Origin of the sequence: Streptomyces sp. NPDC092952 (assembly GCF_044754785.1) — a bacterium.
Taxonomy (GTDB): domain Bacteria; phylum Actinomycetota; class Actinomycetes; order Streptomycetales; family Streptomycetaceae; genus Streptomyces.
In genome coordinates, this window is the sequence record NZ_JBIVPT010000019.1 from 1 (window position 1) to 57,671 (window position 57,671).

Below are 57,671 nucleotides of genomic sequence, written 5' to 3' on the forward strand. Positions count from 1 at the left end.
GCCGGCAGTCGGCCCGGATACCGCCGACGCCTCGGCGGTCGAGTAGGAAGCAGCGGGGCGACACGCTCCCACAGATCATCAGGCACAAGATCATCAGGCACTCGCAAAATTCTGCCGCCCGCCAACCTAACTGCCAAGACCCTGAGCCGAACTCATTCTGAAATGATCAGTTAGCCGCCCATGGCCCACGGCCCGTGATCGACAGCGCCGCCTACGAGGCGCCAGCCGCCGCCATAACCTGCACCGCCCGTCGCGACCTCGGCCCCGGAAGTGCGCCGAGTGCGTGGCGATGCTGGCCCGGCACGAGACGGTTCACCCGCAGAGAGCCAGGCCAGCGGACCCGCCAGCGTCGTGACCGGGCTCCTGCCGGAACGGTCAAACCCACCCTATTGGGCGGAACTGTTCTCGAAGCCCTGCCTCGTCCGCTTCAAGACGGGTGAAGGTTTCCGCTGGTGCGCGGCCGGCCGTATCGTTCGACGAGGGCGTTGCCGATCAAGGCCAGGCGGTCTCGGACCTCCGGAGGGCCGGTCACCTCGACCCATTCGACCAGCCCGGAGAGCTCGCCGGCGAGGATGTACTCGTTGGGGCCGCGGATCACGACCTCGATGCGGCCGTCGGTCGTGGAACCTCCCACGTCGAGCCGGTCGCCGAGCGCCATCCGGAGTATGCCTATCCCGTCGGGTGTGCATACCGCCTGGACCTCCAGCGGCGTTCGTTTGCGATCGACCTCTTTGGCGATCTCATTCCAGCTCTCGGCAAGGTCGAAGTCCCCGGGTCGGTGCACAGGGTCGCCGGTCGGGTCGGCGGACGACACGCGGTCGATCCGGAAGGTCCGTCGGCCGGTCTCGGTGTTGGAGACGAGATACCACACAGGACCTTTGGCGACGATGCCCAGCGGGTGGACGGTTCTCCGGGTTTCGACGCCTTTGCTGTCGACGTAGCCGAGCGACACCTGGACGCCGCTGATCACCGCGTCCTGGAGTTCGTCGAGGAAGCGAGGCGGCCGGTGCTCGATCCGGCTCGCCCCCCATCGCTGCGGGTCTACGACCAGCGACGCCGCCGCTGCCTCGGCCTGCACCTGGAAGGGCTTCGGTAGAGCATGGACGAGCTTGCGCAGAGCTGCCTTCATCGCCGGCGTCGCATCCGAGGCCGGACCGACAGCCAGGAACAGGGCGCGTGCCTCACTGGCGGTCAACCCGGACAGGTCGGTACGAGCGCCGCCCACGAGGCGCCAGCCGCCGCCTCGGCCCTGTACGGAGTACACGGGCACCCCGGCCATGGCCAGGGCGTCGAGGTCACGGCGGGCGGTGCGCTCGGAGACGTCCAGCTCTCGGGAGACCTCTGCGGCTGTCACCTGCTCGCGCCGTTGGAGCAAGAGGAGTATGGACACCAGCCGATCGGATCGCATACAGACAAAACTCTCATAAAAACCGGTCATGAGGTGACCGGTTTAGGTAGCAAGCTGGCGACATGACCTCATCGAGGAGGTCGACCGCCAGCGAACGCCCCCAGAGAGGAAAAGCAGTGATCAATCAAGCAGAATTTCCCGAGCCCACCCTCATCCAGGTCAACGGTGTGGAGCTCGAAGTCTTCGAAGCAGGCCGGGAAAACAAGGGCAAGCCCATCGTGCTCTGCCACGGCTGGCCGGAGCACGCCATCACCTGGCGTCACCAGATGCCCGTCCTCGCCGCAGCCGGCTACCACGTCATCGCACCGAACCAGCGGGGATATGGCAACTCATCCCGCCCGACCGAGGTGACGGACTACGACATCGAACACCTGACGGGTGACCTCGTCGCGCTCCTGGACCACTATGGCTACGAGGACGCCACCTTCGTCGGCCACGACTGGGGTGCGTTCGTCGTCTGGAGCCTGGCCCTGTTGCACCCCGACCGGGTGAACAAGCTGATCAACCTGAGCCTGCCTTACATGGAACGCGGAGAAACGCCGTGGATCGAGGTCATGGAAACCTTCCTCGGCGGTGACTTCTATTTCGTCCACTTCAACCGGCAGCCGGGCGTCGCGGACGCCGTTTTCGATGCCAATACCTCCCAGTTCATCCGCAACCTCTACCGGAAGAACGTGCCCCCCGCACCCCCTGAGCCGGGCATGGCATTCATCAATCTCGCCAAGGCGGAAACACCGCTCGGTGACCCCGCCATGACCGAGAGCGACCTCGCCGTCATCATCTCCGCGTTCGAGGCGTCGGGATTCACCGGCGGCATCAACTGGTATAGGAACCTCGACCGCAACTGGCACCAGCTGGCGGACGCGGACCCGATCATCAAGCAGCCCGCCCTCATGATCTACGGCGACCGGGACCTTGCGGTCCCGAGGTCCGAGACCCTGACAGAGTTCGTGCCCAACGTGGAAGTGGTCGGCCTGGACTGCGGTCACTGGATCCAGGGGGAAATGCCCGAAGAGACCAACCGCGTGATTTCAGAATGGCTGGACCGGCAGGGCTAGAGTCTCGTGATCCGGTTCGTATCACCTGAAGGCCGAGTTCTCGCATCACACCGATGACAGCCGGACGTGGGGGCGGGCCAGGTCGCGCGGCCTCCTCGTCAGGGCTTCAAGGTCATCTGGTAGCGGGTTTCAGGCTCACCCTGGGGTGGAACCCAACCTCCCCACCGTGGCTCGTCGAGCCCGAGCGACTGACCCAAGCCCCGACAAGTGTCATCCCGACAACCCACTTGCCTAGTGAACACCCGGCAGGGACCACCCCCGCACGCGCGGGGACCACGTCGCGCAGCCACTCGGGGATGGCGATGGAGAGGGACCACCCCCGCACGCGCGGGGACCACGGTCTGTGTCGGCATCGGCTGGTGCAGGAGCCGGGACCACCCCCGCACGCGCGGGGACCCCACTTCGTGACCTGCGACTCTATCGAGCCAGAGTGCTGTTCTGATCCGACTTCACCGAGTCCGGCATATGTGAAATAAGCGGCATAGCGTCTCCTTCTCGAATGGTAGGAAGTCGTCCGGCGCTCGGCCAAGGGCTGCGAGCTACTTCGCAGTATCTGGCTCGCAGGCCGCCAACTCGCCTCGGTGTTTCGTTCCGATCACTGAAAACCGCCTCGTGCCGTCCGTGCTCCTATTCAAGTATCGCTAGTTCTGTGACGGCGACGCTTACCGGATTGCTATGGACGAACGGAACGTTAGGCAGGGCGGAGCCGATGTCTGGGTTACTGCGCTGAAGGAGCGCGATATGCGGTGAGAACGGGCTGGTAGTACCCGCTGGAGGCCGGGCTGCGCCAGGCGATGTTGGTGAAGCCGGCTTCGGTCACGAACTCTGTCAGCTGTGGGGGCGTCAGCGCCCAGTGGGTGGTTCGGCGGACTCGGACCTGCCACGTGTCCTTTGCGGGGATGAGTTGGAAGTGCTCCAGATCGTAGCGTTCGCCGTCTTCGTGCCAGTGCCACAGTTGGAAGGTGATCGCTTGGCCGTCGCGTGTCTGTGTGACCTGGGGAGGCATTGACGTGGGTTTGGTCCGGCGCGGGTCGGCGTAGGCCCGGACGGTGATCACCAACAGTCCTTCGTCTCGGAGTACACGTCTCATGCCGACGAGTGCCGTCCGGAGGTCTTGACCGGAGAGTAGGTGCGTCAGCGAGTTGTCCGCGCAGAGGACGACATCGAATGAGGAGTCGCTGAAAGGGAGTTGACGCATGTCGGCCACAGCGACAGGAAGTCGGTTTCCCCGGACCGCCGCCTCAGTGGCGGCGCGTGCGGCGGCGATCGGGCTCAGGTCGCTGCCGATGACCTGGTGTCCGGCCCGGGCCAGCCCGATGGCCTGGGTGCCGATCCCGCACGAGCAGTCCAGGACGGTGTGCGGGCCCGCGCCGAGGTGCTGGCGGATGAGCGCGCCCAATGCCTCGGCCTGGTAGGCCATGCTTGCGTCCCAATCCCGGAACATCAGGTGGTAATCGTGGGCCAAATCGTCGTAGAAATCACGCACGGAGGGCTCAGACATGTTTCCACCGTAGTGCGTTGCCACCAGGGAGTGTGAGCGGGTTTGGCCGGGTGGGCTGGGCACGGCAACGCGACCCGGTCGTGCGGCCGAACGGTGACAAGGAATCCGTCGTCGGTGGCCAGGGGCAGCGATGGGGGCGGCATTCAGGTACACGGTGCGTACGTCGTCGGTCTTGCGGGCTGTTACGGCGGGGCGGCGGCCCCCGCCCCCTGTTGCCCTTGTTCTGGTGATGCGAGCAATGCTCATGACCTGTGGATCGGCCTCGGGGCGGACGCGAAGGGCGTACCTTCCCGAGTGATCGACTTCTGGTCATCGAGCAGGCCGACGTTGCACCGTCGGTCGGGAAGGCATGCCCGTGCTCAGCGTAGTGATCGCCGATGGATCGACCGAGGCCGGCTCTCTGATCGACGACATCGTCCGGGAGGGTGCGCGGCGGATGCTGGCCACCGCACGGGAGACTGAAGTCAAAGCCTACATAGCCGAGTTGGCGGACCAGTGTGACGAGAGCGGACGCCGTCTGGTGGTCCGCAACGGCTGTCACCGGCCGAGGAAGGTGACCACTGCCGCCGGGACGGTCGAGGTGAAGGCGCCGAGGGTCAACGACAAGCGCGTCGATGAGGCAATCGGCGAGCGCAAGCGGTTCAGCTCGGCGATCCTGCCGCCGTGGTGCCGCAAGTCCCGAAGACCGGCGAGGTGCTGCCACTGCTCTACCTGGATGGCCTGTCCAGCGGGGACTTCGTGCCCGTGCTCGATCAGTTCCTCGACTCCTCGGCCGGGCTGTCCCGGCCACCGTCACGCGGCTCGCCCAGCAGCGGCAGGCCGACCACCGGGCACTCGGCGAGCGCGACCTGTCCGCCACGGACTACGTCTACATCTGGGCCGACGGCATCCATCTGCGGATCCATCTGGAGCAGGCGAAGGCTGCGGTCCTGGTCGTGATGGGCGTGCGCGCGGACGGCGCCAAGGAGCTGATCGCCATGGCGGATGGCTACCGCGAGTCGCCGGAGTCCTGGGCCGGCCTGCTGCGGGACTGCCGGCGGCGCGGCATGCGCGCTCCGGTCCTCGCCGTCGGAGACGGTGCCCTCGGCTTCTGGAACGCGATCAACGAGGTCTTTCCCGAAACCCGCCACCAAAGGTGCTGGGTTCACAGAACGGCCAACTGCCTCGACAGCCTCCCGAAGTCGGCCCAGCCCGCGGAGAAGAAGGCCATCCAGGACATCCGCAACGCCGAAGACCGCGGGCACGCGGCCAAGGCCATCGCCGCGTTCGCCAGACAGTACGGCGCGAAGTTCCCCAAGGCCGTCAAGAAGATCACCGATGACGAGGGCGGACTACTGGCCTTCTACGACTTCCCCGCCGAGCACTGGGTCCGCCTGAGGACGACCAACCCGATCGAGTCGACCTTCGCGACCGTCCGGCTGCGGACCGAGGTCACCAAAGGGGCCGGCTCACGAGCGGCCGCACTTGCGATGGTGTTCAAGCTCGTGGAGCCCGCCCAGACCCGCCGGCGAGCCGTGAATGCGCCCCACCTCGTCGCCCTCGTCCGAGCCGGAGCCCACTTCGAACGCGGCTACCTCGTGGACTCGTGGAACGGCCGCAGACGACCGCAGCATGAATCATGAACAGGGTGGTGGACCTGCCTCAAAGTTCGAGATCATCCGATCATGTCGGATGACACGCCAGGACAGGACCTCCCAGCCGGCTTCGGGTTCCGGCCGTATCGGGGCGACGAGGACCACGGCCCCATGGCCGCGGTGCGGCTGGAATGTGTCGAACGGGACAGGGTCGACGCCCGTTCGGTTGTGGAAGGGATCCCGACAGCCGCCGAGATCGCCGAGGCCTCTGCCAAGCTGGACGAGCCGTCCAAGAACCAGGTTCTGGTGGTGCGCGACGGGAGCGTCGTCGGCTACTCGACGATCCGGTGGTGGCAGGAGCGGGACGATACGTGGCTGTACCTGCACCGCGGTTACCTCTTGCCCGAGCATCGCGACCAGGGCATCGGATCAGCCATGCTGCGCTGGGCCGAAGAGCGGATCCGCCGGCTCGTCGAAGAACATGGCACGGCGCGGACTGCAGTGATCGGTGCCAACGCCCTGCTCTCCGAGCAGGACGCCACGGCGCTTCTGCTCGCAGCCGGCTACCGACGTGTTTTCAGTCTGGTCGAGCTGGAGCTGGGCGATCTGCGGCAGTTGCCCGAGCCGGGCCGCGAACTCCCCGCCGGTATACGGACGGGGCCGATCGGGACCAGCCACTACCGCGCGGCCTGGAGGACCGTCGTCGATTCGTACGCGGATACCGGTTTCACTCAGAAATGGTCCTTCCAGGACTTTGTCGACACCGCAAACCCGGCATGCTGGAGGGCTGCCTGGAACGGGCAGGACATGCTCGGCGTGGCCCTCTGCTCCATCCGCGGCCACGACCACACCGTGGGCGAGGTCGAAGAGCTGAGTGTCCGAACGGACCAGCGACGCCTCGGAATCGGCCGGATCCTGCTGCTGGACGGGCTGCGAAGCCTTCGCGAGCAGGGTGCAACGACTGCCAGGTTGTACACGGGCACGGCAAATCCGCACCGATCCTACGATCTTTACGAGAGCGTGGGGTTCCGGAGACAGAACGAGTATGTCCGCTACCGCAAGCCGCTCGCTTGATCGACCGGTCATGGGACTGTCCGGTCGGTCCACAGAATGTGACCATCCCTCGACGGGGAAGGCCCCAGGCATCAGCCCACTGGTGGAGGAGATGCCGACGATTGCTCCCCGGCGCTCGCCCAGGCGGAGCAGACGCTGCGCGACAAGGGCGCCGACCAGCTGTCCTTGCAGGATCCGGCCCGTGCCATGGGGGTCAGCCCCGCGCGCACGCAGCCGCCGCTTCAAGACGAAGCAGGACTTGCTGGACGCCCTGGCGCAGTCCGGTTTCGAGTGACTGGCCGATGCCGTCGCCGCCTCCCAGGAGGGTACGAGGTGGCGTTCGCTCAACGCCTCGACGCCGCGGCGCGTGCCCATGTGCGTTTCGCGGTGGACAACGCCGCGCTGCTGGAGCTGATGTTCTCGGCCAAGTGCAGCCCGTAAGCCTCGCCGGTACTGACCGCGGCGGCCCACCACTGGCGGGGCTCTTCCCGGAACCGATCGCGGTCGGCCGGCGCGGCGGCGAGGTACGCAACCGGCCGCTGGAACGTATCGGCCTTCCGGTCTTCGCCGCGCGCACGGGTACGTGGGCCCGTTCATCAGCGGGATGCTGCCGCACGGCATGACGGAGCACGGGCTCGACGACGTGACGGCGTCCATCCCGTGACGGGATGCGGCCGGCTTTCGGTAGGGACGGGCGGGCCACCGGGCGCGGGGTCCGGGAGCGGGGAAGAGGAAGCGGGCGTACGAGGAGAGTACCGATCGGGACGCCGCCGGCGACGCCGACGGTTCGCGCGAGTCGGAGCAGGTGTATCCATGCCGGCTCGGCGAGGGCAGCGGCCGGTGCGGGTGGCGAAGAAGCATCCCATCCGCAGGCTGGTCGGCTACGAAGAACAAGCGACACGGCACATGTTGCCCAAGGCCGGACCATCCCCGGGGGCGGTCCGGCCCCGCATCAGCGACAACACAAGGACCGGCATGCGATGGACGCCCCGCCCCCAGACGGCCGCATCAGGCCGCCTATTCGCCTTCTCCCCACAGCCGGAGCCCCAGAGGTGAACCGACCCGTCCCCTTCAGCACCGGCCGCTCCTGCGACCCTGTCCGCCACGACCTCGACGACGTCATGCAGAAGGTCGCCCACGGAGACAAACAGGCGTTCTCCACCCTCTACGACGCCCTCGCGCCCATGGTGTTCGGGATCGTGGTCAAAGTCGTACGCGACCGGGCGCAGTCCGAGGAGGTCGCCCAGGAGGTCATGATCGACCTGTGGAGGCAGGCCGCCCGTTACCGTCCCGACGCCGGCTCCGTGACGACCTGGGCCGCCACCATCGCCCACCGGCGTGCGGTGGACCGGGTCCGCTCCGCCCAGGCCGCCACCGACCGTGAGCATGCCCAGGCCGCCCGCGAGCACACCACCGCCTTCGACGAGGTCGCCGAGCAGGTCGAGACCCGACTGGAATCGGAGCAGGTCCGCCGCTGCCTACAGGGTCTGACCGAACTGCAGCACCAAGCGGTGACCTTGGCCTATTACCGGGGGCTGACCTACCGTGAAGTCGCCGAAGCCCTGCGCGCTCCTCTTCCCACCATCAAGACACGCATGCGCGACGGGCTCATCCGGCTCCGCGACTGCATGGGGGTGACCACATGAAACACCACGCCACCGACGCCCACACCCTCGCCGCCGCCTACGCCCTCGGAGCCCTCGACGACGGCGAACGGCGAGCCTTCGACGCCCATCTCCAAGCCTGCGAGGCATGCGGGCAGGAAGCGGCCGAGTTCGAGGCCACCGCGGCCCGCCTGGCCGCGGCCGTCTCCCAGCCGCCGCCCGCGGCGGCCAAGGCGCAGGTCATGGAAGCCATCGACGGGGTGCGTCAACTGCCCCCGCGCGTGCCCGCCCCCGCGGCCGTGCCCGCGCTCGGTGACATGCTGCGCCGCCGGGCCGTACCCCTGGCCCTGGCCGCCAGCGTCGCCGCCGCCGCACTCGGTGGCGTTGCCGTATGGCAGGCGCAGAACGGGCAGGGCCTCAAGCAGCAGGCCCGACGGGCCCAGCAGCAACTCGACACGGTCAGCGCCGTCCTGGCCGCCCCCGATGCCCGCACCGTCCACGCCAAGGCGGCCAACGGAGCCCTGACCACCGTGGTCTCCTCCGACCGGCAGAACAGAGCCGTCTTCACCGTCGCCGGCCTCCCCGCACCCGGAGCGGGCAGAACCTACCAGCTGTGGCTCGACCATGACGGCACCATGCGCCCCGCCGGACTCATCGACCACGACGGCACCGTCGTCCTCAGCGGCAACCCCGCCGACGCCGGTGCCGTGGGCCTCACCCTCGAACCCGTCGGAGGCTCCCCCCGGCCCACCACCGATCCTCTGCTCCTGATGGCCTTGCCGGCCTGATCAGGGCACACCACCGCAACCGTCGGCGACGTGCCGGCACCGACATACCGAATCGAGATCCCCCATGTCCCACACCCCGAAGATCGGGGACACCATCGGTGACTTCCGCCTGCCCGGCGGACACCTGGACGGCGAAACCTTCCAGCGGCGCGAGTACACTCTGCGCGAACAACGCGGAAAGCCCCTGGTCCTCGCCTTCTACCCCGGTGACGACACTCCGGTGTGCACCGCACAGCTGTGCTCCTACTCCGACGGCCTGGCCGACCTCCAGTCCACCGGGGCCACCGTGTGGGGCATCAGCCCCCAGGGACTCGACAGCCACGAGCGGTTCGCCCGGAACCGGAGCCTGCGCATGCCCCTGCTGTCCGACCAGGGACGCACGGTGGCGAAAGCCTTCGGGATCACGGCGCCCCTCATCGGGCTGCGCCGGGCCGTCTTCATCATCACCGCAACCGGCCGCCTGCACTGGAAACACGTCACGGCGCTGGGCGCCACCTACCCGCCCGCCACCACCCTGACCGCACAACTCGCCGAACTCCCCGCCTGAACGCACGTACGACTCCTGCGACGAGCCGTCGCACCGTCACGAATCTCCTCCAATCCGGCCGCCGGGCCGCTGCGAATCACGAGCGAGACGCAGCAGCCTGGCGGCGTACCGGAACGGTGGGAGCGGTTGTGACGGAAGAGCGGAAAGCGGCCGTCGTGGGAGGGGGAGTGGCGGGACTGACCGCCGCCTACATCCTGGCGTCCTCGTACGAGGTCACTCTGTACGAGGCGGACGACCGGCTCGGCGGTCACGCCCACACCCGCGAACTGCCGGAACCCGGAGGGGGCACGGTCGCCGTGGACTCGGGGTTCATCGTCCACAACGAGCGCACCTACCCCACTCTGCTCCGGCTCTTCCGCGAACTGGACATCGGCACACAGGACGCCGAGATGAGCATGTCGGTCCGCTGCGACGGCTGCGATCTGGAGTACGCGGGGGCTCGCGGCCCGGCCGCCCTGTTCGCCTCCCGGGCCGCCCGGCACGCCCGCCATCTGCGGCTGCTGGCGGAGGTACCGGTCTTCCACCGCGGCGCCCGCCGCCTCCTCGCCCGCGGAGCCCACTGCGGCGTCACTTTCGGGGACTTCCTGCGCAAGGGCGGATTCTCCCCCTACTTCGTCAGCCACTTCGCCCTGCCGCTGGTCGCCGCCGTATGGTCCTGCCCCGCGAAGACGGCCCTCTCCTACCCGGCCGCCCACCTGTTCACCTTCCTGCACCACCACGGCCTGCTGTCCGTCACGGGCTCCCCGCGGTGGAGGACCGTCACCGGAGGCTCCGCCGCGTACGTCACCGCCGCCGCGAAGCACATCCAGCGCATCCGCACCTCAAGCCCGGTCGGCACCGTCCGGCGCACCGGCAGAGGCGCGCTGATCACCACCGGGGACGGCACCACCGACGCCTTCGACGCCGTGGTCATCGCCACCCACCCCGACCAGGCGCTGCGCATGCTCGCGGACCCGACCGAGGAGGAACAGCTGCTTCTGGGCTCGATCACGTACTCGCGCAACCCCACCGTGCTGCACACCGACACCCGGGTCCTGCCGCGCTCGCCCCGCGCCCGCGCCTCCTGGAACTACCGGATGACGAGCTGCGACCCCTCGGCGGAGCCCGTCCGCGTCAGCTACGACATGCGGCGGCTCCAGCACCTGCCCGAGGGCGCCGACTACGTCGTCACCCTGGGCGGCGAGGACGGCATCGCCGCCGACCGCGTGGTGGAGCGGATGGTCTACGAGCACCCGGTGTACACGGCCGCCTCCGTCGCCGCGCAGAAACGGCTGCCGCGCCTGGACGACGGGGTGACCGCCTACGCCGGGGCCTGGCACGGCTGGGGGTTCCACGAGGACGGCTGCCGCTCCGGCGTTCGGGCCGCCCGGTCCCTGGGGGTGCGCTGGTGACCGGGGCCGCGCAACCCGCCGCACCTGCGGCGACATCGGCGCCCCCCGCGGCGCTCTACGCATGCGTGATCGCGCATGCCCGCACCACCCCGCTGCGCCACTCCTTCCGGCACCGCACCTACCTGTGGTGCGTGGACCTGGACCGGTTGCCGGTGCTGCCCCGGCCGGTGCGCCCGCTCGCCCGGTTCGACGCCCGCGACCACTTCGGCGGCGGCACGGATTCCATCCGCGCCGGACTCGACGCCTACCTCGCCGCCCGCGGCATCGACCTGGACGGCGGGCGTGTCACGATGCTGGCGCACGCCCGGGTGCTCGGCTTCGTCTTCAACCCGCTCACCGTGTACTGGTGCCACGACCGCTCCGGCGCCCCCGTCTGCGTCGTGGCCGAGGTCCACAACACCTACGGGCAGCACCACTGCTACCTGCTGCGCACCGACGGCACCGGTGAGGCGGAGACCGACAAGACGTTCTACGTCTCGCCGTTCTTCGCCGTCGAGGGCCGCTACCGGATGCGGCTTCCGCTGCCCGACGACCGGCTGCGGCTCGCCGTCCACCTCGAGAACGAGGACGGCCGGGCGTTCACCGCCGTCGTCCGGGGCCGCCGACGCCCCGCCACCGTCCCCGCCCTGCTGTCCGCCGTCGCCCGCAGCCCCTGGTCGACCGCCGCCGTCTGGGCCGGTATCCGCCGCCACGGCATCCACCTGCTGCTGCGCGGCCTGCCCGTGCATCCCCGTCCCCGGACCGCCCCGAAGGAAGGCACGCCGTCGTGACCCAGCCCGCCCCCACGTCCCGCGGCCGCACCCGGCCGTCCGGCCGCCCCGCCGGGATCCCTCCGCAAACCGATTCCCCGCAGCGGACCCACCCCCCTCACACCACCGGCCCCACCGCGCCCCCCGCACGCCGTACCGAGGTGGACACGGAGCGCTGGCCGGACCTGGCCCTGCTGCCGGAGGCCGGAACCGCCCGGACCGCCCTGGCCGGACACCTGGTCGGCCGCGCCCTGGACCGCCTCGGTCTCACCGCGTCCGCCGCCAAAGCCCCCGGCCCGCGGCTGACCCTCCACGACCCGGACGCCTTCCACCGGCGCATCGGCCACCACGGCCTGATCGGCTTCGGCGAGTCCTACATGGCCGGTGAATGGGACAGCGACGACCTGGCCGGCGTGCTGACCGTCCTCGCACGCCACGTCGACGAACTGGTCCCCGCCGCCCTGCGGTGGCTGCGCGGCCTGTGGGTGTCCGCCCGCCCGGCCGCGGACCGCAACACCCGCGCCGGGGCCCGCGACAACATCCAGCACCACTACGACCTGTCGAACGACCTGTTCTCCGCCTTCCTCGACCCCACCCTCTCCTACTCCTCCGCGGTCTTCACCGGCTTACCCGCCGACTTCTCCTCCCTCGCCGACGCCCAGCACCGCAAGATCGACCGACTCCTGGACCTCGCCCGGGTCGGCGACGGCACCCGGCTGCTGGAGATCGGTACGGGCTGGGGGGAACTCGCCCTGCGAGCCGCCGCCCGCGGCGCCCACGTCACCACCCTGACCCTCTCCGCCGAACAGGCCGGCCTCGCCCGCGCGCGCATCGCCGCAGCCGGACTGTCCGACCGGGTGGACGTCCAGCTGCGCGACTACCGCGACATCCAGGGCCGCCACGACGCCGTGATCAGCGTCGAGATGATCGAGGCGGTCGGCGCCGAGTTCTGGCCGTCCTACTTCACCGCGCTGCGCCGCGCCCTCGCCCCCGGCGGCAGGATCGCCCTGCAGTCCATCACCATGGGCCACCGGCAGATGCTGCACACCGCCGCCACCCACACCTGGATCAGCAAGTACATCTTCCCCGGCGGTCTGATCCCCTCCCGTCGGGCCATCGCCCGGCACTCCGCCGCCGCCGGGCTGACGACCGCCGCCGACCACGGCTACGGCGAGCACTACGCGGAGACCCTCCGCCTGTGGCGGGAAAAGTTCACCGCCGCCCGGCCCACCGTCACGGCCCTTGGCTTCGACACCGTCTTCCAGCGCATGTGGGAGTTCTACCTCGCCTACTCGGAAGCCGGATTCCGCTCCGGCTACCTCGACGTGCGCCAGCTGCTCCTCACCGAAGGGACCCACCGATGAAGCCCGCCGCCGACCTACTCGCCCAGCTCCTCGGCCACTTCCTCCCCGGCCCCCTCCCTGTACGGGTCCGCGCCTGGGACGGCAGCCAGACCGGACCCGCCCATGCCCCCCTCGTCACACTCCGCTCACCCGCCGCCCTGCGCCGCGTGCTCTGGCAGCCGGGTGAACTCGGCCTCGCCGAGGCATACGTCACCGGCGACCTCGACGTCGACGGTGACCTCGCCGACGCCCTGTCACGGGCCGGCCGGACCGTCCGTGCCCGGCCCGCCGCCCGCCTCCGGCCCATGGACGTGGCGGCGGCAGCCGCGCTCGCCGTACGCCTCGGCGCCGCCGGTCCGCCCCCGCCCCGTCCCCACGGGCGGGCCCGCCTCACCGGCGGCCTGCACAGTGCCTCCCGGGACGGGGCGGCGATCAGCCATCACTACGACCTGTCCAACGACTTCTACGCGCTGCTGCTGGACGAGTCGATGGCGTACTCCTGCGCCTACTGGACCCGGCCCGCCGGTCCCGCGTACACGCTCGCCGACGCCCAGCGGGACAAACTCGAACTGATCTGCCGCAAACTCGGGCTGCGCGCCGGGGACCGGCTGCTCGACGTCGGCTGCGGCTGGGGCTCGCTCACCGTTCACGCGGCCCGGGAGCACGAGGCCCGCGTCACCGCCGTCACCCTCTCCCGCGCCCAGCACGAATTCGTCACCGAGCGGGCCGCACGCGAGGGGGTCGCCGACCTGGTGGACGTCCGGCTGCGGCACTGGCGGCACATCGACGGCGGCGGCTATGACGCGGCCGCCGCCGTCGAGATGGGCGAGCACGTCGGCGACGCCGAGTACCCCGCCTTCGCCACGAAGCTGCACGACGCGCTGCGCCCCGAAGGCCGGCTGCTGATCCAGCAGATGTCCCGCGGCGCCCATGCACCCGGCGGAGGGGCCTTCATCGAGACGTACATCGCCCCCGACATGCATATGCGTCCCGTCGGCCGGACCGTGGACCTGCTGGAGACCGCCGGCCTGGAGGTGCGCTCGACCGAATCCCTCCGGGAGCACTACACGGCCACCATCGACGCCTGGCGCGCCACCCTCGAGGACCGGTGGGACGAGATCCGGGCCCTTGTCGGGGAGATCATCGGCCGGGTGTGGCGCCTCTATCTGGCCGGAGCCTCGCTCGCCTTCACCGAACGCCGCATGGGCGTCGACCAGATCCTCGCCGTGCGCCCCACCCGTGAGGGGGCCTCCGCCATGCCGGCGACCCCCGCCACCTGGTACACCGCCCAGAGCCCGGCATGACCGGCACCGACTGGGGCGCCCTCGCCGTCAACCTCGCCGCCTGCGCGGCCACGGCGGGGGCAGTGCTCCTCGCCACCTTCGCCGTCGCCGTCCGCCGCGGCCTGCACCGCCTCGTCGACATCGCCTGGGGCTTCGCCTTCAGCGCCGTCGCCGTCGTCACCTGGCTCCTCTCCGACGGACACGGCGACGACGGCCGGCGCCTGCTCGTCGCCGCAGCCACCACCGTCTGGGGGCTGCGGCTCTCCGCGCACATCGCACGGCGCTCCCGCGGCCATGGCGAGGACCCGCGCTACACCGCCCTCCTGGACAAGGCCCCCGGCAACCGGACCCGCTACGCGCTGCGCACCGTCTACCTCGCCCAGGCCGCGCTCGTCTGGATCATCTCCCTCCCGGTCCAGGCCGCCTCCTACAGCACCCGGCCCCTGGACCTGCCGGCCTTCTGCGGGATCGCGGTCTGGGCCCTCGGGCTCTGCTTCGAGGCCGTCGGCGACCACCAACTGGCGCGTTTCAAGAAGGACCCCGCCAACCGGGGACGGATCATGGACCGGGGCCTGTGGGCCTGGACCCGGCACCCCAACTACTTCGGGGACAGCCTCGTCTGGTGGGGCCTGTACCTGCTCGCCTGCACCGCCTGGCAGCCGGCCCTCGCCGTCCTGCTCTCCCCGGTCCTGATGACCCTGCTGCTGACCGTCGGCAGCGGCAAACGCCTTCTGGAGAAGCACATGTCCCACCGCCCCGGCTACGCCGATTACGCCACCCGCACCAGCGGCTTCCTGCCGTTGCCCCCGAAGAGGCCCGACGCTGCCAGGCCGACGGGCACCAAGTGAGCCGGCACGCCTTCGACAGCGGGACGGACACCGGGCTCACCTGCGACGACACGCCCTTGCGGTTCTCCGGAGTGCGGTTCGGACGCATCCCTTCGTCTACGCTCCTGCCTGGCGGAGGGCTTGCCGGACCGACCAGGCGACGGAGACGAGTGGGACGGCCACCACCGCGCCCAGGACGCCGGCCGCGATGGCGCCGCCGATCACCGAGAGCGCTACCACGACCGGGTGCAGCCGGACGGCCCAGCTCATGACGAGGGGGTGCAGGAGGTGGCCTTCGATCTGGCCGATGATGACGATGAGCGCGATGACGACCGCCGCCACGACGGGGCCCTTCGCGGCCAGTGCGACCACGGCGGCGACGGCGAGTGCGATCGGTGAGCCGATCAGGGGGACGAAGGCGGCGAAGAACTCCAGCAGGGCCAGGGGGAGTGCCAGGGGCACCCCGAGGGCGAACAGGGCCAGTCCCACGAGTACGGCGTTGGTCGCCGCCACGACGATGATGCCGTGCGTGTACCCGGTGAAGGTCTGCCAGGCGGCCCGTCCCGCGGTCGACACCCTGCCCCGGGCCGTCTCCGGGAGCTGGGCGCAGAACCACTGCCACTGCCGGTCGCCCGAGTGGATGAAGAAGACCGAGCAGAACACGGCGAGGACCATCACCGTCACCACCTCCACCAGCCGCCCCAGACCGCTGACGGCGGTGCTGAACACGGTGGAGCGATGGCCGGACAGGAACTGTCCGATCCGGGACTGGAGATGGTCGAGCGTTCCCCGGGCGAGTTGGAACGGCGGCCTCTCCAGCCACTGCTCGATCCTGCTGAGCCCGTCACTGAACTCCTTCTCCAGCCTGCCCTGCTCTCCGGCGACCGCCTCGCCGACCAGGCTCAGGACGCCGAGGACGAGGACGATGCTGCCGATCAGGGCCACGGCGACGGCCAGCGGGCGCGGCATCCGGCGGGCCAGCAGGTTCGCGACCGGTTCCAGGACCGCGGTGACGACCAGGCCGAGGAAGACGGCCGCCGCGATTTCGTGGAACCGCCCCAGCACCGCGAACGCCGCGTAGACGGCCGCTCCCACGACGAGGATCCGCCAGGCGTACGCGGCGGCGGTCCGCAGCACGGGATTCACCCGGAGCTCGTGGCGCGGCCCTGCCCGCATCTCCCGGGCCCGTCCGCTACGGGGGCCCGTGCCGCGCGACAGCATCTGACGCGACGCGGCACGGATCCGGCGGCGACGCCCTTCGGACGGGGCGGCGGGACCCGTGTCGTCGGGCCGGGGGCGTGATGGCCTGGGCATTCCCCGCAGGTACCAGAAAGGGGGCCGGCCGGTCCGGCGGCGCGCGGCGACATGCACGGGACGTCACCCCGCAGGCGGAGCAGGGCAGGGGGTGACCGGTTCCGCAGCAGAAGGATCCATACACGTGACTGACGGTGCATCGAAGGCCACCGGGCTCTCACTGGTGTGCTCATGCCTCCGGGTGCCGTGACGCCTACGTAGAGGAGCCCCGTACGCCGGTGCGCGGCTCGCTGAAGCCGGATGTCCTGCTCCTTCCCGGACCGCGGTGGCGGCGATGGCGATGCCGGCCACGGCGGTCGGCGGGCGGCTGGAGGTGCGGGGAGGTGGCGCGACGAGGGCGGACGCCGTGGCCGCGTCCGCTCCGAGGCGTGCGGATCATGACGGCAACCCCTTTTGTTCAATTTCCAGACACCCAAAAGACTCCTGAAACCAACCCTCGATTCTCATGGGCTCCTCATGCGCCGCTGGTTGCTTGTACGAGGCCGGTCGATCCGCAACGTACGAGCAAGGAGGCGCATGGTGTTCCTGTCGAAGGCAGCCGCGGCGCGCGAGGGCCGGGCGGGCAAGGCCCGGACGGCCGGGGACGAAACGGTCGGGGACGGAACGGAGGAGGATCCGCTGCACGTGGCCAGCCGGCTGCACGCGTTCAACCGGTTCGAGCTGAAGTACCTGGTTCCGGTGGAGCAGGCGGCCGAGATCCGCGACGAGCTGGGTGAGCGGATGGACCGGGATCTGCACAGCCCGGTCGGCGGCTACGGGGTGTGGAGCCTGTACTACGACACCCCTCAACTCCGCTTCTACTGGGAGAAGATCGAGGGCCTGAAGTTCCGTCGCAAGCTGCGCGTCCGCCACTACGGAGACCTCGACGGGGTCACCGACGACTCCCCGGTGTGCGTGGAGATCAAGCAGCGCGTCAACCGGGTCACGCAGAAGCGCCGCATCACCCTTCCCTACGGTGTGGCGCGGCAGTTGTGCGACGGCCGGGAGATGGTGGACCACTCGCCGAGGGAGAGCGCCTTCATCCAGGAGGTCCTCGACCTGGTCGTGCGGCTGAACCTCCAGCCCACCGCGATCACCGGCTACCAGCGCGAGGCCCTGGTCGGCCGTGACGCCGACACCGGCCTGCGGGTCACCTTCGACCGCCGCATCCGCGGACGCGACCGGGACTTCCACTTCGGCATCCCCGCACCGGAGAACCGGTTCACGATCCCGCCGCACATGTCGGTCATGGAGATCAAGGTCAATGAGCGCACCCCGCACTGGATCACCGATCTGGCCGCGCGGCGCAACCTCAACCTCGTCCGGATCTCGAAGTACGTGCAGTCCGTCGAGGCGTTCGGCCTGGCTCCGCGTTCGGTCTTCCATGTCAACGAGGCGGACTGCCCGCCGCCCATCCCCACCCCCACTCATGAGCAGCCGGTGCGGCACGACGCGCCGTCGAAAGTAGGAGCGCAGTGAACTTCGACCTCAACCTGCAGGAGCTGAGCGGCACGTTCAGCGTCGCCGACGTCGTGGCGGCGATGGCGCTGTCGTTCATCCTGTCCACGGTGATCGGCTACACGTACCGGTACACCCACCGCAACGTCTCCTACAGCCAGTCCTACGTGCAGACCCTGGTCATCGTCGGCATGATCGTCGCCCTGATCATGCTGGTCGTCGGTTCCAACCTGGCCCGCGCGTTCTCGCTGGTCGGCGCCTTGTCCGTGGTCCGCTTCCGCAACGCGGTCAAGGAGACCAGGGACGTCGGCTTCATCTTCCTGGCCATGGCGATCGGCATGGCCTGCGGCGCCCGCTTCTACACCCTGGCCGCCGTCGGCGCCGTCGTCATCTGCGCCGTCGTCCTGGTGATGTTCAAGTTCAACTGGTTCGCCCTCAATGTGCAGCGCCAGGTCGTCAAGGTCCAGGTCCCGGCCGGTGAGGACTACACGCCGCAGATCCGCGACGTCCTCATCAAGTACACCAGCGAGTTCGAGCTCGTCAGCACGGAGACGATCCGCGGCGGCGCGCTGACCGAGGTCTTCTACACGGTGCGGCTGAAGAAGGGCGCCGAGCCCGGCGGCCTGGTCGGCGCGCTCCAGGAGCGGACCTCCGGCCAGCGGGTCACCGTTCTGACCGGCTACGACACCACGGACCTGTGATGAACGGCCCGACGACCCCGCGGCAGCGGGGACGGCGGCTGAAGGACCGGCTGCCCGTCCGGCTGCGCCACCACTGGAAGCCGGGGGCGGCACTGGGTATCGGGCTCGCCGCCATGGTCTTCTTCCTCGGTGACGCGCGGATCTCCCCGTACGTGACGTCCGCCTCGCGCGTCGAGGGGGACCCCATCACCGAGGACGTCCGCGGGACGGTCGGCCTGTACGACACCTCCGTTCCGCACTCGATCCAGCTCACCTACAAGCAGACCGACTTCGACAAGATGATGAAGGAGTTCAAGGAGGACGGCACCAAGGACTACGTCGAGGCCGACCTCGTCATCGACGGAGTCCACCTCGACGATGTCGGGATCCGCCTCAAGGGCAACTCCACACTGTTGTCCCTGCGGGGCAAACGGGGCATACCCGGTGGCGGCCGGCAGATGCCCGGTGCCCCGCAGGGCGCCCCGGCCGGCGCCGACGGCGCGACCGGGGGCCAGGACCGCCGCCAGGGCCGTCAGCCCGGCGGCGGTCCCGGCGAAGCCGGTGGTACGGGCGGCGCCGGCGGTACTGCCGGTGGCACTGGTGGTACGGCCGGTACTGGTGACACCGGCGGTGGTGGCGGTCCGGGCGGCGGCTTCGGCGGGATGGTCCAGTACAACCTGTCCGCGAACAAGCCCGAGGAACTGCCCTGGCTCGTCAAGATCGACGAGTACGTCAAGGGCCGCGCCTACCAGGGCGAGCGGGAGATCTCGCTCCGCCCCGGCAGCAACGCGCAGGTCCCCCTCAACGAGGCCCTGTCCCTCTCGCTGACCGGCAAGAGCGGACAGAAGGCCGAGCGGTACGCCTTCACCGAGCTGGAGGTGAACAACCGGCCCGCCACCACCCGCCTCATGGTCGAAGCGCCCGACACCGACTACGCCGACGACATCGCCGACGGCAACGGTGTGCTGTACAAGGCCAAGGCGAGCGGCAGCTTCGAATACCGCGGGGACGACCCCAGTGAGTACGAGAACTCCTTCAAGCAGCTCAACAAGAAGGGCAGCCAGGACCTCGAACCGGTCATGAAGCTCATCAAGTGGGCGAGCAAGGCGTCGGACGAGGAGTTCGCCCGCGACCTCCACAAGTACGTGGACGTCGACTCGCTGGCCCGCTACGTCGCCTCGCAGAACCTGCTGCTGAACTTCGACGACATCGCCGGACCCGGCAAGAACTACCTGCTCTGGTACGACCTGGACACCAAGAAGTTCTCCGTGCTCGGCTGGGACTACAACCTCACCTTCAGCGGAGACGCGACCGCCGGACCTGACGACTCCACCGGCATGGGCGGCGGCATGCCCGGCGTCCGTCCGGGAGGGGCCGGGGCCGGAGGGGCCGGGGGCGGCGGCACGACGGGCGGGAACACGGGCGGGGGCACGCCCCCGAACGGAATGCCGGAAGGAATGCCCGAGGGCATGCCGGAAGGCCTCCCCGAAGGAATGCCGGAAGGCTTCCCCGGCGGTGCCGGCGGCGACCGCGAGGGCGGCCCCGGCGGGGGCAGGGGCGGCATGTCCCACGTCCTGAAGACCAAATTCCTGGCCCTGGACGCCTTCGACTCCGTCTACAAGAAGGCGTACCGCGAGCTGTACCAGAAGTTCTACGCCTCGGGCACGGCGGCGGAAAGCGTCAAGGCGATCGCCGAGCAGGCCCGTTCGGTGGGCGCCGGCTCCAAGGAACTGGACACCGCCGTGACCAAGCTCGCCAAGACCGTCACCGACCGTACCGCGGCCCTGGCCAAGGACAAGGAAGTGACCGGCTGAGAACGGCTCCGGCGCCCCGGACGGACGTTCCCGGCAGGGACGCCCCGGGGCGCCGGCCCCCCCTTTGGCCATGCCATGGACAGGAGCGGCACAGGATGCGCGCCTACGATCGCGCCGCACGTACCGGAGCCGCCCGCCGCGGCTCTCCCGCCCGTACCGCCGAGGTGCCGAGAACATGAACGCCCCGCTGAACCTCCCGGCCGCGCCCGCCGGCGCCCGGCACACCGTCCTGGTCGTGGAGGACGACGCCAGCATCCGCACCCTGCTGTCCTCGGCGCTGACCGCGGCCGGGTACGCCGTCAGGAGCGCGGGCACCGGGCAGGAGGCCATGTTCGAGGCGGGCAGCAGCCGCCCCGACCTGATCGTCCTGGACGTCATGCTCCCCGACACCGACGGCTTCCGGGTCATCCGCGATCTGCGGGCCCAGGGCGTCTACACGCCCGTGCTGTTCCTCACCGCCCGGGCCGGCGTCGAGGACCGCATCATCGGCCTGAGCTCCGGCGGCGACGACTACGTCACCAAACCCTTCCACGTCCAGGAGATCCTGCTGCGCATCCGCGCCATCCTGCGCCGCAGCAACACCCCGCCCGCCGAGACCGGCGGCCGGCCGGCCCTGCGGTACGCCGACCTCACCCTGGACGAGAACAGCCACGAGGTGTTCCGCGCGGGCAGGCCGCTGAAGCTGTCCCCGACCGAGTTCCGGCTCCTGGCCTGCTTCCTCGCCCAGCCCGAGCGCGTGGTGGAGAAGGCAGAGATCCTCCAGCAGGTCTGGCAGTACGGCTTCTCCGGCGACACCCGGATCGTGGACACGTACGTCAAGAACCTCCGCCGCAAGCTCGACCAGGACGCACCCCCGTTGATCCACACCGTGCGCGGGGTCGGGTACTGCCTGCGGCTGCCGCGCGACGAGACGCCTACGGCCGGCCGGTGAGGAGACTCCGCCGGCTGCGCCCGCGCTCCCTGCGCGGCCGCCTCGTCCTGATCGCCGCGCTCCTCGCCACCGGCGCCGTCCTGCTGTCCCAGCTCGCCGCCCTCACCGTGCTGCGCGGCTGGCTCACCGACCAGGTGGACGACCGGCTCGCCCACTTCCGTCCGCCCGGCCGGGTCTACGAGGACGTCATCACGGGCAACGATGCGCTGCGGCCCCCGAGGCCGGACGACACCCTGCCCTCGGACTACCGCGTCTACTTCTACGACCGGGACGGAAACCTGCTGCCCACCTTCCTGGGAAGCGGGCGGAGCCCCGGGCCCCGGCTCCCGGTCCGGGCGGCCGACCTGGACCTGGCCGGCGGGCGGCCGAGTACCCTCCCGGCCGGGGGCGAGGCATCGGGTTCCGGCTGGCGCGTGGTGTCCTACGAGGGGCCCGACCGCATGCGCGCCGTCGTCGCCCTCCCTCTGGACACCGTGGACGGCGCCACCACCAAACTCCTCTGGCTCAGCCTCGCCCTCGGGGCCGCCGTCGCCGCGGGGGTCGTCGCCCTCGGGAACGGCGCCGTCCGCCTCGGACTGCGCCCGCTGACCCGGGTCGAGCACACCGCCCAGCACATCACCGACGGCGCCCTGGAGCTCAACGTGCCCGTCGCGGACCCGGACACCGAGGTCGGCCGACTCGCCCTGGCCCTCAACACCATGCTCGACCGCCTGCGCACCGCCCTGCACCGCACGGAGACCTCCGAAGCGCGCATGCGCCACTTCATGGCCGACGCCGGACATGAACTGCGTACCCCGCTCACCGCCGTCCAGGGCTTCGCCGAGCTCCTGCTCGACGAGCCGGACATGGCCGCCGCGCGGCGCCACGAGGCGCACGCCCTGATCGCCCACAACGCCGACCGCATGAGCCGCCTCGTCGACGACCTGTTCCTCCTCGCCAAGCTCGGCGAGGAGCCCGTCACCCACCGCGAACCCGTCGACCTGCTCTCCCTCGCGGCCGACGCCATCGCCACCACCGCGATCCGCCACCCCCGCCGCACCATCACCCTGGAACCGCTTCCGGCGGATCCCGGGTCTCCCATACCCGCCGGGGCGGGGGAGTCCCGGTACACCGGGACCGGAGGAGAACTCGACATCGTCGAGACGCCCGGAGACCCCCACCAGCTCGCCCAGGTCCTGGGCAACCTGCTGTCCAACGCCGCCACGCACACGCCTCCCGAGACCGTCGTCCACGTCAGGGTCGGTCTCACCCGAGCCCCGGTCGACGGGAATCCCGGCAGCGGCCGGCCGCTGCCGCCCGGCACTCCGGTCTGCGTGGTCGAGGTCGCCGATGACGGACCCGGCATCGAACCCGACGAGGCCCACCGCGTCTTCGACCGCTTCTACCGCGCCACCCCCCACGACCGCTCGACCGCGCCGGGATTCGGCGCCACCCGCGAACCGGGATCCGGCCTCGGCCTCGCCATCGCCGCCGCCATCGCCGCCGCGCACGGGGGGCGCCTCGAACTGGACAACCGCCCCGGTCAGGGCTGCGCCTTCCGCCTGATCCTGCCCGACTCGACGACCGCGCCGAAGAACGACACCGACAAGGCTCACCACGATCCGCGTCACCCCTGACCCCCGCCGTGGCCCGCATCGACAAGAAGCACTTCACCCCACTTGGGAGTGGGCGCCCTGATCGCGTCGGGCGCCGACTGGGCCCGGCGCACCTCAGGGGACTGGACCGGCAGCGCCCCGCCGAGCCGTCACTGAGCGTCGTCCGACCGCAGACCGTCGCGGGCGCCCGTACGACCATCCCGCTCCCAGCGGCGTCCTCCCAAGGGCTGGGCTGGGGCGTGGAACTCGGCGTCGTCGTCGCACGGCGCGCCCGTCGCGTTCCCGCCGCCGACCCTCCGCCGCGTGGCCGGGTACGTTGTCGCCACTTACGACCTCACGCTAATCAAGCACGAGGTCGTAAGCTACGGATGGTAGAGGGCCTCTGACGCTATGTCATGTGATGGATGGCGGGAGATGCCCACATGGCCCGCGTACCGAGTTCCACCGGACTCGGGCAAGGCCGAGAGCCGTGAGACTCCTTGCCGTTGGAGTCACCAGCCGGCGTGCCCGTCGCCGTGGTGACCGGTGCCGCCTGCGCCGCCCTCGGACCAATCGCCGGAGTCCAAGCCGTGGCCAAGACCGTGGCCGCCGGTGGTGAAGTCGGCGTAGAGGTCACTGAGCTCGCCGAGGAGTTGGCGGGTGAGGACGTCGGCGCCGGTGGCCAGTGCCGCAGCGAGTTCCTCGTCGGCGACCGGGACCGCTCCAGCGGTTGAGGGGGTGAGACGGTGCGTTGCGGCGAGGGCGGCCATACGGCGGCGGTCGGTGATGCCTCGCACTCCAGGGTAGGCGGCAGGGGCGAGGCCTGCGGCCTGGGCAAGCACGGCGAGGGTGAGGTCGCGGTCAGCGGTGGGCCTTGCGGAGCCGGAGCGGACCACGCTGTCGAGGCGGGTCAGTAGTGCCTGGCGGCGCGGCATGTCCACGGAAAGAATGTCGTTGCGGGTACGGCCACTGGAATCGCGCCATCGACGGACACGGACCGCCTTCTGGTCCTCCAGTCGGGAGAGGTACTCGACGGTCAGGGAGCGCGGTGTCCGGCGCAGCCAGTCCTTGAGGTCGGGCGGGGGAGTAGCTGCGCCGAGACCTTGCAGGACATTGCTCAGGCGACGGTCTTCGACAGGCCGGGTGTCCAATACCTCGATCCGTCGGCGCCCGACGGCGATCCGTCCTGCCAGGCCCAGATCCGCCAACTCCGAGGTCCGCAGGGCGTACCGAAGCCGATTGTCGCTTCGTATGCGTATGCGCTGCCTGCCTGGGGCTATCGCGAGCAGGAGTAGTTCATCCCCCGTAGTCATGCCTGCCAGGGTAGGCACGACGGTCCGCGGAAGGGAGAACTCCGCAGGATGCCCAGCGTGCCGCCTGGAACGGAGTGTCTTCCCCCGGGAGGCCAAGCCCGGACACACAGGCATTTCTGTCAGGACGGGGGCGGGCCCTCACGGCCTGCGGACATGGCGGAACTATTCCTGGCGTCGAATTGCCGTCTGCCGCACAGCGTCTGGCGCACTGGCGGCGTTGCCGAAACTCCCTGGCACGCCATTGCGAGACCATTCCAGCGCCTTGTGGTCACACGCAGCGGCGCCGCCCTCCGGGCGACGACGGCCGTGCACCCTCCGGGTCTTCCGGCCGAGTATGTCGGCGGAGCCGGGTGGATGATCATCAGGCCATGAACACGGACTACTGGACAGTGCTCGCGGACTCCGAGCGGGCGATGCCGACCCGGGCGGCCGGAGGGCTCGATGCCCCGGCGGGCGATCCGAGACGCGATCTGCCGACGACGGAGCCAACCTCGTAGGGGGTTGAAGCCGTAGCACTTGTTCGTATGCAGCCCGGCCGACCGGCGTCGCCTCGGCCTGCTCCGGATCGCGCAGCGGCCGAAGCCCGCCCCTGCCTCGCGCCGCCCCAGGGAGGACGGCTGGTGTCGCGCCAAAGGATTCATGCCCATGCCGACGGTGTGCCAGAAAAGTCAGCATTGGGTCAGCATGAGGCGGGCTGGACGCTGTGGAAGATGGTCGGGCTCGGTGATGCGTCCGGCTGAGGAGATGGGGGCCAGCGGCCGGCCTGGCTGGCAGGCGGTCGGGTTGGAAGTGCCGGGGCGGGGGTGCGGTGAGGTTCCGGCTGTCGCACTCCCCGCCCATTGAATGTGCAGGTCAGCGCAGGCCGCGCGGCCTCAGGCGGGTGTTGGGGAGTTCGGGTGCGGGGAGGCGGTCGCCCGGGTAGCCGTGGACCTCGCCGAAGCGGTCGGAGGCGTTCTCCCAGTCCTGGCGGGCCCGGGCGATGTCCTCGTGGGACCGGCCGATGAAGTTCCACCACATGACGATCTCCTCTTCGAACGGAGGGCCTCCGAGCAGCAGCAGCCGGGCCGGCTCTTCGGAGGTGTTGGTGAGCTCCAGCCTGTCGCGGCCCGGGCCGGCGTAGCCCAGCTCCGCCCGGGCCACGGCGGTGCCGGCCAGGCGGACGGAGCCCTGGTCGACGAGGACGCCGTGCTCGAACGCGGGGTCCACGGCGAGGGTGAGGCTCGCGTGCGGGTCGAGGACGATCTCGGCGCCGAGCAGGGGGGTGAAGGTGCGTACCGGGGAGGTGTCGCCGCACAGGCTCCCGAGGAAGACCCGGACCAGGGCCCCGTCCGCCCGGACCGGCTTGGGGGCGTAGTGCTGGAAGTCGCGTTCCGCGTGCCGGTGCTCCTCGGGGAGCGCCACCCAGAGCTGGACCCCGTGCAGGACGGTGGTGCGCGGGGTCGAGACCTCCGTATGGCTGATGCCGTGGCCGCCGGTCATCAGGTTGAGCTCGCCGGGGCGGACGAAGGCGTGGCTGCCCATGCTGTCGCGGTGCTCGATCTCCCCGGTGAAGAGCCACGACACGGTCTGCAGCCCGGTGTGCGGGTGGGGTGCGACGTCCATGCCGCCGGTCGCGGCGACGTCGTCGGGGCCGTAGTGGTCGGCGAAGCACCAGGCGCCGATCAGGGAGCGGGACCGCTGGGGCAGGGTGCGCCGTACGGTCATCGCCCGGGGGCCGCCCAGCGGGACGTCGCGGGCCGACAGCACCTCGACGCGGGGTTCCTCGCTCACCGAGGCCGCACAGCGCACCTCGGCCGGTTCCGTCTCAGCGTTGCTCATCGTGGACCGCCCTCGGCTCCATTGTTGTTGGATATTCAACTATCATGGTGGATCATAGAGCACCATGGTCCGGGGCGCACCGCAAGCGTGCCCGGCCGCCCCGGTCAGAAGGAGACCCGAGTGAGCGCCACCACACCCGCGGACGGTCGACGGGTCTACGTCGACAAGCAGACCCCCAAGGCGTACCAGGCCCTGGTCCAGACCTCCGAGGCGGTCCGCGCGAGCGCCGCCGAAGCGGGGCTGGACCGGGTCCTGGTGGAGCTGGTCAACCTCCGGGTCTCCCAGCTCAACGGCTGCGCCTACTGCCTGGACGTCCACACCAGGGCGGCGCTCCGCGCGGGCGAGACCACCCAGCGCCTCGGGGTGCTGGCGGCGTGGCGGGACACCGAGGTGTTCACGGCGCGGGAGCGCGCGGCCCTCGCCCTCGCGGAGGCCACCACCCACCCCGCGGACGCGTCCGCGCAGGAGACCGCCTACGCGGCGGCCCGCGAGGAGTTCGACGACACCGAGCTCTCCGCGATCGTCTGGGTGGCGATCACGATCAACGCCTTCAACCGGGTCTCCATCCTCAGCAAGCACCCGGTGCGCAGGGCGCCCGCGATCCCGGCACCGGGCCGCTGAGCCGCCGCCCCGGGCGGGGCCGGGCACCTTGAAGACAGGGCCTACGAACCCCCGCCCGGCCGCGCCCGCTCCAGCCAGGGGCCGAACTCGCTGTCCCGGACCAGCCGCCCGAGCTTGCGGTACTCCTGGAGCACCGCCGTGACGATCTGCTCCATGCCGAGCGGCTCCCCCGACTCCGCCGCCAGATAGGCGGCGGTCACCGCACAGGCCCGGATCGACCCGCCCGCCAGCTGGAAACGCTCCGCGCAGAACTCCAGGTCGAGCCCGGCCCCGCGCGGCAGGGCCGGTCCGAGACAGCGGTCCCACAGGGCGAGCCGCTGCGCCGCGTCCGGCATCGGGAACTCCGCGATCACATCGAGGCGACGGGTGAACGCCTCGTCGAGATTGCCCCGCAGATTGGTGGTGAGCACCGCGATCCCGTCGAAGGACTCCATCCGCTGCAGCAGATAGGCGGACTCCACATTGGCATGCCGGTCGTGCGCGTCCTTCACCTGCGAACGCTTCCCGAAAATGGCGTCCGCCTCGTCGAACAGCAGGATGCCGTTGACGTCCGACGCCTCGACGAAGATCCGTTCGAGGTTCTTCTCGGTCTCGCCGATGTACTTGTCGACCACCGTGGACAGGTCGATCACATAGAGCTCCATCCCGAGCTCCGACGCCAGCACCTCGGCGGACATCGTCTTGCCGGTGCCGGACTCGCCCGCGAACAACGCGATGATCCCGCGCCCCCGGCCGCCGCCCGGCCGCATCCGCCACTCCCCGAGGACCTGCTCCCGGTGGCGGGCGCGCAGCGCCAGCTCGGACAGTTCGCGCCGGGCCGTGTCGGGCAGGACGAGATCGTCCCAGCCGACCGCCGGTTCGATCCGGCGGGCGAGCCGTTCGAGCCCCGCCCCGTTCTGGGCCCGCACCGCGGCCCGCAGGTCCCGCACGTCCACCGCGCGTTCCTCCACCGCCGCCAGCCGGGCGGCGACCGAGGCGGCCCTGCGTACCTGCGCGGCATCGAGCCGGTACGAGGAGGCAGCTCCGACCAGCCCTTCGACGTCCGGTCCGCCCCCGGCGGGAAGCCCGGTCGCCGCACCCGCCCCGGCCAGCGCCCGGCGCCACCGGCGTGCCGACTCCTCGGGACCGGGGGGCGGGACGGGAACGACGACGGGGCTCTCCTCCGCCCACAGCGGATCCCAGTGCTTCTTCCCGTACGCGGCCAGCGGGACGCCGTCGAGCGCCGCGCACAGGCTCCCGAGCAGCCGGGCGCGCCCGGGCTGCTCCGGGGCCAGCGCCTCCAGCGGCCCGAGGACGACCCCGCCGCGGTTCAGCCGGGCCTCGGCCGCCAAGGTCCGCACGGCCTCCGCCGGTTCGGGCAGGGCGGTGAGGGCGGCGATGTCGACGACCAGCGGGCGGCGCCCCTCGGCGATCAGCGCCCCGACGGCCACCCCGCCCGGGTCCCCGCCCTGGTCCAGCAGATGCACCAGGCCGCCGCCGGTGCCCAGGCCCGCCGCGACCCGCCGGACCAGCGGACCGTTGTCCGCCCCCGCGCCGGGACCGGCCGCCCGGACCAGCCCGCGCAGCCTCCCGTCGACCACGTCGTCGCCGAGCAGATGGGCGGTGATCCGGTCCGGCACCCGCAGCACCCGGGAGAGCAGCGGCCGCTCCGGCTCCACCACCTCCACCAGCCCGCCCGCCACCAGCGGGGCGGACGGCGCGAACCGGAACCGGCCGCCGCCCGCGGCGGGCAGCCCGCACAGTTCGAGCGCCAGGCCGATGGTGGGCCGACGCCGGGTCAGGTCGTCGTTGAGATAGCCGTACAGCCGCTCGAACCGGCCGTCCACGTCCGGGGCCATCGCGACCAGCAGCAGATCGACGTCGAGCGGAAGCAGCCCGAAGGACTCGGCCAGCCGGCCGAGCCGGCCGTCGGACGGGATCCGCGGACCGGGCCCGCCGCCGTACGGGGGTACCGGGGAGAACGCGTCACGGGACTCGACGATCCGCGCCGCCGCCTCCGGGGTGAGGTACTGCCCCCGGAACGGGTCGTCCGGCTGCGGGTCGGCCGCCCGCCGCACCGCCACGGCCTCCCTGACCCGCTGCTCGACATGGACCAGCTGCTCCCAGAGGTCCGCGACGGCCGCCGCCGGGGCGCCGGCCGCCTCACGGAGGTCCTCCTCCGTGCTCCGTGCCGCGGTCATCGGGCGGCGCCCCCTCGTCGGCGCCGGCCCGGCGGCAGTCGCCGCTCGCGCTCCGCGGCGAAACCGCGCTCGCCGGGGTCGGAGACGCCGTCGTAGCGCAGCCGGCGCCCCGGGCCCACCTCCTCGCCGTCCCGGGCCGCGGCGGTCCGTACCACCAGCCCCTCGGTGACCGGCGGCCCGGCCTGGGTCCGCTCCCCGGCCAGCGGCGCCCACACCCGCAGGTCGATCGCGGCCTTGAGCTCACCGCCGAGCGCGGACCACACGTCCGAGGCGGACGGCCCGTCGAACCCGGGGCCCGCCGCCTCGATCTCCACCGCCAGGCCCAGCTCGGCCAGGCTCCCCGTCCGCATCCGGTCGGGCAGTACGTCGGACCGCACGAGACAGCGCAACACCTCGGAGAGCAGGCGGTGTTCGTCCTGGGGGTGGTTGGTCCAGGCGGTCACCAGATAGGTCAGCTCGAACCAGCGCGGCGGGGTCCGCCAGCCGACGACCATGCCCTCGTCGTCGTGCTCCTCGGCGGTTCCGGTGCGGCGCCGGGTCGCGTCCTCCCGGATCCGGTGCAGGAAGACACTGATCGTGGGCGCGTTGCGCCGGGCCGACCACTCCTTCGTCGGCGCGTCGAAGACCAGGTCGACACCGCTCTCCTGGAGGCCGGACTCGATCAGCAGCAGCCGCAGCCCCTCGTCCACTTCGTGGATCATCGACGCCCCACCTCGTCCGGCGGGACGATGGTCCCCGCGACCACCAGGAAGTCCACGGGAGCCGCCTTGAACCCCGGTCCGGTCGCGGTGATCGTGCGCGGTCCCGTCTCGTCCTTCGCCAGGATCAGCAGCTGTGCGATGAACGTGCCGTCGCGGCGCGGAAGAGTCGGCACCGCGGCGGCCGTGATCCCGGGTTTCCACGTCAGCTTCACCGGCGCGCCGGGCGGGAAGTCCTTGCCCCGTACGGAGGTGACGAATCCCGGCTTGCCGACCTCGGGCACCGTGATGATCCGGGGCTGGAGGATGCGGAGCCTCTGCCGGGACACGTTGTCGCTCCTGTCCGCGTCGGTGCCGGTGGTGGTCAGTGTCCCGGTGATCGTCGCGGTCAGCGCCCGGTCGGGCTTGAGCACGACCCGGACGACCGTGGAGGCGCCCGGTGACAGATCGGGCAGCGCACACGTGCCCCGCGCGCAGCCCGCCGGAAGCGGGCCCGCCGGGATGCTGCCGGGCAGCCCGAGCTTCAGCCGCAACCCGGTGGCCAGGGCGTTTCGCCCGTTGCGCACGGTGTACGTCACCACGACCCGGCCGCCCACGTATCCGGGGTTCGGCTGGGCCTTCACGGTGACGCCCGGTCCGGCCTTCGGCGCGGGCGGCTCGGGGGCCGGGGGCTTGGGCTTCGAGGGGGTCGGGGAGGGCGTGGGCGCGGGGGCCTCCGTGACCGGGACGGTCGTCCCGGTGGCGTTGTCCGTGGGGTTCGGGTCCACCACGGAACCGGCGACCGACCAGCCGATCCGCTGGTCTCCCGCCGTCACCCCGGTCAGCCGGGCGGTGACCGTCACGCTCTGACCGGGCCGCAGCGCCCCCAGTTCGCACTGGGGCGATCCGGCGGCACAGGAACCGACCGGGGTGGTGAGCTCCTCCAGGCGCACCCCGGGCGGGGCGTCGAGGGTGAGTACCGTGCCGGGCGAGACGGCGGGGCCCCGGTTGGTGACGGTGACCGTCGCCTCACCGGTGGAGCCGGTCTCGATCGAGGGGACGGTGGGCGGCGCGGTCAGGGACAGGTCGACGGACTTCTGGAAGGCGGGCTCCTTCTGCCGTCCGTCGAGCGCCCCGCCGAGCGGCGTGAGGGCGCCCGAGGACAGGTCCAGGATGGAGAGCTGTTCCGGGGAGTTGGCATCGGCCTCGCGGCGCGAACTCAGCACGACGCGTCCGCCGTCCGGCGACCAGGCCACGTCACGGGGCTGGAACGGGCCGTACGACGGGGGCTCCGGAATGTCCTGGTGGCAGGCGTCGGGGTCGTTCCGCCGGGTGTCGGGGAGCACGACCCGGCAGGTGTCGCCGGTCAGCGACGTGATGATGACGCCGGTGCGACCGCTGTCCTGCTCGTTGCCGCCGTCCTTGCGGTTGAAGGCGATGCTGGTCCCGTCCGGGGAGAAGGCGGGGCTGTCGTCGAGCTTCTTGCACTCGCCGGGACAGATCTTGGCGCTCAGGTCGCTCTGCTGGCCGAGCGCGTTCACCGGCGCGGTCCAGATGTGCTTGATGCCGCCCAGTCCCCGGATCTCGTGATTGCGGGTGAAGGCGAGCGTCCTGCCGTCCGGCGACCAGGCCGGCTGGGCGTCCTGCCCCGTCAACTCACCGGCCGGCGGCACGACCTTGCCGATGATCGCGCCCGTCGCGACATCCGCGATCAGGACGCTGCTCGGTCCGGCGTTCGCGCCGGTCCCGCCGGGCGAGATCCTCGCGAACGCGAGCTTGGTGCCGTCCGGGGAGAACGCGGGGTCGGTGTCCCAGTCACCCGGCGCGCGCCCGGCGAGCGGCATCGGGGCGCCGTTGGCGCCGTCGGCGTCCACCAGGAAGATCTGCTCGCTGCGGGCCCCCTTGGCGCCCTCGAAGCGGGTCACGACGATGCGGCGGCCGTCCGGGGTGTAGCTCTGCCGCTCGCTCCACGGGTCGAAGCCCGCCTTCGGGTTGAACAGGAGCTTCGCGTCGCCGACGGCATCGGGGTCCTCGTGCAGGATCGGGACTCCGAGGTCCCGGGGGTCCGAGCCGTCCTGCCGGACGTCCTGGAGCGTCGCGACGACCGAATTGTCGTCGTTGTCGTTGCCCGGCCTGCGGGACGTCTGCCGGGAGACGATGGCGGTCCCGCCGTCCAACGGGCCTGTCCAGGTGGGTGAGTCGACCTTGCGGTTCTCGTCCAGCTCGGTCCTCGGCACGGCCCCTTCGAAGGCGGTTCCCCGGTAGACACGTTCGTACTGGCACGTGCAGTCACGGCCGAGATAGAGCAGACCCGATCCGTCCGACAGCCAGGCGGCCGAGCGGGTGCGCCAGGTCGCCAGTCCGCCGCCCAGCAGCGCACGGTCGGTGCCGGGACGCCCCTCGGTCACCCACAGCCTCGGGTCGTCCTCCTTGGGGGAGGGGTTGAGGGTGTACGCGATCTGGTCGCGGTGGGCGTCGTCGTCCACCGGGTTCCACGCCGGTTCGGTCGCGCTGCCGGTCGCATTGCTGACGACCTTCGCCGGTCCGCCGGACACGGCCTGTTCGTAGATGATCCCGGCGCCGCCGGTGCCGGAGTCGCAGGAGAACGCGACGCGGGTGCCGTCGGGGGAGAAGGTCGGGGAGGTCTCGTTGTTCGGGGTGTCGGTCAGCCGCCGCAGTCCCTTGCCGTCGACGCCGACGATCCACAGGTCGCGCTGGACCTTTCCGTCCGCGCCCCGTTCCTCGGAGTCGAACACCACGGTCCGTCCGTCGGGGGAGAGTTCGGGGTGTGCCGCGTCGCGGTCGCCGGTGAGCCTGCTCACCGCTCCGTCCGCCTCGCGTACGTACACCTGGGGCCGCACACTGTCGCGCAGGCTGGTGAAGACCATCCGGTCGCCGCGTACGAACGGGTCCTTGTCGTAGTGGGTCGGCCCGTCCCCGAACAGCGGGTCGGAGTTGTTCTGGCCGGTGACCCGGCCGATGCTGCGGTGCTCGGTCCCGGCGTAGGTGATGCGTCCGGCGTCGACCGGATTCTCGTCCGCCGCGGCGGCCAGCCGCGGTGCACCCTGCGGGGCGGACGTGGAGCCCGCCACCACCAGCAGTGGGGCCAACAGCATCACAGCGCCCGCCAGTCGGCCCAGCCTGGTATGTCTCGCAGGGCCAGCAGTGCCGGTCACGGCCCACCTCACAGTCTCTCGATGACTCTCCAAGCACAGCATCGTGGCTGCGCCGGGCGGGGGACAGGTCCCAAGTACCCGGACCGGGGGAAGCGACGGTTGCCCTTTGCGGCGCCCCGCGGCCCGTCCGGCCCGGGACCGTACGGACCGGTGGGGCGCGCGCGGACCGGCGGGCCTCCGCGCGGAGGCCCGCCGGCAGGCTCAGATCAGCCCGTGGCGCATGGTGTAGCCGACGGCGTGGGCCCGGTTGCGGAGTTCGAGCCGGGTCACCACCTCGTGCAGCACGTTCTTGACGGTGCGTTCGGAGTACGAGGTCTTCTGCGCGATCTCGGCGGTGCCGTAGCCCTCCGAGACCAGCCTGATCATCTCGGCCTCCCGCGTCGTGAGGGTGGACAGGGAGAGCCCGCGGGGGTCGAGGACGGTGCGCTGGAGGCTGCTGACGTGGTCGAGGAGCTTTCCGAGCAGGTCGCCCGGGAGCACCCCCTCGCCGTTCGCCATCGCCGTCACCAGGTGCACCAGACTGTTCTGATCGGCCTCCGCCCGCCGCAGCACGGCGGCCACACCGCACTCGATCATGGTCTGGAGGGCGCCCGACTCGAAGAACCCGACGACGAGTCCGGTGCGGGTCACGGTGTTGCGCTGGAGGCGCTGGAGCAGCTGGATGGTGCGTTCGTCCACCATGTCCACCACCACCAGGGAGACCTGGGCACGGTCCGCCTCGGCCTCGTCCACCAGTTCTATCTCCGGACGGGGGCGGATCTGGTGGACCACACCGGTCCGCAGTATCAGATCCTCCGCGTACACGGCCACGGAGACCCGGTCCCCGGGAGTGGTCCGGGTGCCGGTCGCGGCGCGTTCCGCCGCGGTGGGCCTGCGGTAACGGCCGCGGTCCGCCGCCCCGTTCATCGTCTCTGCTGTGATCGTCATGTCGTTTGCGTGCCTGTCTTCCTCGGATGTTCCGTTCGGTACCCCTGTCGCCGCGCTCGGCCGCACCGGGTCCGGCATGGCGAACGGGCCCGCGGGAGGGCCTGCGGGACACCGGTCCGGTGGGCCCCCGGGGCACCACCCCTGCCCGATCGTTGCCCTCGCGTCTCTGCTGCTGAGCCCCGGTCGCGGCCTAACGTCGCATCGTGACCACATCTGCCGAACTCGAAACAACCACGCTGACGGTGTCGCCCGGCGCCGAAGCGACGACCACACTGACCGTGCGCAACGACGGGGACATCGTCGAGGCGTACACGCTCGAAGTGGTCGGTGACTGCGCCGCGTGGAGCACCGTCGAGCCGGCGAGGGTCTCCCTCTACCCCGGTACGTCCGAAGTGGTGACCGTACGGCTGGCGCCGCCCCGGTCCCACGAGGTCCGCGCCGGTGAAATCCCCCTGGGCGTACGGGTACTGCCCGCGGAACGCCCCGAGTCGGTGGCCGTTCCCGAGGCCACGGTGGTCGTCGAGCCCTTCCACGAGCTGCGGGCGGACCTGGATCCGCGCAGGCGCTCCGGCTGGCTCGGTGCCCGGTTCCGGACCGCGGTGCAGAACCGGGGGAACACCGCGGTCGACGTGGCACTGACCGGGAGGCAGGAGGGGGAGGAGCTGAAACTCGCCTTCACCCCGGCCGAACGGCGCCTGGAACCGGGCGAGTCCGCCGAGGTCGGGCTGAGGGTCAGGACCCGGAAGCTGATCTGGTTCGGCAAGCCCGTCGCCTGGCCGTTCGAGATCGAGGCCGCCGAGGCCGTCCAGGACGGTGCCGCCGAGGCGGAGCCCGGCCGGAGCGAGAAGGTGCCCGGGGAGTTCTCCCAGATCCCGGTACTGCCCCGGTGGTTGCTGATCGTGCTGGCCGCGCTGCTGGCGCTGTTGCTGGCCTGGTTCGCGCTGGTCCGTCCCGCGATCAAGAGCAGCGCGGAACAGGCGGTCGCGAAGGCCGCGCAGGAGAAGACGCCGCCCGGAGGGAAGCAGGACTCCGCGGCAGGCGGCACGGGCGACCAGGGGAACGGTCAGAACAAGGGGGACGGCAAGGGCCAGGGCAACTCGTCCGGCGGGTCCGGAGGTTCGGGCGGCTCGGGTTCGGGCGGCGGGAGCGGCAACCCCGAGCAGATCTCGGCGACGATCGACGTGCAGACCAAGGCCGGGGGCGAGAACAAGGGGACGTACCCGGTCGCCCCGGGCAAGGTCTTCGGGGTCACCGACATCGTCGTGGCCAACTTCCAGGGCGACGAAGGGGTGCTGACGATCTACTTCGGCGACCGGAAGATCACCACCATCGCGCTGGAGACCTTCCGCAACCAGGACTACCACTGGGTCACCCCCATCGAGATCCAGGAGAACGAGAAGGTCACCGCGTCCGTGACCTGTGCCAAGCCGGGCACGCCCGCGACCGGAACCCAGGCTTCCGGGTGCCACCAGGTGCTGAATGTCAGCGGTGAGCTGAAGGACGTCGCCCGGTAGGAACGGAACGTCGGCCCCCCGGCTTTCCCGCAGGGTGATGAGAACAGCAGAAAACCCCGTCGAGTGAAACCCGGCTGGTCGGGCGCGTGGCAGTTTCTTTCGCCCGGTCAGATGGGAGGTCTGGACCTCTCGGTTGCTTTCCGGTGCCCGGATGGCGTGGGACTTTCGGTCCCCGACCCTTCCGGTAGTGCCGGGAAGGCCGGGTGGGACCGCCGCCTGCCTGCCGAAGCCGTGGTTTCCGAATGGTCGGTCGGGGGTTTCGGCGTGTTCTGAAATTTGGCTGGTTTACGTCTGTCCGGCCGTGAATCCGAGGCGCTGCGCGAGCCGGTGAGGGGCCCCGGGAATCCTTGGTGCGGGCTGTGTGCGGCGTGAATCGCGCTAGCAGACCGTTCGGCAATTCCGTGGGTTAACACGCCGGTGACGACGGTGAAAGTCCTGCTGAAATGAGTTGTACATCTTGCCGTCATAAAGACGGCCCGTGAAATGTGGCGCACGCCACGAACGGTCCGCGAGGGGAAACGATTCCCGCCGCGCGGGTGCCCGGGAAGGCAGCGTTCTTGCCCCGTGCCCAGGACCTTGGGACCTACTGTCCGCCATGGCCGCCGGGGAAGACTCGGCGACGAACGAACGACCACGCGAAGGAGCGAGCATGCCGTCGTACCTCACCCCCGGTGTTTACGTGGAGGAGGTGCAGTCCGGAGCGCGGCCCATCGAGGGAGTCGGCACCGCGGTCGCAGCCTTCGTCGGTTTCGCGGAGTCCGGCCCCTTCCACCAGCCGACGCTGGTGACCAACTGGGACCAGTACGTCCAGACCTTCGGCACCTTCACCCCCGACACGTATCTGACGCCCGCGGTCTACGGCTACTTCGCCAACGGCGGTGGCGCGGCCTACATCGTGCGCATCGGCGGCCCGGCGGAGGGTGCCGAGGGTGCGGAGCGGGGCCGGGCGGCGGAGACGGCTCCGGCCGCCGTCCTCGGCGGCTTCCAGGTCTCCGCCCGGCCCGGCACGAGCGGGGAACTCTCCGTGGAGGTGGCCGACGCCGAGGGCGAGAACCCCCCGGAGGACCGGTTCCGGCTCCTGGTCAGGCAGGCCGGCAAGGTCGTGGAGACCTTCGAGGCCTCCAGCCGCAAGAACGTCAAGGGCTACTTGGTCACCCAGGCCCGCCAGTCCAAGCTCATCCAGGTCACCGAGCAGCCCGGCGCCACCCCGGCCCGCCCGGAGAACCAGACCCTCGCCCTCGCCCCGGCCGCCGCGCCGGGCGCGGGGGTCGCCCGGCTCGACCCGGCCGAGTACGTCGGCGACGCCACCGCCCGCACCGGGTTCGCCGGCCTCGAAGCGATCGACGAGATCACCATGGTCGCCGTCCCGGACCTGATGAGCGCCTACCAGCGCGGCGACATCGACGCCGACGGCGTCAAGGCCGTGCAGCTGGCGGTGATCTCGCACTGCGAGCAGATGGGCGACCGGGTCGCGGTGCTGGACACCCCGCCCGGCATGAACGCCCAGCGCGTCCGCACCTGGCGCAACGACGACGCCGGGTACGACTCGCGCTACGCGACCGTGTACTACCCGTGGGTCAAGGTCTTCGACCCGGCGACCGGCCAGAACACCCTGGTCCCGCCGAGCGGCCACGTCGCCGGTGTCTGGGCGCGCAGCGACGGCGAGCGCGGCGTGCACAAGGCCCCCGCCAACGAGGTCATCCGCGGTGCGCTGGACCTGGAGGTCCGCCTCAGCAAGGGCGAGCAGGACCTGCTCAACCCGATCGGCGTCAACTGCGTACGCGCCTTCCCCGGACGCGGCATCCGGATCTGGGGCGCGCGCACCCTCTCCTCCGACCCGGCCTGGCGCTACCTCAACGTGCGCCGCCTCTTCAACTACCTGGAGGAGTCGATCCTCCTGGGCACCCAGTGGGTGGTGTTCGAGCCGAACGACGACCGCCTCTGGTCGAGCATCCGGCGCAATGTCACGGCGTTCCTCACGGAGGAGTGGCGCCGGGGCGCTCTCTTCGGCCGCACGGCCGAGGAGGCGTTCTACGTCAAGTGCGACCGTGACAACAACCCGCAGGAGTCGATCGACCTCGGTCAGGTCGTCTGTGAGATCGGCGTCGCCCCGGTGAAGCCCGCGGAGTTCGTGGTCTTCCGCCTCGCGCAGTTCTCCGACAGCACGAGCCTCGTCAACGAGTGACCCGGCAGGGTCCGCAAGAACGGAACAGGTGACACAGAGTCATGGCAGAGGGCGATGCTCTTTCCACTCACGTCTTCGGCGTGCAGCTCGGCGGCTATCTCGTCGAGTCGATCCAGGAGATCAGCGGCCTGACGGTCGAGGAGGAAGTCGTCGAGGTCCGTCAGGTGACCTCCGACGGCAAGCAGATCATCCGCAAGCAGCCCGGCGCGCGCCAGGCGGGCGAGGTGACCATCACCCGCGGGCTCGACAAGAGCAGCGAGTTCACCAAGTGGATCAAGGAAACGCTCAACAACGGGGCGGTCGACACCGCGCGCCAGAACCTCACCATCGAGATCAAGGACTCGAAGGGTGACACGGTCCGGCGCATCCAGCTGATGCAGGGCTGGGCCAGCAAGTGGGAGGGGCCCTCGCTGAAGGCCGGCGAGTCCAGCCCCGCCACCGAGTCGGTGACCATCACCTTCGAGGAGATCGTGGTCGAATGAGGCGCCGGACCGTTACGTCGGGCGGGCTCGAAGAAGTCCTCGACAGCCTCGCCTCGGCCACGTCCGCCGCACGGGAGGAGGCGCAGGTCCAGACACCCGCGCCTCCCGCCGCCCGGAACCAGCCGGACCTGCGTACGGAGTTCGAGTTCGAGCTCCCGCGCGGATACGTCGACGACGACGGCCAGGTCCACCGGACCGGCTCCATGCGGCTGGCGACGGCCCGCGACGAACTGCGCCCGCAGATCGATCTGCGGGTGAAGGAGAACCCGGCGTACCTGAGCGTGGTGCTGCTGAGCCAGGTGATCACCCGGCTCGGCACCATCACCGATGTGCACGCCGGGGTCGTCGAGCGGATGTACGCCACGGACGTGGCGTTCCTCCAGGACTTCTACCGCCGGATCAACAGCGAGGGCCACACCCACGCGGCGGTGACCTGTCCGCTCTGCCAGGGGGCGTTCGAGGTGGACCTCTCGGGTGGGCGCCTGGGGGAATCGTGACGTACGCCCTTCCCCGCCTGCGGGAGGAGATCGCGTACATCGCCTACCACTTCCACTGGCAGCGAGAGGACATTCTCGACCTCACCCACGGTGAGCGTCAGGAATGGGTGCGGGAGATAGCGCGGATCAACACCCGCGTCAACGAAGGCGGGTGATCGTGTGGGGTTCGGAAGCTGGTTCCGCAGGGCGGACCGGGAACGGTCCGGGGCGCCGGACCGGGACGGGGCCGACACCGGTCGCGCCCCGGAACCGGCACGGGCGCCGGAGCCGGAGCCGGATTCCGGCCGGGGCGACGGCGGGGCCGCGCGGACGGCCGGTGACTGGGACGGCGGCTGGCGGCGGGTCACGCCTCCGGCGGTGACCGTCGCCCGGTCGTCGATCGGGGTCAGCGACGGACTCCGGTTCCGGGACGGCCTCGCCTCCTGGCAGGACCTCTCCTTCGGGAGCGAACTCGGCCACGCCGTGCTGCCGTCCGCGCCGGTGGGGCTCATCCACGGCGTCGCCCGCCCCGGCGCCGCCCGCTCGGATTCCCCGGGCGGACCGCTGTTGCTGCGTGCCGCCCGTACCGCGCCCGAGGAGGAGCCGGCGAGCGGTCCGGGCCGACCGGCGCCCGCGACGGCGGGTGACAGGACCGGCAGGGGCGGGGCACCCGGGAAGCCCGCCCCTGCCACCGTCCAGCGGGCCACCCGGACGCAGGACCGGCGTTCCGCCTCCACGCCCGCCCCGGGGAGGGGTACGGGCACGACCGCGGAGCCGGTCGCCGCATCCACCCCGCAGCACCAGCACCCGGCGGAACCCGCACCGGTGGCGCCCGCCCGGACCCGGACCGACCGGCCCGCGGCGGTACGCCCGCAACGGACCGCGCCGCCCCTGATCGTCGCCCGGCGCCCCGTGATGCCGCTGCGGCGGATCGCCGGGATACGGCCGGCCGGCGAGCCGGCCACCGCTCCCGCACCGGCCGCTCCGGCACCGTCCGCGTCCTCGTCCGGGTCCGCCTCGGCACCGGCCGTGCAGCGGGCGGAGACGTCGCGGCCGAACCCGACCGTGCGTTCCGAGAGCCCCCGGACTGCCCCGACCGCCCCGCCGGAGGCGGCACCGGCGGGTGACCGCGCCACGGACCGCCCCGCGGAGACGGTGCGTCCCGCCCTGGGCCGCCCCCTGCGCGAGCTGCCCATGGGCGCGATCCCCGCCGGGCGGGACACACGGAGCACCCCCGCGCCGTCCGCCCCGGAGGGGGCGGGTCCGGGGCTGCCCGTGGTCCAGCGGCAGACGCCGGACGCCACCGCTCCGGCGGCCCCGGCCACACCGGCGTCGACGCCGGACCGGGCATCGGCCCCGAAGCCCACACCGTCCCCCTCGGCCTCCCTCCCCGTACAGCCGTCGCGGTCCGAGCCGGGGCGGCCCGGCAGGTCCGGCGCGCGGGCCCGTGGCGGGATCGGCACCCCTCTTCCCTCGCTTCCGCCCACGGCCCGGACCGGCAACGACGCACCGCTGCTCGGCGACCGGAGCCGGCCCCGGGCCGGGGCCACGCCCCCGCCGCCGGGCTCCGGGACGCCGCGCCCCTCCGCCACCCCGGCCGGTCCCGCGCCGCAGCAGCCCGCCGCGCCCGCCGACCTGCCCGTGCGCTCGTCCGCCGCACCCGCGAGCCCCGGCGCCCCGGGCCCCGCGCCGGTCCAGCGGGCAGCGAGCGACACTGTTGCGAACACCACGCCGGTGAACACTGCTTCCACGAATGCCACTTCGGGACGCGCGCCTTCCACGGGGCCCGCGTCCGCGAAGACCGCCGCCCCCGGGCCTTCCGCTCCCGTGCGACCGGTACGCATCCGGCGGGTCGCCCCGGACCGGGCACCCGGACAGGGGACCGGACCGGTGCTCCGCCCGATGCCGCTGTCGCCCTCCGTCCAGCGGGCGCGGCCCCTGCTGACGAACCGTGCCCTGAAGGTGAACACCGGCTCGGGCGAAGGCTTCTCCGGCCCGGCGCCACACGCCTCGGCCAGGCCGGTCGTACCGGCCACCTGGCGCCGCGATACACCGCAGCCCGTGGCCGTCCCACCCGCACGGGACGGATCCCCGGACCCCGGCCCCGGAAACGCCGGTCCCGGGAACCCGGGTACCGGAAACCCCGGCCCGGGAATTCAGCGGACCACACGGGGCGCTGCTCCCCGACCGACCCTCCGCTCCCCGGGCGCCACCGCCCCGGCCGAGGTCGCCCAGCCGCACCGGCCCCGGACGACCGGCGGCCCCGCGTCCCCGGCCCCCGGCGAAACCGTCGTCCGTACATCCGCACCCGCGTCCGGACGTACGTCAGCGTCCCCGTCCCCGTCCGGTTCCGCACCCGCCGCCGGATCCGTGCCGGGGCCGGCTGCGCGGACCGGCCGGGTGGAGCGCGGGGCGGGTGGCGGCTCCCTGCTGCGGCTCGTGCAGCGCTCGGTACGTGGGGGCGGGGCGAGGACCGGGCCCGGGCCCGACGACCGGCCGCAGGCGGGCCCCGCCGCGCACCGTCCTGAGCGGCCGTCCCCGGCCCTGCCCGCGGTGACGCGGCCGGCTCCCGGGGCGGCGGCCGCCTCCGCACCCCGGCCGCCCGTTCCGGTGGTGCGTCCGCATCCGCCCGCCCGGAGCGGCCCGGGAACGGCCGTCACCCCCGTACAGCGCGCGCCGCTGCCGGTGGTGCCGGAGTCCGCCACCGCCCTGCCCGTCGGACCGCAGGCCGGGCCCGGCTCCCCGCAGCCGGGGCCGCCGGCCCTCTCGGTGCGCGTCCCCCGCCGCGCACCGGCCACCGCGACTCCCGTCGACGTCCCCGCCCCGCCACCGCGCCCCGGCACCTCCGCCCACACCGCCGAGGCGATCCAGCGTGCGGTGGCCGGCGCCGGGATCACCGGTGTTCCGGTGCGGGCCGTCCAGCCGAAGCCGAAGCCCGCCGCACCGGGGCACACCAGCCCGGCGGCCCCCGCCGGGACGCCCGCCACGGACGCCCGGGCCGAGAACCGGATCACCGGCGCGGACATCGAGGAACTGGCCCGACGGCTGATCGACCCGGTGAGCCGACTGATCCGCGCGGACCTGCGCCGAGGGCGGGAACGTACCGGGCGGCTGTACGACGGCCGTCGCTGACCGGCCACGAACAGCCGGACACAGCTGGGAACTTGGAAGAAGCCGGGAAGAAGAGAAGCACATGACGGACAACATCTTCGCGACGAGCGTGTTCTTCAAACTCGTCATCGGGGGCAGCGACCTGGGCGCCTTCCACACCTGCTCGGGGCTGGGCGCCGAGGTGGAGATGGAACAGTACGCCGAGGGCGGCAACAACGGTTTCACCTGGCAGTTGCCGGGCCGGATCACCTGGACCAACATCACACTGACCCGCCCCGTCACCGCCGACACCCTCAAGATCGCGCGCTGGCTCAACGAGACGATCCAGCGCGTCGAGCCCAAGGACGGCGAGATCGTCGCACTCCGCCCGGACCTCAGCCGCATCATCAGCTGGCAGGTCCACGGCATCGTGCCGGTCCGCTGGCAGGGGCCGTCCTTCGACCCCGCCAACTCCCAGGCGGCGATCGAGACACTGGAGATCGCCCACGAAGGACTGGAGCCGTCCTGATGAACCCCCGTACCACCGGACGGCACCGGCCGTAGACCCCGGAGAGAACCGGGAGGAGGAGCGCAATGTCACCCGCTGTCCGCGCGAGCCGCGCTCGCGCCCAGCTGACCATCATGGAACCGCCGTCGACCGTCGGCGCCAAACCGGGCGGGAACCTCGCCCGGATCACCCTGCAGTTCAACCCCGCGAAGCTGTCGCTGAGCAAGAGCACCGAGTGGCGGCGAACCCCGTCCCGGATGGCCGGGCAGTCCGCGCTGCCCGAGTTCGTGGGCAGCGGCCCCCGGTCGCTGTCCCTGGAGGTCTTCCTGGACTCCACCGCCACCCATGACAACTCGGTCGAGAAAGCCGTGGAGCAGATGATGCTGGCCTGCGTGCCCACTCCGAGCAGCCTGGCCCGCAAGACCCCCGCCAGCCCCTGGGTCCGCTTCGACTGGGGCACCTCGAAGACCACCTCCTTCGACGGCGTGCTCTCCAACTTCTCGGTCACATACACCCTGTTCGACGTCGACGGGAAACCGCTGCGCGCCACCTGCTCCCTGTCGATCGAGGAGGCGAGCGTCGACCCGGCGGGCCAGAACCCCACCTCCGGCTCACGGGAGGCCCGGCGCACCCACCGGGTCGTCGCCGGGGACAGCCTGCCGCTGCTCGCCTGGCGGGAGTACGGCGACGCCACCGCGTGGCGCACCATCGCGGAGGCCAACGACGTGGACGACCCGATGCAACTGGTCCCCGGCACGGAACTGGTCGTGCCCGGCCTGGAGACCCATGTCCCGGAGGGCGGCCGATGACCGCCCCCGGCCGCTCCTTCGCCGCGGACCCGATCGTCGAGGCCCCCGCCGAACTGCCGGCGGCCTGGGCCGCCCAGCTGGTGAGCTGTGTGGTGGACGAGAACGTCGGCCTGCCCGACACCGCCGTCCTCACCTACCGCGACCCCGACCACAAACTGCTCACCGCCACCGGCATCACCATCGGCAACCCGCTGAAGATCTCCGTGGTCACCGTGCAGGACCGGGCGCGGGAGCGGCTGTTCACCGGCGAGGTCACCGCGATCGAGCTGGACAGCGACACCACCGGATCGTTCACCGTGGTCCGGGCCTTCTCCAAGGCCCACCGCCTCCAGCGGGGCCGGAAGGTGGTGGCCTTCCGCAACATGAAGGCCGCCGACATCGTCCGCAAGGTCGCCGCCGGTGCCGGGCTGGCCTGCGGGAGGATCGAGGCCGCGCCGGTCACGTACCGGCAGCTGACCCAGCCCAACGTCTCGGACTGGGAGTTCCTCCAGTTCCTCGCGGGGGAGAGCGGCGCCCAGGTGCGGGTGGACGACCAGGGGCTGCTCCAGTTCGTGAAGCCGAAGCCGGCCTCCTCCGCGCCCGCGCCCAGCACCCCGGCGAGCCGCCACCCGATGGTCCTGGAGTACGGGCGCAACCTCCTCGCCCTGCGCGCGGTGCTGACCGGCGCGGACGGGGCGGACAACGTGGAGGTGCGCGGCTGGAACGTCGACACCAAGACCCGGCTGGTGGCCCGCGAACAGTCCGTACGCAGTGACACGGTGGTCCCGGGGATGAGCCCGTCGGTGGTGGCCGGGGCGTTCGGCGGGGGCGCGACGATGACGGTCGCCGACACCCCGTACCGCACCCAGGCCGAGGCCACCGCGGTGGCCGGGGCGGTCGCCGCCTCGGTCGGCTCCGGGTTCGGGGAGATCGAGGCGGTCGCCGAGGGCAACCCCCACCTGCGGGCGGGCGAGCCGGTGGCCCTCGGCAACGTCGGCCCCGCGTTCGCCGGGCGCTACACGGCGACCGCCGCCCACCACGTGCTCGAACCCAACGGCGGCTACCGGACGACGGTCCTGGTCAGCGCCGCCCCCGACCGCTCCCTGACCGGACTGGCCAGCGGCGCGAACGCGCCCTTGCGCGGCCCGCGGATGCCGGGACTCGCGATCGGCGTGGTCACCGACATCCGCGAGGGCCAGACCGAACGCGGCTGGGTCAAGCTGAAGTTCCCCTGGCTCGACGACACCTACGTCACCGACTGGGTCCGCACCGTGCAATGGGGCGGCCAGGGCGGCGGCGGGGTGTTCAGCCCCGAGGTCAACGACGAGGTACTGGTCGGCTTCGAACAGGGCCTGCTGGACAGCCCGTACGTGATCGGCGGCCTCTACAACGGGGTCGACAAGCCCTCCCCGCACGACGTCCCACTGGTCGACGCGACCAGCGGAAAGGTCAACCGGCGCTCCCTGGTGTCCCGTTCGGGCAACCGGCTGGAACTGCTGGACGCGCCGCGCGGTCCGTCCGGCGTCCGCATCGCCACCGGCGACAAACGGCTCGACGTCCGGCTGGACGAACGCAAGGGCGAGATCACCCTGACCGTGTACGCACGCGGCGGCAGCCGGGCACTCAGCTCCGTGACCCTCTCCTCCTCCGGCATCACCCTGGACGCGGGAACGGGAAACGTGGACATCAAGGGCCGCTCGGTGAACGTCACCGGCAAGACCGGTGTCACCATCGACGGCGGACTGCTCGGCGTGCTCAAGGCGAAGCTCATCAGAATCAACTGATCAACCATCACTACTCAAGGTGCCGTTGACTCGGCGGTGCCGCGAGTCCCTTTCACCGGCGAGGAGAACACCGACCATGCCCCCCGCAGCCCGCACGGGCGACAGCACCGCCCACGGCGGCGTCATCGGCACCCCGCCCCCGGGCGCGGTGGCCGTCGCCACCGTGCTGATCGGCGGGCGGCCCGCGGCCGTCACCGGGAGCCTGCACGTGTGCGTCGTACCGCCGCACGCCGCACTCGGACCGGGAAACATGATCATGCCCAACCCGGCCGCCGCGCTCGGCGGACAGGTCCTGATCGGCGGGCTGCCCGCCGCCCGGATGCGGGACAACACCACCTGCGGCGCCCCCATCATCAGCGGCGCGCTGAACGTCCTGATCGGGGGCCCGATGTGAGCGGCAGCGGATTCATCGGACGCGGCTGGGGCTTCCCGCTGCGGGTCGGCGCCACCGGCGGCATCGGCATGGTGGAACGGGACCGGGAGATCGAGGAGGCCATCGGGCTGATCCTCGGCACGGCCCCCGGCGAGCGGCCGATGCGCCCGGAGTTCGGCTGCGGCATCCACGAGTACGTCTTCGCGCCCGGCGACGGCGCGACCGCCGGACGCATCGCCCACGAGGTCCGCACCTCGCTGGAGCGGTGGGAACCGCGCATCGAGGTGACCGACGTGGTGATCGCGTTCGACGCCATCGAGGAGGGCACCCTGTACATCGACGTGCACTACACCGTGCGGGCCACCAACGACCTGCGCAACCTCGTCTTCCCCTTCTACACCATCCCGTCCTCCGAGGGATCCGACGAAGCCGGAGCACGCTGATGGCCCTGCCCTCACCCAACCTGGACGACCGGCGCTTCCAGCAACTCGTCGACGAGGCCAAGCGGTACGTCCAGCAGCGCTCCCCGGAGTGGACCGACCACAACGTGTCCGACCCCGGGGTCACCCTCATCGAGACCTTCGCCTACATGGTCGACCAGCTGCTCTACCGGCTGAACCGGGTGCCGGACAAGAACTACGCGGCCTTCCTCGACCTGCTCGGCGTCACCCTCTTCCCGCCGACCGTGGCGCGGGCCGAGGTCGACTTCCGGCTCTCCGCGCCGCAGCCGGAGACCGTGCGCCTCCCGGCGGGCACCGAGGTCGCCACCGCACGCGGCGAGACCGAGGAGTCCGTGGTCTTCTCCACCGTCGACGAGCTGGCCATCGTGCCGAGTTCGCTGATCAGGCTCGTCACCGCGCCGGCCTCGGGCGACCAGACGGACCGCACCGCACCGCTCGGCGCGGGCAAGGACATCCCGTGCTTCCAGTCCCGGCCGGAGCCGGGCGACGCCCTGCTCTTCGGGCTGCCCACCGCCGTACCCCACTGCATCGTCGCCGTACGGCTGGACAGCCGGGTGGAGGGCGTCGGCGTCGACCCCCGCCAGCCGCCGCTGGTGTGGGAGGCGTGGGACGGGGCCCGCTGGGTGGTCTGCGAGACCGGCACCGACAGCACCGGCGGACTCAACCGGCCCGGCGAGGTCATCGTGTTCGTCCCGGCCGGGCACACCGCCTCGGTCACCGCAGGCGTACGGGCCGGATGGCTGCGCTGCCGCGTCACCGCACCCGAACCGGGCCAGCCGTTCTACTCCGAGTCGCCGACGATCCGCGAGGCGGAGGTCTTCACCGTCGGCGGCACCATGGACGTCGAACACGCCGAGACCGTCCTCGACGTGCCGCTCGGCACCTCCGAGGGCGTCGCCGGACAGCGGTTCACCGTGAACCGGGCCCCGCTGCTGATGGACGGTGAACCCCCGGTCGTCCAGGTCTCCTCCGCCGAGGGCTGGCAGGTCTGGACCCCGGTGGAGCACTTCGGCGCCTCCGCCCCGGACGACCGGCACGTCCGGATCGACGCGGTCTCCGGCGAGTTCGCCTTCCCGCCCGAGGTCCGCGAGCCGGACGGCACGATGCGCGCCTACGGGGCGGTGCCCGAGAAGGGCGCGCAACTGCGGGTGCCCCGGTACCGCACCGGCGGGGGCTCCGCCGGCAACGTAGCCCGGGGCGCCATCAGCGTGCTGCGCAGCTCCGTGCCGTACGTGGCCGGGGTGGAGAACCGCGAGGCGGCCCGGGGCGGGGTCGACGGCGAGACCGTGGAGAACGCGAAGACCCGGGCGCCCCACATGCTGCGGGTGCAGGAACGCGCCGTCACGGCCGGGGACTACGAGGCCGTCGCCCGCGAGGCCGCCCCCTCCCTGCGCCGGGTCCGGTGCCTGCCCGCCGCGGCGGGGGAGGCCGGGGCGGTGCGCGTGCTGGTGGTGCCCGACGCGGTCCCCGACCGGGGCGGCCAGCTCCGGTTCGAGCAGCTGATCCCGTCCGACGCCGTGCTCGCCGCGGTCACCGAACGGCTCGACGAACGGCGCCTGGTCGGCACCCGCCTGGTCGTGGAACCGCCCGCCTACCAGGGCGTCACCGTGGTCGCCCGGCTGGTGACCACCGGCGGCGACCCGGACCGGGTCCGCACCGACGCGGTCGCCGCCCTGTTCCGCCACATCGACCCGCTGCGCGGCGGCGCCGACGGCACCGGATGGCCCTTCGGCCGCCCCGTGCAGTACGGCGAGATCTTCGCGGTGCTCCAGAACGTGCCGGGGGTCGCCCTGGTCGAGGACGTACGGATGTTCCCGGCGGACCCGATCACCGGCAGGCGCGGGGCGGCGGTGCAGCGGATCGACGTCGCGCCCGGGGCCCTGGTCTTCTCCCACCAGCACCAGGTCGAGGTCGCCACGAGCGGGCCCGGTGACGGCGCATGACCCGAGCCGCGGTACCCGGACTCCCCAGCCGCTACCCGATCGGCGGGCTGCTGCCCGCGCTGTACGCGGACGACGACCTGGCGCAGCGGTTCACGGCGGGCCTCGACACCGTGCTGGCGCCCGTCCTGTCCACCCTGGACAACCTGCCCGCCTACTTCGACCCCGCGCTCGCCCCGGCCGACTTCCTGCCCTGGCTGTCGACCTGGGTGGCGGCCGACGTCGACCCGGCCTGGCCCGAGGAGCTGCGCCGGGCCGTGATCGCCCGCGCCGTCGAACTGCACCGGTGGCGCGGCACCCGCCGGGGGCTGACCGAACACCTCCGGCTCTGCTTCGGCGTCGAGGCGGACATCCAGGACGGCGGCGGCGCCGCCTGGTCGAACGAATCGGGCACCCCGCTGCCCCCGGAACCCACCGGGGAACTGCTGGTACGGGTATGGGCGCCGCACGGCGGGCCGGTGGACGCGCACCGCGTCCGGGCCGTCGTTGCCGCGTCCTGCCCCGTACACCTGACCCACCGGGTGGAGATCCTGCCCGGCCCACCGGACGAGACAGGAGACTGACACGATGCGCTCGTGTCCGGCGTGCGGTGCGGCCAACCGCGAGGACGACGAATTCTGCGGGAACTGCGGTTCCTACCTGGGCTGGTCCTCCCGACCGCCGAGCGGCACCCCCGCCACCGCTCCGGAGCCGACTGCCCCGGAGCCCACCGCTCCGGAGCCCACCGCCCCGGAGCCCGCAGCGCCCGCACCGCCGGCTCCCGGCCCTGCGATCGGTTCGACGGCGGAGGGGGCCGCGCCCGCGCCCGTTCCCGAACCGGTGCCCCCGGCCCCCGAACCCCCGGCCGGTCCGGCGCCCACCCGCGCGCCCGGACCCGCGACGCCGCCCCCGGCTCCGGCCCCCGCACCGCCACCGCCACCGGAGCCCGCTCCGCCCGTCCCGGTGCGCCCGGCCAGGCCCGTATCGCCGTCGGAGCCCCCCGCCCCGCGACCGACGGAGCCGGATGAGCCGGACGGGCCCGTGGGCGCGGTGCAGCCCGCCAAACCCGTCGCCCGGCGTCCCGTGGTGCGCCCGGTCGCGGCGGACGCGGAACCAGACGGGCCGCCGTGCCCGGCGTGCGGCACGCCCAATCTGCCCGGGCGCCGGTTCTGCCGCCGCTGCGCGGCTCCCCTCCAGCCCAAGGAGGAGGCGGCGCCGCTGCCGTGGTGGCGGACCGTGTGGCCGTTCCGGCGCCGGGTCCGGAGCGGCTCCGGCCGGGCGCTGCGGCGCACCCTGATGGCCCTGGCCGTCGTCGCCGTGCTGATCGGGGGCTACCTGCTCGTGCCGGCCGGGCGGTACGTCTACGAGGACGTACGCGACAAGCTCGGCAAGACGGCGGAGATCTCCCCCGACAAGGTCACCGCCAGCGCCGACACCCCGGGCCACCCGGCCAAGTCCGTCACCGACGGTCTGAGCAACAGGTACTGGGCGGCGCCCGGTCCGGGGGCCGCCCTCACCTTCACCTTCGACCGGCCGTTCCGGATGGTCGGCGTCGTCGTCTACCCGGGTTCGTCCACCAAACCCGAGGAGTTCGGGCGGACGGCCCGGCCCACCGAGATCGAGATGGTCGTCACCAAGGAGGACGGCGGGACCGAGACGGTGCTGCTGAAGCTCAACGACAAGCCCGGCAAGTTCACGGAGCGGACCCGGATCAGCGACGCGGTCTCCGTCAGGATGGTGGTGAAGGCCGCCGTCGGCCAGGGCGAGGGACGGCCGATCGCCGTCGGCGAGGTGGAGTTCTACCGCCGCGCCTGAACCGCGGTGCTTCGACCGACGCGCGGCCGGTCCCGGAGAACCGGGCGGGCCGGGGACCGTCCGTCCCCGGCCCGCCCGGCCCGGTCACCCGAGCAGCTGCTCCGGTACGAACCCGGCCTCCGCGAGCCGCAGCCACAGCTCGTCCGGGACCGGGAACCGGGCCGCCGCCGCGTTCGCCGTGACCTCGGCCGCCGAACGGCAGCCGAGCACCACCGAACTCACCGCACCGTGCAGCAGCGGGAACTGGATCGCGGCCGCCGTCAGCGGCACCCCGTACTCCGCGCACAGCTCCCGGCACCGCCGGGCCCGCTCCAGCGCCTCGGCGGGTACCGGCCGGTAGTTGAACATGGCGCCGGGGGTCGGATCGGCCAGCAGCCCGGTGTTGAAGACCCCGCCGACGACCACCGCGGTACCCGTCCTCGCACACAGCGGCAACAGGGTGTCGAGCGCCTGGTGGTCGAGGAGTGAGAAGCGGCCCGCGATCAGCACCACGTCCACGTCGAACTCCGCCACGTACGAGGCGAGCGGGCCGCTGTGGTTCATCCCGAAGCCGATCGCCCGGATCAGCCCCTCCTCCCGCAGTCTGCGCACCGCCGGATAGGCGGTGCGGCGGATCTCCTCGGGGTAGTCGTCCGGGTCGTGCAGATACAGGATGTCGACGCTGGAGCGGCCCAGTCGCGTCAGACTCGACTCCAGGGACTCCCGGATGCCGCGCTCCGTCCAGTCGGTGACCACCTCGCCGGGGGAGCCGTCCGGCCGGGGCCGCAGCAGCCAGCCCGTCTTGGTGGAGATGACCGGGTCGGTGATCCCGGCCGGACCGAGCAGCCGGCCCAGCCGCTCCTCGGCCTGGCCGTGCCCGTAGCGCGGCGCGGTGTCGAAGTAGCTGATCCCGGCCTCGGCCGCGGCCCGCAGGGTCGCGGCGGCCTCCGCGTCGGCGACCTCCTCGAACAGGCCGCCCAGCGGGGCGGTGCCGATGCCGAGGCGGGGCAGTTCGAAGGGGAGCCGGCCGGTGGCGGTGGTGTCGGTCATGCCGTCTCCCACGGGGAGGCACAGGCCGCACGGCCCGCGCGCAGCGTCATGGTCAGGGTCAGCCGGATACGGGAGTTCCCGGCGAGGCCGACCCGGCAGTGCGGCCCGTCGACCGGCTGCTCGGGTCCGTCGTCCACGCGTACCGAGGCGACATGGTGCTCGGCGAACGAACCCGCCTGCACCAGCAGCGAACGGGCCTCGGCGCCGAGATTCACCAGCTCCACCACCGTGTGGTCCGGACGGATGTCCGAGACCAGCGCGGCGACGTCCTGCGGCAGACCGGGGCGCCGGGCGTCCGCGTCGAAGTAGCGCACGTGCAGATGGGTCAGCCCGCCGTTGTACAGCACCTGCGGCGAGCCGGTGGTCAGCTGCAGCAGGGCCTCGGTCACCACCGGGTTGAGGTGCTGCCAGTGGTGGATGTCCAGGGCGTCCGGGCCGACCGCCGGGTCGGTGGTGTCGCCCTCGATGGCCGCCACCCGCTCGGCACAGCTCGCCAGCGCGCTGCGCAGCATCCGCTCGGGGAAGTCCGGATTCCGGCCGTGCAGGAACTCGTACCAGGGCTCCTCGTGACCGGCCTCGTCCTTGATGCGCTGGGTGTGCACGGCCGTCCAGTCCCAGTTCGAGCCCGCGCGCAGCCGCTCGATCCGCTCCCGGTCGGCCTCGTCACGGCTGAAGTGCCACAGTGAAAGCGGCAGTTGGCCGGGCATGACGGTGAAGTCGAACCAGCCGGAGTCGTTGTGCCGCTGGGGCACCATCAACGTGCGCTCCGCCGCCATCGACCGCAGATGCGGCTCCCAGCGCTCACCCAGCGTGCCCATCTGGTCGGACCCGCGCTGCTCGGCGTGGGCGAGTACCGCGTCGAGCGGGTTGCGCGCCAGGTCCAGGAAGCCGCGGTCCCCGGTGAGCAGGGTCGCGTTGGCCGCGCCGACCACGGTCGAACTGCCGACCGGCGACAGGCCGTGCGGCCAGGACCAGCCGTAGTGGCCGCCGTACCAGCGGCCGTCCAGGTACTGGCCCACCTCACCGTCCAGACCCACGTTGTCCGGCACCACCTCGCGGCCCGCCAGCCGCTCCTGCCAGGCGGAGACGTACTCGGCCACCCAGTCGGCGTACCGCTGCTCCCCGCTGAGCAGGAAGGCGTTGGTGGCGAGCCCGGTGGCGCCCAGGTTGGCGATGGTGTCGCCGCGCCCCATCCGGTCCCACATCGCCCGGCCGTAGGAGCGCGCCAGCTCGGGCGAGGCAGCCAGCTGCTCGAAGGACGTGACGCCCTCGAACCCGTCCAGCGGCAGACCGTACGGGTGCAGCGCCAGGCTCCACGGGAAGTACGGCTCCTCGTCGCTGAAGCCGTAGCGCGGCCCGGTCGAGCCGTTGTGCGGGGCGCGCAGCAGCCGGTGCGCGGAATCGTAGTTGGGGCCGCCCGGAAGGTAGAAGTCGGCGAACCGCCGGGCGAGTTCACGCAGCTCCGGGTCGTCCGGGTCGGCGAGGCAGAGCCCGTAGAACAGCAGCAGGCCCTCACCCTGGTGGAACCAGTCGTAGCCGCGCTCCAGGCCGTCCACCAGCATGCCCATCCCGGTGAGCTGGGCGGTGACCCCCTCCCAGTGGCGCCGCGAGGCGGTCAGCAATTCCGGGCTTCCGCCGAGCAGATAGAGCGTCGGCCAGTTGAAGAACGGCTCGTAGAAGTCGTCCACCCCGTCGCGGCCGTCCATCCCCTGGCCGAGGGTGTCCCGGAAGACCAGCCGGCCGTCCCCCTCGGTGTAGCGGTCGGCGAAGAGCCGCCACGCCTTCTCCTGGGCGGCGAACAGCTCCCGCTCCAGGCGCGCCCACGCGGGCACGTCGGTGACGCGCCGGGTCGCCTTCAGTAGAGGGCCGTGCGGCTCGCCCGTCGTGTGCGTGCCGTCGGTCCGCTCGGGCCTGAGCATCGAGTACACCCGCTCCCTCGTCACTTTCGTTTTAACAATCGCCCATCGATAGCCGATGGTTAGACTCACTGGCGGGCGCCGACGTGTCAATACTCCGGAGCGGCCCCGCAAGCCCCGACGAGGAGGCACACCGTGATCGACTGCCATGTCCACCTGTGGGACCCGGCCGAGGGTTTCCCCTGGATCAAGCCGGGTGGCGAACACCACCGCGCCTTCGGCGAGGACGACCTGGAACGCTCCGGCGCAGGTCTCGGCCTGACCGGGGCGGTACTGGTGGAGGCCTCGCGCGGAGACGCCGGGGAGACCCGGGCCCTGCGCGAACTGCGCCTGCGCCGACCGGACCTGGTCGCCGGCTACGTGGCCAATCTGCACGTCCACGCCCCGGACGGCCCCGCCGCGCTGCGCGATCTCCTCCGGGAACCCGGCCGCCCCGGCGGGATGCGGCTCGGCGGAGCCGAGTGGGGCGGGACCCCCGAACAGGCCCGTGCGCTGGTCCCGGTGCTCGCGGAGACCGGGACCGTGCTCGAACTCAACCTGTACCGGGGTGCGTTCACGGCCGCCGCCGAGGCCGCCGGACGGCACCCCGGTCTGACCGTCGTCGTCGACCACCTGGGCAACGCCCCCGACCCCCGCGCGCCGGAGGCGGGGGAGTGGTACCGCGACGTCGAACGCGCCGCCGCGCACCCGGGCGTGGTGGTGAAGATCTCCGGCCTCATCACCCAGCAGCACGGCGTCCCGCCCGAGCGCGTCGCGCACCTGGTGCGGCACGCCGTGGACGCGTTCGGCCCGGACCGCTGTCTCGTCGGCTCCGACTGGCCGATCTGTCTGCCCCGGGGCGGCCGGGCCGAAGCGCTGGCCGCGCCCCGCCCCGGACTCGCCCACCTGACGGACGACCAGCTGCGACGCGTCCTGCACACCACCGCGGTGCGGGTGTACGGGCTCACCGGCTGACCGGGCGTGGTTGACAGTGCTCGAACGCCCCTGCTTCGATTCTCTCGATGATCGATAGGCGATGAATACTGACCGACCCGTCCGTCGAGAGTCGCCCCGGGCCCCGCGGGGCCGTCACGCGGCACCCGCCGGGGCCGTTCCGAGGGGGCCGCACGGCCTTGACCGGCCGGGCGGCCGCCACCCTCGGTGTGATTCCGTCGAGAGAAGACGGGTGCGTATTATGTCGCAACTCACGTGCCCCTGTGCTGGATTGGGAATTCATGGCATCTAACGCGTCGGGTGGATTCGTCTCCACACTGGCCACCAACAAGGACCGGTTCCGCAAGACGCTGATCTCGGACCAGGTGTACGAGCTGCTCCGCCAGGCCGTGGTCGAGGGCGATCTCGCGCCGAACGACCGTGTGGTCGAGTCGGAGATCGCGCGTCGGCTCGGGGTGAGCCAGGCCCCGGTGCGCGAGGCGGTCAAGCGGCTCGCCCGTGAGGGGCTGCTGACCCATGTCCCGCGCCGGGGCCACTTCGTCGTCGAGATCTCCTCGCAGGACGCGGAGTACGCCCGGCAGGTGCGCGAGCCGCTGGAGGGGCTGGCCGCCCGGCTGGCGACCGAGCACATCACCGAGGAGCAGCTCGCCGAGCTCGACGCCCTCGTGGAGCGGATGCACGAGGCGGTGGCCGCGAGCGACGTCAGTGGTTTCCGTGACGCCGACATAGAGTTCCACACCCTGGTCAGCCGGTACGCGGGCAATCCCTTCCTGGCCCGGATGTGGGAGGTCATCGAGCCGAGTCTGCGCACCCTGCGGGCCATCTCCGATCCGCTCTTCGACGGGGACCGGTGCGCGATGGCCGACGAGCACGGCCGTCTCGTCGGTCTACTGCGGGCCAGGGACCCCGACCGGGCGGCCGAGGCGTTCGCGGACCACGCGGCGGGCCGGGGGCCCGTCCCGGACGCGCGGGAGGCCAAGCAGCCCGCCGGGGACGCCACGACGGAGAAGGCGGGCACGGGCAAGGCCGGCCCGGCGAAGACGGCCGCGAAGAAGACAGCGGCGAAGAAGTCGGCCGCGAAGAAGACGACGGCCCGGAAGACCGCCGCCCGGAAGCCGGCGGCCGCGGCGTCGACGTCGGACTGACCGCACCGCTGTGGGCCCGGTCCGGGATCTCCGGACCGGGCCCACAGCCGTTTCCGTACGGGTTACCTACGGGCGCCCGCGACCCAGCGGGGAGCACCGTACTGGTAGGCACCCAGACTCGGCGTCGCGTCCGTGGAGCCGTCGTTGATCCCCGGGAGCGGGATCGCCTGGTTGCGCGCGGGGGAGTCCGCGCTCAGCCGGTAGTCGCGCCCGGCCGCGTCGACGAAGAGCGGGTCGGTCCCCGTGGGGAGGTTGTTGGAGAGCACCAGCCCGCCGTCGGTCGCACCGGCCAGGCCCCGGATCTCGCCGATGTTGTTGTAGATCTTGGTGCCGGTCGACGCGTTCGGCTCCTTCACGTAGAACAGCGTCATCCCGCCGGTGTTGTTGTACACACTGTTGTTGTGCGAGCCGGTGCCCAGCCCGTTGAGCATCACCGTGCCCTCGCGGTTGCCCCAGCCCACGTTGTTCGCGATCACCAGATCGCTCTGGCCGTTGTCCGCGTAGACCCCGGAGATCCCGAAGGTCGTGAGGGTGGTGGCGGGCTTCGGGTCGTGCAGCACGTTGTGGTCGATGGAGGTGCCCATCATCCACGCGCTGCAGCAGGTGTAGATCGCGGCGACATCGAGGCTGAGGCGGGCGTACCCGGAGATGTCGTTGTACGCGATGACGTCCTTGCCGGGAGTGAGCCCCTCGACCTCGTTCCACTGGAGGTTGATGCCACTGCGGCCGACGTCGGCGATCGTGTTGTGGGTGACCGTCTGGCTGTTGCCCTGGACGGCGACGCCCGCAGCGTAGGTGCCCATGTAGTCGACGTCGCGGATCACGTTGTCGGTGGCGGTGTTGTTCTGCCCGCGCAACGCGATGCCGTTGCCGGCGCTCAGCGCCAGATCGCTGTTGACGATCTTGTTGAAGGTGCCGTCCAGGATGATGCCGGTGTCGCCGACGCCCCGGGTGACCGTGGAGCCGCAGTCCGTCCCGCCCCGGGTGATGTCCGTGTAGTGCGACAGGTAGCGGCCGGTGATGCCGTCCAGGGTGACGCCGGTGCTGGTGGCACCCGTCCGCGCCGTGGTGGCGAAGAGGCCGATGCCCTGGACCGTGGTGTGGCTGGCGTTCGCCAGGTCGAAGCCGTAGGTGCGGCGCTTCGCCTCGACGGTGTGGCCGCCCGGATCGTCGGTGGAGTACAGGTACAGCCGCTTGGCGGTCGGGTCGTAGAACCACTCGCCGGGGCGGGCCAGCTCACCGATCTTGCCGGAGAGCGCGTACCGGGTCTCCTTGGGCACCACCTTGTGGGAGCAGACCGGCGCCTCGCTCAGGGTCACCGAGCCGGGGGCGGAACTCTTCACCGTGGTGGTGGCGGAGATGTACCAGTAGCCGGTGAGGGCGCGGGCCCCGTTCCAGTACCCCTCCGGGCGGGTCAGCGCCGGGTCGGCGATGGTGGCCTCCGCGCTGCCCGCGGCGGCGTACTGCAGGGTGGGGGAGAGCAGGTCGAGCCCCGGGTAGGGCCACTGCGCCTCGATGTTCATCTTCTTGTCGGTGAACACCTGCACGGTGGTCACGTCCTGGCCGAGGTCGACGCCGGTGCTGTACACGTTCCCGGCCGCGACCGCCTCGCTGAACGGCGAGTCGGCCGCGAACGGGTCGGTCTTGGCGATCTCGGTGACATCGGCACCGGTGACCTTGCGGAAGCCGCCGACCTTCGACGCCCCGCTGACCGTCACCTCGGCCCCCGGAGCGGCCCGGTAGGTGATCGGCTCCGCGGCCGTGCCGGAGCGGGCCGGCACGACGGTCTCCTCGTACGTGCCGGACAGGATCAGGCAGGTGTCGCCCGGCACCATCACGTCCGCGCACCGCTGGATGTGCTGGAACGCGGATCCCTGGGTCTTGCCCCCGGCCTGGTCCCGTCCGGTCGGGGAGACGTAGTACGTCTGTCCCGACCTGGCCCGGTCCGGCTGGGCGACCGCCGGGTGACCGGCCACCACCATCAGGGATGTGAGCAGGGCGGCTGCGGACCAGGATCCCTTGCGGGACCATGGCCTCCGACTCCTCATCACGCTGTGGTCCTTTCTCTTCTCTTTCTCGGAGGGGAAACGTCGAACCCGGTCGTTCCTTGCCGGTTCGTCCACCGGCTCATCCCTTGACGGCGCCGACGGTGAGACCGCTGATGATGTGGCGCTGCATGTAGATGAAGAAGATGACGACGGGTGCGATGGCGAGCAGAAGGTTGGGAAACACCTTCGTCAGGTCGGTCGAGTACTGACTGATGCCGGCGTAGATCGCCGTCGTGACCGTGTAGTGCCCGGAGGACGGGCTGAGCAGGATCTGCGGGGAGACGAAGTCGTTCCAGATCCCGATCGAGTTGAGGATGAGCACCGTGACGACTGCGGGACGCATCAGCGGGAAGATGATGGACCAGAACGTGCGGTACCGGCCCGCCCCGTCGATCGTCGCCGCGTGGTCGATGTCCACGGGGATGGTGCGGATGAAGCCGACGAACAGGAAGATGCTCACCGGGAGCGTGGACGCCACGTCGTGGGCGACCAGACCGGTCACGGTGTTCGCCAGACCGATCTCCCGCAGCACGTAGATCACCGGGATGATCACGGCCGCGCCCGGGATGAACGTCCCGGCCAGGAAGTACAGCAGCACCAGCTGCGTACGCCGCTTGAGACTGCGCGCGATCGCGTACGCGGCAGGACCCGCGAGCAGGATGCACAACACGTCCACGATCACGACGAGGAACAGGGTGAAGCCGTATCCGCCGATCACGTTGAACTGCGGGCTGTTGATCGCGGCCGACATGTGCTCGAAGGTCAGCCCGCCCAGCGGAATCGAGAACGGGTTGTCGAGAATGTCCTGCTGGGACTTGAAGGCGTTCACCACCAGCAGGTAGATCGGCACGATCATGGCGACGAAGAGCACGCCGAGCAGGACCCACCGCACGGGTGAGCGCGGCTCCTTCTCCTCCGTCCCCCGGGTGTCGTCACCCTTGGCCGGCCGGGCCTCGGCCCTCTCGCGGACCTCTGCCTCTAGTACCACCACCACCGGCTCCTTACTGACCTGTCGCTGCTTGGTCTTGACGGTTGCGCAGTGCCGTCACGAGGAGGGCGAGCGCGGCGGACACCACCATCAGGAAGACCGCCTGGGCGGTCGCGTACCCGACCTTGGTGCCCTCGAAGGACCGGGCGAGAATGAGGTACGTGAACGTCTGGGTCGAGCCGGCCGGCCCGCCGCCGGTGAGGCTGACCACGATGTCGTACGCCCGGATCAGACCCACCAGGTTGAGCACGGTCGCCACCGTCACCACCGGCGCGATCATGGGGATCACGATGCGGGTGTTGATCTGCCGCCGGGAGGCGCCGTCGAGCGCCGCGGCCTCCAGCAGCTCGGCGGGCACCGTCTGCAGGGCGGCCACGAACAGCACCACGTTGAAGCCGAACCCGGCCCACACGATCACGCCGATCAGCGAGATCAGGGCGAACTTCTCGTCGAAGAGGAAGCCGATCGGCTCGATCCCGAACTTGGCCAGCGTGTTGTTGATGGCGCCGTTGGTGCCGAGGATCGCCGCCCAGAGGTAGCCGAGGATCAGCGCGCTGATGACGTGCGGGAAGTACGCCACGGCCCGGAAGAACGAGTTCGAGCGCGAGCGGCCCTTGAGGGCCAGTGCG

Annotated in this window: 47 protein-coding genes and 3 pseudogenes (1 of these 50 running past the window's edge); 35 read left to right on the forward strand and 15 right to left on the reverse strand. The window is 71.6% G+C overall.

All coding sequences use genetic code 11. From position 1 onward, the window contains the following. Together ACIQGQ_RS30850 and ACIQGQ_RS30855 are read right to left on the reverse strand one after the other, a co-directional pair. A pseudogene (locus ACIQGQ_RS30850) lies at nt 1–101 on the reverse strand (IS5/IS1182 family transposase); the annotation flags it as partial. A 326-nt stretch (nt 102–427) separates the two neighbouring features. Continuing rightward, on the reverse strand, nt 428–1,408 hold the full coding sequence (locus ACIQGQ_RS30855) for a helix-turn-helix transcriptional regulator (RefSeq protein WP_402402189.1): 981 nt from the start codon (nt 1,406–1,408) through the stop codon (nt 428–430). Between the two features lie 116 nt (nt 1,409–1,524). On the opposite strand from ACIQGQ_RS30855, the gene ACIQGQ_RS30860 reads away from it, so the two are divergent. Continuing rightward, on the forward strand, nt 1,525–2,466 hold the full coding sequence (locus ACIQGQ_RS30860; RefSeq protein ID WP_402401921.1) for an alpha/beta fold hydrolase: 942 nt from the start codon (nt 1,525–1,527) through the stop codon (nt 2,464–2,466). A 718-nt stretch (nt 2,467–3,184) separates the two neighbouring features. On the opposite strand, the gene ACIQGQ_RS30865 is transcribed toward ACIQGQ_RS30860, so the two are convergent. Then, nucleotides 3,185–3,967 (reverse strand): class I SAM-dependent methyltransferase, encoded by a 783-nt coding sequence (locus tag ACIQGQ_RS30865; protein WP_402401924.1) that lies wholly within the window; start codon nt 3,965–3,967, stop codon nt 3,185–3,187. 355 nt (nt 3,968–4,322) lie between these two features. Between ACIQGQ_RS30865 and ACIQGQ_RS30870 the strand changes: the two are divergent. The 10 genes and pseudogenes from ACIQGQ_RS30870 (at nt 4,323) to ACIQGQ_RS30915 (ending at nt 15,147) form a co-directional block, all read left to right on the forward strand. Next, a pseudogene (locus ACIQGQ_RS30870) lies at nt 4,323–5,589 on the forward strand (IS256 family transposase). A gap of 42 nt (nt 5,590–5,631) precedes the next feature. Beyond that, entirely contained in the window at nt 5,632–6,615 is a 984-nt protein-coding gene (locus ACIQGQ_RS30875; RefSeq protein ID WP_402401927.1) for a GNAT family N-acetyltransferase, read from the forward strand. 1,031 nt (nt 6,616–7,646) lie between these two features. Next, on the forward strand, nt 7,647–8,240 hold the full coding sequence (gene sigK, locus ACIQGQ_RS30880) for an ECF RNA polymerase sigma factor SigK (RefSeq protein WP_402401930.1): 594 nt from the start codon (nt 7,647–7,649) through the stop codon (nt 8,238–8,240). After that, complete coding sequence (locus ACIQGQ_RS30885; RefSeq protein WP_402401933.1) at nt 8,237–8,986, forward strand: anti-sigma factor; 750 nt, start codon at nt 8,237–8,239, stop codon at nt 8,984–8,986. Before sigK ends, ACIQGQ_RS30885 begins: the two co-directional genes overlap by 4 nt. Nucleotides 8,987–9,050: 64 nt before the next feature. Continuing rightward, on the forward strand, nt 9,051–9,533 hold the full coding sequence (locus ACIQGQ_RS30890; protein WP_402401936.1) for a peroxiredoxin: 483 nt from the start codon (nt 9,051–9,053) through the stop codon (nt 9,531–9,533). 167 nt (nt 9,534–9,700) lie between these two features. After that, on the forward strand, nt 9,701–10,924 hold the full coding sequence (locus tag ACIQGQ_RS30895; protein WP_402401939.1) for an NAD(P)/FAD-dependent oxidoreductase: 1,224 nt from the start codon (nt 9,701–9,703) through the stop codon (nt 10,922–10,924). Nucleotides 10,925–10,989: 65 nt separating this feature from the next. Beyond that, nucleotides 10,990–11,694 carry a DUF1365 domain-containing protein gene (locus tag ACIQGQ_RS30900; RefSeq protein ID WP_402401942.1) on the forward strand — a complete coding sequence of 235 codons (705 nt, stop codon included), beginning with the start codon at nt 10,990–10,992 and terminating at the stop codon, nt 11,692–11,694. Continuing rightward, complete coding sequence (locus tag ACIQGQ_RS30905) at nt 11,691–13,037, forward strand: class I SAM-dependent methyltransferase (RefSeq protein ID WP_402401944.1); 1,347 nt, start codon at nt 11,691–11,693, stop codon at nt 13,035–13,037. Before ACIQGQ_RS30900 ends, ACIQGQ_RS30905 begins: the two co-directional genes overlap by 4 nt. Then, nucleotides 13,034–14,320, forward strand: coding sequence for a class I SAM-dependent methyltransferase (locus tag ACIQGQ_RS30910; protein WP_402401947.1), 1,287 nt, complete (start codon nt 13,034–13,036; stop codon nt 14,318–14,320). Before ACIQGQ_RS30905 ends, ACIQGQ_RS30910 begins: the two co-directional genes overlap by 4 nt. Further along, entirely contained in the window at nt 14,317–15,147 is an 831-nt protein-coding gene (locus ACIQGQ_RS30915) for a DUF1295 domain-containing protein (RefSeq protein WP_402401950.1), read from the forward strand. Before ACIQGQ_RS30910 ends, ACIQGQ_RS30915 begins: the two co-directional genes overlap by 4 nt. Before the next feature lie 96 nt (nt 15,148–15,243). Here the strand turns inward: ACIQGQ_RS30915 and ACIQGQ_RS30920 are convergent, their stop codons facing one another. Then, entirely contained in the window at nt 15,244–16,302 is a 1,059-nt protein-coding gene (locus ACIQGQ_RS30920; protein WP_402401953.1) for an AI-2E family transporter, read from the reverse strand. Between the two features lie 654 nt (nt 16,303–16,956). On the opposite strand from ACIQGQ_RS30920, the gene ACIQGQ_RS30925 reads away from it, so the two are divergent. The 6 genes from ACIQGQ_RS30925 (at nt 16,957) to ACIQGQ_RS30950 (ending at nt 23,283) form a co-directional block, all read left to right on the forward strand. Next, complete coding sequence (locus tag ACIQGQ_RS30925; protein WP_402401956.1) at nt 16,957–17,898, forward strand: polyphosphate polymerase domain-containing protein; 942 nt, start codon at nt 16,957–16,959, stop codon at nt 17,896–17,898. Beyond that, entirely contained in the window at nt 17,895–18,578 is a 684-nt protein-coding gene (locus tag ACIQGQ_RS30930) for a DUF4956 domain-containing protein (RefSeq protein WP_402401959.1), read from the forward strand. The genes ACIQGQ_RS30925 and ACIQGQ_RS30930 overlap by 4 nt, the downstream gene beginning before the upstream one ends. Next, nucleotides 18,578–20,371, forward strand: coding sequence for a CotH kinase family protein (locus ACIQGQ_RS30935; RefSeq protein WP_402401962.1), 1,794 nt, complete (start codon nt 18,578–18,580; stop codon nt 20,369–20,371). Before ACIQGQ_RS30930 ends, ACIQGQ_RS30935 begins: the two co-directional genes overlap by 1 nt. Nucleotides 20,372–20,546: 175 nt before the next feature. After that, the gene (locus tag ACIQGQ_RS30940) at nt 20,547–21,302 is read left to right on the forward strand and encodes a response regulator transcription factor (protein ID WP_402401965.1); all 756 of its coding nucleotides are present in this window, start codon (nt 20,547–20,549) and stop codon (nt 21,300–21,302) included. Next, nucleotides 21,299–22,918 carry an ATP-binding protein gene (locus ACIQGQ_RS30945; RefSeq protein ID WP_402401968.1) on the forward strand — a complete coding sequence of 540 codons (1,620 nt, stop codon included), beginning with the start codon at nt 21,299–21,301 and terminating at the stop codon, nt 22,916–22,918. Before ACIQGQ_RS30940 ends, ACIQGQ_RS30945 begins: the two co-directional genes overlap by 4 nt. 8 nt (nt 22,919–22,926) lie before the next feature. After that, nucleotides 22,927–23,283 carry a fumarylacetoacetate hydrolase family protein gene (locus tag ACIQGQ_RS30950; protein WP_402401971.1) on the forward strand — a complete coding sequence of 119 codons (357 nt, stop codon included), beginning with the start codon at nt 22,927–22,929 and terminating at the stop codon, nt 23,281–23,283. Between the two features lie 105 nt (nt 23,284–23,388). Here ACIQGQ_RS30950 and ACIQGQ_RS30955 read toward each other — a convergent pair whose 3' ends face one another. Next, nucleotides 23,389–24,303 (reverse strand): GPP34 family phosphoprotein, encoded by a 915-nt coding sequence (locus ACIQGQ_RS30955; protein ID WP_402401974.1) that lies wholly within the window; start codon nt 24,301–24,303, stop codon nt 23,389–23,391. A gap of 738 nt (nt 24,304–25,041) precedes the next feature. Further along, nucleotides 25,042–26,007 (reverse strand): pirin family protein, encoded by a 966-nt coding sequence (locus ACIQGQ_RS30960; protein ID WP_402401977.1) that lies wholly within the window; start codon nt 26,005–26,007, stop codon nt 25,042–25,044. A gap of 120 nt (nt 26,008–26,127) precedes the next feature. On the opposite strand from ACIQGQ_RS30960, the gene ACIQGQ_RS30965 reads away from it, so the two are divergent. After that, nucleotides 26,128–26,628, forward strand: a complete 501-nt coding sequence (locus ACIQGQ_RS30965) for a carboxymuconolactone decarboxylase family protein (RefSeq protein WP_366298522.1) — start codon at nt 26,128–26,130, stop codon at nt 26,626–26,628. 41 nt (nt 26,629–26,669) lie between these two features. Here the strand turns inward: ACIQGQ_RS30965 and ACIQGQ_RS30970 are convergent, their stop codons facing one another. The 4 genes from ACIQGQ_RS30970 to ACIQGQ_RS30985 form a co-directional block, all read right to left on the reverse strand. Beyond that, a complete protein-coding gene (locus ACIQGQ_RS30970; protein ID WP_402401980.1) occupies nt 26,670–28,808 on the reverse strand; it encodes an ATP-binding protein in 2,139 nt (712 codons plus the stop codon). Then, nucleotides 28,805–29,509 (reverse strand): DUF4255 domain-containing protein, encoded by a 705-nt coding sequence (locus ACIQGQ_RS30975; protein ID WP_402401983.1) that lies wholly within the window; start codon nt 29,507–29,509, stop codon nt 28,805–28,807. The genes ACIQGQ_RS30970 and ACIQGQ_RS30975 overlap by 4 nt, the downstream gene beginning before the upstream one ends. Then, nucleotides 29,506–32,601: a hypothetical protein gene (locus ACIQGQ_RS30980; RefSeq protein ID WP_402401985.1), complete on the reverse strand. Its 3,096-nt coding sequence runs from the start codon at nt 32,599–32,601 to the stop codon at nt 29,506–29,508. The genes ACIQGQ_RS30975 and ACIQGQ_RS30980 overlap by 4 nt, the downstream gene beginning before the upstream one ends. Before the next feature lie 261 nt (nt 32,602–32,862). Beyond that, on the reverse strand, nt 32,863–33,588 hold the full coding sequence (locus tag ACIQGQ_RS30985) for a LuxR C-terminal-related transcriptional regulator (RefSeq protein WP_402401988.1): 726 nt from the start codon (nt 33,586–33,588) through the stop codon (nt 32,863–32,865). A gap of 203 nt (nt 33,589–33,791) precedes the next feature. On the opposite strand from ACIQGQ_RS30985, the gene ACIQGQ_RS30990 reads away from it, so the two are divergent. The 15 genes and pseudogenes from ACIQGQ_RS30990 to ACIQGQ_RS31060 all read left to right on the forward strand — a co-directional run bounded on the left by ACIQGQ_RS30990 (nt 33,792) and on the right by ACIQGQ_RS31060 (nt 48,983). Then, entirely contained in the window at nt 33,792–35,102 is a 1,311-nt protein-coding gene (locus tag ACIQGQ_RS30990; protein ID WP_402401991.1) for a hydrolytic protein, read from the forward strand. 649 nt (nt 35,103–35,751) lie between these two features. Next, entirely contained in the window at nt 35,752–37,287 is a 1,536-nt protein-coding gene (locus ACIQGQ_RS30995; RefSeq protein ID WP_402401994.1) for a phage tail sheath family protein, read from the forward strand. A gap of 41 nt (nt 37,288–37,328) precedes the next feature. Beyond that, on the forward strand, nt 37,329–37,769 hold the full coding sequence (locus tag ACIQGQ_RS31000; RefSeq protein ID WP_352276775.1) for a phage tail protein: 441 nt from the start codon (nt 37,329–37,331) through the stop codon (nt 37,767–37,769). Continuing rightward, nucleotides 37,766–38,266, forward strand: coding sequence for a hypothetical protein (locus tag ACIQGQ_RS31005; protein ID WP_402401996.1), 501 nt, complete (start codon nt 37,766–37,768; stop codon nt 38,264–38,266). Before ACIQGQ_RS31000 ends, ACIQGQ_RS31005 begins: the two co-directional genes overlap by 4 nt. Continuing rightward, nucleotides 38,263–38,421 (forward strand): DUF6760 family protein, encoded by a 159-nt coding sequence (locus tag ACIQGQ_RS31010; protein ID WP_352276778.1) that lies wholly within the window; start codon nt 38,263–38,265, stop codon nt 38,419–38,421. The genes ACIQGQ_RS31005 and ACIQGQ_RS31010 overlap by 4 nt, the downstream gene beginning before the upstream one ends. 4 nt (nt 38,422–38,425) lie before the next feature. Beyond that, a complete protein-coding gene (locus ACIQGQ_RS31015) occupies nt 38,426–41,377 on the forward strand; it encodes a hypothetical protein (RefSeq protein WP_402401999.1) in 2,952 nt (983 codons plus the stop codon). A 61-nt stretch (nt 41,378–41,438) separates the two neighbouring features. Further along, on the forward strand, nt 41,439–41,864 hold the full coding sequence (locus ACIQGQ_RS31020; RefSeq protein WP_072486909.1) for a phage tail protein: 426 nt from the start codon (nt 41,439–41,441) through the stop codon (nt 41,862–41,864). A 65-nt stretch (nt 41,865–41,929) separates the two neighbouring features. After that, nucleotides 41,930–42,652 (forward strand): LysM peptidoglycan-binding domain-containing protein, encoded by a 723-nt coding sequence (locus tag ACIQGQ_RS31025; RefSeq protein ID WP_366299189.1) that lies wholly within the window; start codon nt 41,930–41,932, stop codon nt 42,650–42,652. Then, nucleotides 42,649–44,415: a VgrG-related protein gene (locus ACIQGQ_RS31030; protein ID WP_402402003.1), complete on the forward strand. Its 1,767-nt coding sequence runs from the start codon at nt 42,649–42,651 to the stop codon at nt 44,413–44,415. The genes ACIQGQ_RS31025 and ACIQGQ_RS31030 overlap by 4 nt, the downstream gene beginning before the upstream one ends. A 76-nt stretch (nt 44,416–44,491) precedes the next feature. Beyond that, the gene (locus tag ACIQGQ_RS31035; protein WP_352276785.1) at nt 44,492–44,809 is read left to right on the forward strand and encodes a PAAR domain-containing protein; all 318 of its coding nucleotides are present in this window, start codon (nt 44,492–44,494) and stop codon (nt 44,807–44,809) included. Further along, nucleotides 44,806–45,231, forward strand: coding sequence for a GPW/gp25 family protein (locus tag ACIQGQ_RS31040; protein ID WP_352276786.1), 426 nt, complete (start codon nt 44,806–44,808; stop codon nt 45,229–45,231). Before ACIQGQ_RS31035 ends, ACIQGQ_RS31040 begins: the two co-directional genes overlap by 4 nt. Beyond that, on the forward strand, nt 45,231–47,192 hold the full coding sequence (locus ACIQGQ_RS31045) for a putative baseplate assembly protein (protein WP_402402008.1): 1,962 nt from the start codon (nt 45,231–45,233) through the stop codon (nt 47,190–47,192). Before ACIQGQ_RS31040 ends, ACIQGQ_RS31045 begins: the two co-directional genes overlap by 1 nt. Beyond that, nucleotides 47,189–47,752 carry a phage tail protein I gene (locus tag ACIQGQ_RS31050; protein WP_402402010.1) on the forward strand — a complete coding sequence of 188 codons (564 nt, stop codon included), beginning with the start codon at nt 47,189–47,191 and terminating at the stop codon, nt 47,750–47,752. Before ACIQGQ_RS31045 ends, ACIQGQ_RS31050 begins: the two co-directional genes overlap by 4 nt. Before the next feature lie 4 nt (nt 47,753–47,756). After that, a pseudogene (locus ACIQGQ_RS31055) lies at nt 47,757–47,822 on the forward strand (zinc ribbon domain-containing protein); the annotation flags it as partial. Nucleotides 47,823–48,209: 387 nt separating this feature from the next. Beyond that, nucleotides 48,210–48,983, forward strand: coding sequence for a zinc ribbon domain-containing protein (locus ACIQGQ_RS31060; protein ID WP_402402192.1), 774 nt, complete (start codon nt 48,210–48,212; stop codon nt 48,981–48,983). An 84-nt stretch (nt 48,984–49,067) separates the two neighbouring features. Here the strand turns inward: ACIQGQ_RS31060 and ACIQGQ_RS31065 are convergent, their stop codons facing one another. Both ACIQGQ_RS31065 and ACIQGQ_RS31070 read right to left on the reverse strand, forming a co-directional pair. Then, a complete protein-coding gene (locus ACIQGQ_RS31065; RefSeq protein ID WP_402402013.1) occupies nt 49,068–50,012 on the reverse strand; it encodes an aldo/keto reductase in 945 nt (314 codons plus the stop codon). Further along, the gene (locus ACIQGQ_RS31070) at nt 50,009–51,931 is read right to left on the reverse strand and encodes a hypothetical protein (protein ID WP_402402015.1); all 1,923 of its coding nucleotides are present in this window, start codon (nt 51,929–51,931) and stop codon (nt 50,009–50,011) included. Before ACIQGQ_RS31070 ends, ACIQGQ_RS31065 begins: the two co-directional genes overlap by 4 nt. A gap of 132 nt (nt 51,932–52,063) precedes the next feature. Here ACIQGQ_RS31070 and ACIQGQ_RS31075 point away from each other — a divergent pair, with 132 nt between their 5' ends. Further along, nucleotides 52,064–52,882 carry an amidohydrolase family protein gene (locus ACIQGQ_RS31075; RefSeq protein ID WP_402402018.1) on the forward strand — a complete coding sequence of 273 codons (819 nt, stop codon included), beginning with the start codon at nt 52,064–52,066 and terminating at the stop codon, nt 52,880–52,882. Between the two features lie 260 nt (nt 52,883–53,142). Then, entirely contained in the window at nt 53,143–54,006 is an 864-nt protein-coding gene (locus tag ACIQGQ_RS31080; RefSeq protein WP_402402020.1) for a GntR family transcriptional regulator, read from the forward strand. Between the two features lie 62 nt (nt 54,007–54,068). Here ACIQGQ_RS31080 and ACIQGQ_RS31085 read toward each other — a convergent pair whose 3' ends face one another. From ACIQGQ_RS31085 to ACIQGQ_RS31095, 3 genes are all read right to left on the reverse strand, one after another. After that, complete coding sequence (locus tag ACIQGQ_RS31085; RefSeq protein WP_402402023.1) at nt 54,069–56,054, reverse strand: right-handed parallel beta-helix repeat-containing protein; 1,986 nt, start codon at nt 56,052–56,054, stop codon at nt 54,069–54,071. A 79-nt stretch (nt 56,055–56,133) separates the two neighbouring features. Continuing rightward, entirely contained in the window at nt 56,134–57,045 is a 912-nt protein-coding gene (locus tag ACIQGQ_RS31090; protein ID WP_352280409.1) for a carbohydrate ABC transporter permease, read from the reverse strand. Between the two features lie 10 nt (nt 57,046–57,055). Continuing rightward, nucleotides 57,056–57,671 carry the 3' portion of a sugar ABC transporter permease gene (locus tag ACIQGQ_RS31095; RefSeq protein WP_366299178.1) on the reverse strand. The gene runs 308 nt beyond the window's last position, so only the last 616 of its 924 coding nucleotides appear in the window; the start codon falls outside the window, past its right edge; it ends in the stop codon at nt 57,056–57,058.

What these genes read in the sequence shown, in the direction of transcription:
- ACIQGQ_RS31000 (WP_352276775.1), top strand. Translation starts at nt 37,329, where the DNA reads ATGGCAGAGGGCGATGCTCTTTCCACTCACGTCTTCGGCGTGCAGCTC.
- ACIQGQ_RS30865 (WP_402401924.1), bottom strand. Translation starts at nt 3,967, where the DNA reads ATGTCTGAGCCCTCCGTGCGTGATTTCTACGACGATTTGGCCCACGAT.
- ACIQGQ_RS30915 (WP_402401950.1), top strand. Translation starts at nt 14,317, where the DNA reads ATGACCGGCACCGACTGGGGCGCCCTCGCCGTCAACCTCGCCGCCTGC.
- ACIQGQ_RS30970 (WP_402401980.1), bottom strand. Translation starts at nt 28,808, where the DNA reads ATGACCGCGGCACGGAGCACGGAGGAGGACCTCCGTGAGGCGGCCGGC.
- ACIQGQ_RS30955 (WP_402401974.1), bottom strand. Translation starts at nt 24,303, where the DNA reads ATGCCTGTGTGTCCGGGCTTGGCCTCCCGGGGGAAGACACTCCGTTCC.
- ACIQGQ_RS30855 (WP_402402189.1), bottom strand. Translation starts at nt 1,408, where the DNA reads ATGCGATCCGATCGGCTGGTGTCCATACTCCTCTTGCTCCAACGGCGC.
- ACIQGQ_RS30960 (WP_402401977.1), bottom strand. Translation starts at nt 26,007, where the DNA reads ATGAGCAACGCTGAGACGGAACCGGCCGAGGTGCGCTGTGCGGCCTCG.
- ACIQGQ_RS31065 (WP_402402013.1), bottom strand. Translation starts at nt 50,012, where the DNA reads ATGACCGACACCACCGCCACCGGCCGGCTCCCCTTCGAACTGCCCCGC.
- ACIQGQ_RS30985 (WP_402401988.1), bottom strand. Translation starts at nt 33,588, where the DNA reads ATGACGATCACAGCAGAGACGATGAACGGGGCGGCGGACCGCGGCCGT.
- ACIQGQ_RS31045 (WP_402402008.1), top strand. Translation starts at nt 45,231, where the DNA reads ATGGCCCTGCCCTCACCCAACCTGGACGACCGGCGCTTCCAGCAACTC.
- ACIQGQ_RS30885 (WP_402401933.1), top strand. Translation starts at nt 8,237, where the DNA reads ATGAAACACCACGCCACCGACGCCCACACCCTCGCCGCCGCCTACGCC.
- ACIQGQ_RS31020 (WP_072486909.1), top strand. Translation starts at nt 41,439, where the DNA reads ATGACGGACAACATCTTCGCGACGAGCGTGTTCTTCAAACTCGTCATC.
- ACIQGQ_RS30995 (WP_402401994.1), top strand. Translation starts at nt 35,752, where the DNA reads ATGCCGTCGTACCTCACCCCCGGTGTTTACGTGGAGGAGGTGCAGTCC.
- ACIQGQ_RS30980 (WP_402401985.1), bottom strand. Translation starts at nt 32,601, where the DNA reads ATGCTGTTGGCCCCACTGCTGGTGGTGGCGGGCTCCACGTCCGCCCCG.
- ACIQGQ_RS30940 (WP_402401965.1), top strand. Translation starts at nt 20,547, where the DNA reads ATGAACGCCCCGCTGAACCTCCCGGCCGCGCCCGCCGGCGCCCGGCAC.
- ACIQGQ_RS31080 (WP_402402020.1), top strand. Translation starts at nt 53,143, where the DNA reads ATGGCATCTAACGCGTCGGGTGGATTCGTCTCCACACTGGCCACCAAC.
- ACIQGQ_RS30875 (WP_402401927.1), top strand. Translation starts at nt 5,632, where the DNA reads ATGTCGGATGACACGCCAGGACAGGACCTCCCAGCCGGCTTCGGGTTC.
- ACIQGQ_RS31035 (WP_352276785.1), top strand. Translation starts at nt 44,492, where the DNA reads ATGCCCCCCGCAGCCCGCACGGGCGACAGCACCGCCCACGGCGGCGTC.
- ACIQGQ_RS30925 (WP_402401956.1), top strand. Translation starts at nt 16,957, where the DNA reads ATGGTGTTCCTGTCGAAGGCAGCCGCGGCGCGCGAGGGCCGGGCGGGC.
- ACIQGQ_RS31025 (WP_366299189.1), top strand. Translation starts at nt 41,930, where the DNA reads ATGTCACCCGCTGTCCGCGCGAGCCGCGCTCGCGCCCAGCTGACCATC.
- ACIQGQ_RS30975 (WP_402401983.1), bottom strand. Translation starts at nt 29,509, where the DNA reads ATGATCCACGAAGTGGACGAGGGGCTGCGGCTGCTGCTGATCGAGTCC.
- ACIQGQ_RS31005 (WP_402401996.1), top strand. Translation starts at nt 37,766, where the DNA reads ATGAGGCGCCGGACCGTTACGTCGGGCGGGCTCGAAGAAGTCCTCGAC.
- ACIQGQ_RS31070 (WP_402402015.1), bottom strand. Translation starts at nt 51,931, where the DNA reads ATGCTCAGGCCCGAGCGGACCGACGGCACGCACACGACGGGCGAGCCG.
- ACIQGQ_RS30920 (WP_402401953.1), bottom strand. Translation starts at nt 16,302, where the DNA reads ATGCGGGCAGGGCCGCGCCACGAGCTCCGGGTGAATCCCGTGCTGCGG.
- ACIQGQ_RS30890 (WP_402401936.1), top strand. Translation starts at nt 9,051, where the DNA reads ATGTCCCACACCCCGAAGATCGGGGACACCATCGGTGACTTCCGCCTG.
- ACIQGQ_RS31030 (WP_402402003.1), top strand. Translation starts at nt 42,649, where the DNA reads ATGACCGCCCCCGGCCGCTCCTTCGCCGCGGACCCGATCGTCGAGGCC.
- ACIQGQ_RS30935 (WP_402401962.1), top strand. Translation starts at nt 18,578, where the DNA reads ATGAACGGCCCGACGACCCCGCGGCAGCGGGGACGGCGGCTGAAGGAC.
- ACIQGQ_RS31085 (WP_402402023.1), bottom strand. Translation starts at nt 56,054, where the DNA reads ATGAGGAGTCGGAGGCCATGGTCCCGCAAGGGATCCTGGTCCGCAGCC.
- ACIQGQ_RS31050 (WP_402402010.1), top strand. Translation starts at nt 47,189, where the DNA reads ATGACCCGAGCCGCGGTACCCGGACTCCCCAGCCGCTACCCGATCGGC.
- ACIQGQ_RS30910 (WP_402401947.1), top strand. Translation starts at nt 13,034, where the DNA reads ATGAAGCCCGCCGCCGACCTACTCGCCCAGCTCCTCGGCCACTTCCTC.